This window comes from Deinococcus sp. (assembly GCF_018260555.1).
GTDB lineage: Bacteria > Deinococcota > Deinococci > Deinococcales > Deinococcaceae > Deinococcus.
Window position 1 is genome coordinate 1 of sequence record NZ_JAGLBB010000021.1, and the last position, 42,063, is coordinate 42,063.

Genomic DNA, 42,063 nt, shown 5'->3' on the forward strand with positions numbered 1-42,063 from the left:
CAGCTCACGACATGCATCCACTGGAGGCGCCCATTGACCTTGCTGCCCGTCTCGTCCGCATGCAGGACGGGTTGCTGACGGAGCGCCGCTTTCAACTGGGTTTCGAAGTCCTCCAGCCGGGCAGCCGCCAGATTGAGATTCAGGGCAATGGTGCCGTCACTGGGGCGCGCTCCACAGAGCGCGTCCAGAATCTCGCTCGTCCGTTCCATGGGCACGAAATGCGCGGCGTTGAGATACACCGCGAGCCCGTGAACGCGGGGGCCGTACTGCACCTGACCCGCAACATCTCGAGGGAATGGCGCCTGTTGGCGGTGGCGACACGTGGGACAGACCTTGACGTGCGCGCGATACTCCTTGACGTGGAGGCGGAGTTCCGGCAGGTCGTGAACTTGCCGGGCGACCGTCGTCTGGGGAGTGACGTCGTCCCAGACGTGTCCGCAGGGACAGGTGCCAGTGAGGGGGAGGGTGACGATCTCATCTGGATGTGTGGACATTTTGAGCGTTTTCCCCGGATGACCGGGCTGAGCGCCAGAAGACCGCGCGGTCTTCTGGCGCTCACTCTTGGGTACCCAGGGCTTGTCCTGACTGGGAGGCTGACTGGACGTGGTGCTGTTTCGGGCCAGTTGAGCTTTGATAGTGCGAAGTTCAGCCAGCACCTCAGCGAGCTGGGCTTCGAGTCTGGCGCAGTTTGGGCAGGCATCGTCAGCGATACCCAGACTCTACACTTTGCGCCGCACCCCACCCCCCTGCTGAGCAGTTACGGTGCAGTTCCGAATCAATCGGGATCCGCGTGAGTCCCGTCGCAAGCTGTGCCCGGAGTCTGGTGCAACGTCGTTAGCGGCGTAGCCAGTCGGTGGCCCAGCGGGTCACGGCGGGCATGACGAGGTAGGTCATGGCCAGCACGACCACGATGATCTGCGGCAGTGCCCGCACGGGCATGGGGTAGTGGCCCAGCCAGGGGTTCAGGGCTTCTCCGAACAGCCATGAGGTGCTGACGGTGACGGGGTACAGGGCGGCGAGCGTGAGGAGCGCCATCTTCCAGCGGGGCGGCTGGCGCAGGCGGGGGGCGGCGGGCGGCGTGAACCAGAAGTCCAGGCCGGGTTGTTTCTCGAAACTGACGTGTTCATCGACCAGTGGCGCGGCGCGTGAGAGCCATTCGGCGCGTTCCGGCGAGAGTTCCCAGGCGGCGGCGGCGCTCACGGAGTCGAAGCGGGCCAGCAGGGTGTACTCCTGCTCGCCGGGCGGCGGGCGAACCACGCCGGTGCCCCGGTGGCCGGGATTGCGGGCGAGCAGGGCGTTCGCTTCGGTCAGCAGGGCCTCGTACTCGCCTTCCCGGCCGGGGCGGATGCGGCGGCGGAAGACCAGGCTGACCGGGTCGTTGGGCTGCGTGTCGGGCAGGTGCAGGTCGCCGCTCACGCGCCCTCACTGGCGGCGGGCTCGGGAGCGGGCCCGGCGGCCGGGGCGTGGTGGGGCCACACGACGAGCAGCACGCCGGTCAGAATGACGCCCAGCGCCGCCCAGCCCAGCGTGCCCAGCCGCTCGCCGCCCAGGCCGACGCCCAGCGCGACTGCCACGACCGGGTTCACGTAGGCGTAACTGGTGGCCAGCGCGGGGCGGGTGTGTGCCACGAGGTACATGTACGCAGAATACGCCAGCAGGCTGCCGAACACCGTCAGGTACGCCAGCGCCCACAGGCTGGCGGTGCTGGGCGCGCCCCAGCGTTCGCCCATCAGCAGGCTCAGCAGCAGCAGGACGCCGGCGCCGGTCAGCATCTCGGCGGCGCTGCCCATCAGGCCCGGCGGGAGCGGCAGGTGCCGGGACCACTGACTGCCGAAGGTCCAGCACAGCGGCGCCAGGACCAGCAGTGCGGCGGCCAGCGGCGTGGCCCGCAGTTCCCCGGCGTTCAGCAGCGCGATCCCGATCAGGCCCACGGCGATCCCCAGCCACTCGCGGCCGCCCGTGCGTTCCCCCCACAGCTGCCCGAACAGCGCGGCGAACAGCGGCGACACGGCGATGATCATGGCCGCCACTGAACTGCTCGCGTCCCGTTCGGCCAGCGTGACCAGGCCGGTGCCGCCGCCCAGCAGCAGCGTGCCGACGGCGGCGCTGGCCGCCCACTGCCGCGCGTTCGGGAGGGCCGCGCCGCGCAGCCGCAGCACCAGCAGCAGCAGCGCGCCCGCCACGCCGAACCGCGCGGCCAGCATGCCCAGAGGCGGCAGCGTCTCGATGGCGACCTTGATCCCGAAGTACGTGCTGCCCCACACGACGTACACGGTGCCCAGGCACAGCAGGACCAGCGGTGTCAGCGCCCGCGTGGGAGCCGGGTTCAGGGTGGGGGCGCTCATGACGGGTCGCGGGGCAGGCGGCTCTCGATGGCGCGGGCGTGCGCTTCGAGGCCCTCGGCGCGCGCCAGGGTCGCCCCGGCCGGCCCGATGCGGCGCAGCGTGCCTTCGGTCAGGCCCACGACCGAGATGATGTTCTGAAAGTCCCGCACGTTCACGGGGCTCATGAAGCGCGCCGTGCCGCCGGTCGGCATGACGTGACTGGGTCCGGCCACGTAATCGCCCAGGGCCTCCATGGAGTACTCGCCGATGAACACGCCCCCGGCGCGCTGCACCTGCCCCAGCAGGCTCCAGGGGTCGCGGGTCAGCAGGCACAGGTGCTCGGGCGCGTACAGGTTCGAGAGTTCCAGCGCCTCGTCCAGCGAGTCGGCCAGCACGACTTTCATGCGCGCCGAGACGCTGTCACGCGCCCAGCCCCGGTTGGGTTCCGGCAGCGCCTCCAGCTGCCCGTTCAGTTCGGCCTGCACGCGCAGCAGCAACTCGCGGCTGGTCGAGACGAGGACCGGTTCCGCGCCGTTGTGCTCGGCCTGCGCGAGCAGGTCGGCGGCCACGTGGCGCGGGTCGGCGCTGTCGTCGGCCACGACCAGCGTCTCGGTCGGGCCGGGCAGACTCTCGATGCCGGTCTGGCCGTACACCAGGCGCTTGGCGATCACCACGAACAGGTTGCCCGGCCCGGCGATCTTGTCCACGGCGGGAATGCTGGCCGTGCCGTACGCGAGCGCCGCGATGGCCTGCGCGCCCCCGGCGCGGAACACCTGCGTCAGGCCCAGTTCGCGCGCCGCGACCAGGATGGCCGGGTGCACGCTGCCGTCACGGGCGGGCGGCGTGGTGATCACGATGTCCGTCACGCCCGCCACCTGCGCGGGGACCGCCGTGTGAATCAGGGTGCTGATCAGCGGGGCCAGTCCGCCCGGCACGTACACGCCCACGCGCGCCAACGGCCGCACGAGTTGCCCCAGCGCGCCGTCCGGTCCGTGGTTCAGGAAGCCGTGCGCGGGCTGCTGCTCGTAGAAGGCCCGCACGCGGGTGATGGCGGTCAGGATGGCGGCGTGCAGGTCGGCCGGCACGCTGGCCGCGTGCAGGTCGTCGGCGCTGACGGCCAGGGTGTCCGGGCGCGTGCCGTCCAGCCGCTCGGTCCAGTCGCGCACGGCGTCGTCGCCGCGCTCACGCACGTCGGCCAGGATGCGCTCTGCGACCTGCGTGGGGCTCAGGGCCTCACCGAAGGTCGCCTCGATGCGGGCCAGCACGGCGTCCGGGACGGGCAGGTCATTGAAGGTGCGCGTCAGGGCGCGGCGGGCGTCAGGGCCTTGCAGAACTTGCATGATCACTCCAGAAAGAAGGGGGGGAGACGGTGGGCCAGATGAGCCGGGCAACGATGAGCCGGGCAACGATGAGCCGGGAAGAGGTCGGCTCTCAGTCGGCTCTCAGTCGGCCTTCAGTCGGCCTTCAGGGGCGTCGGCGGCGTTCCGGCGTGCCGGCTGGCGCGGCCCGGCGACCCGGCGCGGCCACCACGTTCGCCTCGACCGGTCCGAAATCGGTGGGTTGAATCAGGCGCATCAGCCGCCACGGCGCGGCCTGCTCGACGAACACGTACGCGCCGCCGGGCCGCAGGTAGAAGGCGCTGCACGGCCTGCCCCCGATCTCCTGATCCGGTAGCCGCTGAATCAGGACCCGGCCGCCCGTGAGTTGCGCGTGCGTGCGTTCCGGCGTGGCCGGGTCGCCCGCGCCTTCCGGGGTGGCCTGCGCCACCTGGGCGCGCAGCCACAGCAGCAGGCTGACCGGGTCCTGGTAGTCGGTGGTCAGGGGCGCGCTGGCCTCATCGCGGCCCTGGCGGAGCGTGACCAGTCCGCTGCGCCGGTCGAAGCTCGCCTCGAAGGCGGCGCGGCTCCGCCCGTCCCCCTCGGCGTACCCGAGGCTGGTGAACTGCCGGGGGTGCAGGCGGCTGGTCTGCACCCGCCGGATCTCGGGCAGCACGCCGCCGAAATCGGTCTGCACGCGCGCCACGACGACGCTGCGCTCCGGGTGGATGGCCCACTGCTGCTCACCGGCGTAGCGGCCGCCCAGCGTCAGGGTCAGCGTGAACGCTTCCGGCGCGGCGTACAACTGACCGGCCGCTGCGCCCAGGGCGGGGCCGCCGGGCGCTGTCACGTGAGCAGCGGCCAGAAGCTCTCGCCCGGGCCGGTCCAGTCGGCGCCCAGCGCGTCGGCGGCGGTGGCGCCCACGTCCGCGAAGGTGGCGCGCTCACCCAGGTCCACACCCACCGCCCCGGCGCGGTGCGCCAGCAGCAGCCCGTACTCGCGGGTGTGGTCCGATCCCTTCCAGGTGGGGTCGTTCCCGTGGTCGCTGATGATGACCAGTGCGCCCCCGGCGGGCACGGCGGCGATCAGGTCCGGCAGGGCCGCGTCGAACTGCGCCAGGCAGGCGCTGTAGCCCTGCGGGTCGCGGCGGTGCCCGAAACGACTGTCGAAATCCACCAGGTTCGTGAAGATCAGGCCGCTCGTGCCCTCGGCCCCGGCGCGGCGCATGCGTTCCAGGGTCCTGGCGATACCGTCGGCGTTGTCGTCGGTGTGGATCTCCTCCGTGAAGCCCCGGTGCGCGTAGATGTCCGGAATCTTCCCGATGCCCACGACCGCCCGCCCCGCGTCTTTCAGGGCGTCCAGCACGGTGGGCGGCGGGATCAGGCTGAAGTCCTTGCGGTGCTCGTTCACCCGCTCGAAGGGACGCTCGCCCCGGAACGGACGGGCGATCACGCGGGCCACGGCGTACCTGCCCTGCAGGATCTCGCGCGCGGCGGCGCACCACGCGTACAGCGTCTCCAGCGGTACCACGTCCTCGTGCGCAGCAATCTGGAACACACTGTCCGCGCTGGTGTACACGATGGGTTTGCCCGTTCGCACGTGCTCCTCCCCGAAGTCCACGAGCACGTTGGTTCCGCTGTACGGGCGGTTGCACAGGTGCCCGGTGCCGGTCGCCGCGTCGAAGCGGTCCATCACCTCGGGCGGAAAGCCGTCCGGGAACACCTGGAAAGCGTGTTCCAGTTGCACGCCCATGAACTCCCAGTGGCCGGTGCTGGTGTCCTTGCCGGGACTGACCTCCCGCATCCGCCCGAACGCTCCCTGCGCGGGAACGTCCGGAATGGTCGCCGGGCTGGTCTGCACGGTCGGCACGCGCGCCAGCCCCAGCGCCGCGAGGTTCGGCAGCGCCACGGGCGCGGCCTGCAGGGTGTGGTTCAGGGTGTGGGCGCCGGTATCCCCGAAACTTGCGGCGTCCGGTAGTTCGCCGGCACCCACGGAATCCAGGACGACAATGGTCAGTAACATGCCGCCCAGTCTAATCCGCTGGCCGGCCGTCACTCCCCGCGCCCGGCCACACTCTGCCCGGCCACACTCTGCCCGGCCACACTCTGTGCCCGGCCCTGCGGGATCATCACGGGCCTCACGGGGGGCGCGTGGTACGCTGCGGACGTGACTGCTCCCGCCTCCCAGACTCCTTCTCACACGGCGGTCACGTCCGTTTCGGGTGCCTCGCAGCGCCCGGTCCTGCACGCCGAGCACCTGGGCAAAAGCTACGGCCGCCGCGCCGTGGTCCGCGACGTGAGCCTGACCGTCCGGCCCGGCGAGATCGTGGCCCTGTTCGGCCCGAACGGTGCGGGCAAGACCACCACCTTCTACATGCTCGTGGGCTTCATTCGCCCCGGCGCGGGCCGCATCGCGCTGGGCGAACGGGACGTGACGCGCCTGCCCATGCACGAACGCGCCCGCCTGGGCCTGGGCTACCTGCCGCAGGAACCCAGCGCCTTCCGGAAACTCACGGCCCGCGACAACCTGCTGGCCATCCTGGAATACCAGAACCTGAGCCGCGCCGGGCAGGAAGCCCGCGCGGACTCGCTGCTCGCCGAGTTCGGCCTGACGCACCTTGCGGGCAGTTACGCCTACCAGCTGTCCGGCGGGGAGCGCCGCCGCCTGGAACTGGCCCGCGCCCTGACCACCGACCCCGACTACCTGCTGCTGGACGAACCCTTCACCGGCGTGGACCCCAAGAGCATCCGCGAGATTCAGCGCCTGATTCACGAACTGCGCGACCGCCGGGGCATCGGCGTGTTCATCACGGATCACAACGTCCGCGAGACCATCGCCCTGACCGACCGCGTGTACCTGATGTTCGACGGGCAGGTGAAGTTCGAAGGCACCCCCGCCCAGTTCGCGCAGGACGGGGACGCCCGCCAGTACTACCTGGGCGACGACTTCGAACTGTGAGCCCCGCTGTGCCTGACGTGACCCCAGTCGCGGGCGCTGCCGCCCACCGGAGACCCTGAAGATGCTGTGGCTGTTCCTTCCCTTCGTGATCGTGCTCTCGGGCGTGGTCGCCTACGCCGCGGACACCATCGCCCGCAAGGCCGGTCGCAAGCACATCCGCCTGTTCGGGCTGCGCCCCAAGACCACCGCGCTGCTCGTGGCGGTGCTGTCCGGCATGGGCATCAGCGCCGCCAGCCTCGCCGCGTTCCTGGCCCTGAACAGCAGCGCCGTGAACACCATCGCCCAGGCCGACCAGCTGCGCCCCCAGCTCGAAGCGCTCCGCACCGAGATCGGGCGCGTGCAGGCCGACCTGAGCAGCGCCCAGGCCGAACGCGACCGCGCGCAGCAGGAAGCGCAGACGCTGCGTGAACAGCAGCAGGCCGCGCAGCGCGACCTGAAAAGCACCCGCGCCGACCTGAACGCCGCGCGCGCCGCCGAACAGCTTCTCGCGAAGCAGGCCGCTGACCTTCAGCAGCGCGTGAGCAGCCTGACCACCACCCGCTCCTCGCTGGAACGCCGCGCCAAGGAAAGCCGCCTGAAACTCACGCAGATCGAACAGGCCCTGACCAGCAGCCAGCGGCGCGCCCAGGCGCTCGACGCGCAGGTTGTGGACCTCGCCGCGCGCATCGCCCTGAGTGAACAGGAAACCCGCACCGCGCAGGAACGCGCCGCCGCCGCCCAGCGGGCCGCCGAGCAGGCCCAGGCGCGCGCCGCCACGCAGCAGAAGGTCGCGCAGGCCGCCCAGCAGGCCGCCCGCGCCCAGACCGCCCAGGCAGGCGCGCAGGTCGCGGCCCTCAGCGCCCAGCTGCGCGACCTGAACGCCTCGCGCGCCAATGCCGGCGCCGCCCTGACCAGCGCCCAGCAGGCCCTGAAAGCCGCGCAGGCCGCCCTGGCCCGCGCCCGCGAGCAGCAGCAGGCCGCGCAGCAGACCCGTGACCGCCTGCTGGCCGAACGCACCGGGCTGACCAGCGACCGCGACGCCGCCGCCCGCGACCGTGACCGCGTGCGCGCCGAACTGACCACCCTTCAGGCGCAGCAGGCGCAACTGCGCGCCCAGCAGACCCAGCTGCGCGCCAGCAACGAGGCGCTGGGCCGCGACCTGGCCGCCGCCCGTGACACGCTGGGCAAACTGCAAGACGAGTACTCCAGCAGCCGCGCCGAACTGAGCGCCAGCCGCAACACGGACCTCGCGTACCCCAAGAACGACCTCGTGTACGCCGCCGTCGTCCCCAGCGTGCGCAACCTCGATACCTTCCTGGCCGACGCCGCCCGCAGCGCCCAGACGCGCGGCGCCAGGGGTGCGCCCAGCGCCCGCCTGAACGCCCAGGCCCGCACGGCCCTGGAAACCAAGTTACGTGGGCTGAACGTCAGCACCTTCGTGCAGTGCCGCGCCGCGCAGAACGCCGCCGCCGGGTTCCCGGTCGATCTGACCTGTGACGCCCGCCCCAACGCCGTGCTGTACCGGGCAAATCAGGTGATCCGCCGCGCCGCCGTGAACCTGCGCGCCACGCCCGGCGCCCTGCAGGAACAGCTGAGCGACCTGGTGCGCGACACCGTTCTGGACATCACCACGCGCGGCGTGCCCAGCGAGTACGTCAAGGGCCTGGACGTAACCGAGTTCGTGGCCCTGCTGGGCCGCCTGGACGCCCGCAGCGGCAACGTGGCTACCGTCGGCATCGCCGCGCGGCAGGACGTGCGCCCCGGCAGCCGCGTGGACCTGTACCCCGTGCTGCCCTGACCCGCGCCACGTCACGTCAGCCCGGCTGGCAGCTGTGCATCAGACGCAGCAGGTACACTCCGCGCATGCGCTCACTGGCCTGCCTGCTGACCCTGACCCTGCTGCTCCCCGCCTCCGCGCAGGCCGCGCCGGTCCGCGTGGAATTCTGGCACGCCATGACCGGCGTGAAAGACACCGTCGCCGCCTACGCCCGCGATTTCAACCGCTCGCAGGGCACCTACGAGATCGTGCCGGTCGCGCAGGGCAACTACCGCGAACTGCTGCCCAAACTCCAGGCGGCCATCAAGAGCGGCCGCGCGCCCGCCCTGGCACAACTGGAATTCACGCAGTTCCCCGCGCTGGCCGCCGCCGGGCAACTGTCGGACCTGACCCGCACCGTGGACGCCCTGCCCGCCGCCCTGCGAAACGACTTCTACCCGGCCGTGTGGCGCGCCGGCGAGATGGGCGGGCGCACCTACGGCCTGCCCTGGAACGTCAGCGTTCCGGTCCTGATGTTCAACGCCCGCATCCTGGAAAACGCCGATCAGAAGGTCCCGGACACCTGGGCGGACCTGGAACGCGTCAGCCGCGCCCTCGCCACGGGCGGCCGCCGACCCCTGGTGGTCGCCGCCGACGCCTGGACCTTCGAGGCGAACGTCCTGTCACGCGGCGGGACGCTCAGCAGCGGCCAGGAACCCCGCCTGAACAGCCCGGGCGCCACCGAGGCCCTCACGCAGCTGGCCCGCATGAGTGCCGCCGCCCAGGCGCAGCCCCGCACCCTGAACGAGGCCACCCGCGCCGCTATCGACTTTGCGCGCGGCCAGAACGTGTTCGTACTCGCCAGCGTCGCCAACTGGACCGACGCGCGCCGACTCCCGCTGTTCAAGCTGGGCGTCGCGCCGTTCCCCTGCGAGAAGGTCGGCGCGTGCACGGTCCCGCTGGGCGGCGCGACCCTGGCCGTCCCGGCCGGCACCCCTGCCGCCGAGCAGGCCGGAGCCGCCGCGTTCTGGCAGTTCCTGAACACCCCTGACCGGCTGGCCAACTGGGTGCAGGCCACCGCCTACGCCCCGCCCCGCCGCGCCGCCGTGCCCCTGCTCGAAGGCTGGTACGCGAAGAACCCGCAACTGCGCGCCGCGCACGCCCAGATGAACCGCGCCGTGCCGCGCCCCACCACGCCCGCCTACGCCACCTGGACGGCCCTGCTGGAAACCGCCATTCAGAAGGCCACCAGCGGAACGATGAGCGCCAAGGCCGCGCTCGACGAGGCGCAGGCTCAGGCGCAGCGTTGATCCAGGCGCAGTACTGAGACAGGCGCAGCGTTGATCCAGGGGCTCTCAGCCCTGACGGCGGCGGGTCGGGGCGTACACTGGCGCGCATGAACGCCCTGTACCTGCTGTTGACCCTGGCCGTCGCCGCGCTGCTGCTCATGTTCCTGCTGCGTCCCGGCGTGGCCCGCGCCGGGACTGTATGGGGACTCGCCGCGACCCTGCCGCTGCTGGCGGCGCTGGTCGTGGCCCTGGGCCGGCAGTAAGACGGACTGCCGCTCCACTGCGCCACAGTTGGAAGGGCGCCGCCTGCGGCTCCATACCGCGAAGGGGCGTCTGCTCTTCCTCCTCGCGTCCGCTCGGATGGATTCGGGATTGCACCGGTTCAACCGCAGTGCGTCTTACTCGCCCAGGTAGCGGCGCAGTTCGTCCAGCGCGTGGGTTGTGCCGATCAGGACCAGTTTGTCGTGCGGGCGGAGTTCGTCCTCGGCGCCGGGCGTGACCTCGATCTTCCCGGCGCGGCTCATGGCGATCACCTGCACCCCGAAACGGCCCGTGAGGTTCAGGTCACGCAGCGTGCCTTTCAGGCGCTCGTTCGCCTCGATTTCCACGACGGCGTAATCGCTGCCCAGGTCCAGGGTGTCCACGATGTTCGGCGTGGCGATCTGCCGTGCCAGGCGCACGCCCATGTCATGTTCGGGCCGGATGACGAGGTCCGCGCCGATGCGTTCCAGTACGCGCCGGGCCATCTCGTCAATGGCCTTGCACACCACGTACGGCGCGCCGAGGCTCTTGGCGTTCATGGTGGCCAGGATGTTCGCCTGCACGTCCGTGCCGATGGCGACCACGACCACGTCGAAGTCCGCGACGCCCAGGGTCCGCAGGGCGCGTTCGTCGCTGGCATCCAGAATGGCGGCGTGCGTGACGAGGTTCATGACCCGCTCGACGTTCTCCTCGTGCTGATCGACAGCCACGACTTCGTGGCCCATCTCGTACAGGGTGGTGGCGACAGCCGTACCGAAGCGGCCCAGGCCGATCACGAGGCATTGTTTGCTTTTCATGGGGATTCCTTTCGCGCGCCGGCGGTCAGTCGGGCCGGTGTTCCAAGAGAGTACTTCAGGTGAGGGGCGGCCGGGATCGCCCGACCAGAATGTCCCGTTCTGGCGGGTAGCGGACGCTGCCACCGCTGCCCGGCTCGAACAGCCGACGCGCGAAGGGCAGCGAGGGTCGCAGCGATACCACGCCTCCGTTCAGGGCGCTTCCCTGCTGCGCGGGGTGCTGGCGTTCGCTGCTGGGCGCGCGCCACCCGGCCCGCAGCGCGGACAACGTGCCGGGGGAGGATGATGCTCAGCCCACCTATCTGCGCGAGCAGGTTGATCGTCTTCATCCGATCAGGATGTCCTTCTCGGCCGGGTAGCGGACCAGGTCCCCGGAAACCGAGCGGCTGAACGCCACGGCGAACGTCAGCGGCCCGATGCGCCCGAGGAACATCAGGATGATCAGCACGATGTGCTGGTCGGGGTTCAGGAGCGGCGTGGTGTTCATGCTCAGGCCCACCGTGCCGAAGGCACTGACCGCCTCGAAGAACAGGTTCACGAAGCGCACGTCCGCGCGGGTGTTCAGGGCCAGCAGCAGCACGAACATGAAGTTCACCAGTCCGATGCTCAGCAGGCCCACCGTCATGGCCCGCAGGACCGTGTCGGTATCCAGTCGGCGGTGGAACAGGGTCGCGTCGCTCCGGCCGCGCACCATGCTCCAGGCGCTGGCCATCATGACGTAGAAGGTGCTGGTCTTGATCCCGCCGCCCGTCCCGCCGGGGTTCGCGCCGATGAACATCAGGATGATACTGATGAACAGCGTCGTGAGGCCCATCGCGCCGTAATCCAGCGTGTTGAACCCGGCGGTGCGGGTCGTGACACTCTGGAAGAAGCTCGCGAGCAGTTTCGTGCCGAAGCCCAGCGGGCCCAGCGTGGCCGGGTTGTTCCACTCGAAGATCAGGTACGTCAGGGTGCCGACCACCAGCAGGAGCGTCATCATGGTCAGGACCAGTTTGCTGTGCACCATCAGCCGGTTGCGGCGGGGGTTCATCAGGTGCGCGACCACGTTCAGCTGCACCAGGAAGCCCGTGCCGCCCAGAATGATCAGCAGCGCCACCACGATGCTCACGAGCGGGTCGGCCACGAAGTCCATCAGGTTGTTGCTGTACAGCGCGAAGCCCGCGTTGTTAAACGCGCTGATCGAGTGAAACATTGCGTAGAAGAGCCCCCGCCCCCAGCCCTCCAGCGGCACGAACCGGAACGCCAGCAGCGCCGCGCCCACCAGTTCGATCAGGAACGTGTACAGGAAGATGCTGCGAATCAGGGCCAGCACGCCACCCGCGTTCAGTGCGCCCACCTGCTGCGCCACCCGCATCCGCTCGGTGAAGTTCACGCGGCGGCGCGACAGCAGCGCGAACGACGTGCCGAACGTGATGATCCCCAGACCGCCCAGCTGGATCAGCAGCATGATGATCACCTGCCCCAGCCGGTTAAAGTCCTTGGCGGGATCGATGACGTTCAGGCCCGTCACGCACAGCGCGCTCGTGGACGTGAACAGCGCCTGCAGGAAATTCACGGGGCGGCGCGTGCCGTCCTCGTTCAGACCGTGGGTCACCGGCAGGGACAGCAGAACGCCGCCCAGCACAATGGCCACCATGAACGACAGTGCAATCAGCTGTGGCGGACTCAGGCGTGAGTACAGTGTCTTGCGGCGAACAGCACGCGCCGCGTCGGGCGGATCTGAAGGGGGACGGCTCGGGGGTGGGCGGGTCATAGAGTGGCCGGATTCTACGCCGCGCACACCCCCGCCGCACCGCCGACCTATACTGTCCTGCTATGCCCAGACCTGCCCGCACAGACCGCGCCTCGCCCTACGGGCGGAAAACCAGCCGACCCAAGGTCGATCACCGCACCCGCGCCCCGGCGCGGGAGTACGAACTTGAGGCGCTCGCCGGTCTTGAACACGTGGCCACCACCGAACTCGATACCGTGCCGCTGGCCCGTGACATTCGCGGCCCGCGCTTCTGGTACCCCGGCGACCCGGAACGCCTGACCCGCCTGAAAAGCGTGACAGCCGTGTACCGCGTGCAGGGCTGGGACGTTCCCCGCCCGCGCGGCCTGCTGGGCCACCAGCAACTCGGCGAACTGAGCGCCTTCCTGAAAGAAGTCATCGCGGTCGGCGGGCACACCTCCTTCCGTATCGGCGCGGCCGGACGGGAAAGCAGCGTCATGCAGCGCATCGCAGAGGAACTCCAGACGGCGCTGCAACTGCCACACGAGCCCGAAACCGGCGAACTCCTGATCCGCATCCTGCCGCAGCAGCAGGGTGAAGGCTGGGACGTCCTGGCCCGCATCACCCGCCGCCCCCTGAGTGCCCGCGCGTGGCGCGAGTGCAACATGGCCGGCGGCCTGAACGCCACCATCGCCTACGCCGCGCACAAACTCGCCGGGCAGCGCGACAACGACCGCATCTTCAACCCCATGAGCGGCAGCGGTACGCTCCTGATCGAACGTGCCCTGATGGGCCCCTACGACGCCCTGGTCGGCGTGGACATCAATCCCGACGCCGTCAGGTGCGCCCAGACGAACATCCGCGCCGCCGGACGCGACATCGAGGTGGCCGCCGTCGACGCCCTGCACACCGGCCTGCCCGCCCGCTCGTTCGACCTGGTCATGACCGACCTGCCCTGGGGCGACGCCATCGGCACGCACGGCGGCAACGACGCCCTGTACCCCGCCTTCCTGAAAGAAATGCACCGCCTGACCAGCCAGCGCGGCCGCCTGTGCGTCATCACGCACGAAATCCGCCTGTTCGAACGCGTCCTGGCCGACCAGCAGAAATGGAACGCCCACGAACTCTTCCAGGTCGCCAGTGGCGGCCACCATCCCAAGGCGTACCTGCTCAGCAAACGCTGACTGGGCCGCCCCACGCGTACAATGCCCCGCATGACCGATCCCCTCCAGGGCTGGCAGCCCGCGCCCGCCGGGCACAAGCACGTCGTCAGCGTCAGCCTGGGCAGCAGCGCCCGCAACGCCCGCGAAACCGTCACGGTGCTGGGCCAGCCCTTCATCATCGAACGGATCGGCACGGACGGCGATCCCCGCAAGATGGCCGCCATGTTCCAGGCGCTCGACGGCCGCGTGGACGCCTTCGGGCTGGGCGGCGCGGACCTGTACCTGCTGGCCGACGGAAAACGCTACACCTTCACGAACGTCCGCAAACTGGTCGCCGGGGCGCGCATCACCCCGGTCCTCGACGGCAGCGGCCTGAAAAACACCCTGGAACGCGACGCCATCACGCAACTCGACCCGGTCCTGAACTGGCGCGCGCGCAAGGTCCTGATGGTCTCCGCCGTGGACCGCTTCGGCATGGCCGAGGCCCTCGCTGAACAGGGCGCGGACATGGTGTTCGGGGACCTCGTGTTCGGCCTGAACGTCGACCGGCCCCTGCGCAGCATCACGTCCCTGCGGCGCGTTGCGCGGCTGATCCTGCCCGCCCTGACCCGCCTGCCGCAAGACTGGTTCTACCCGACCGGCGCCAAGCAGGAAAGCAGCGTGCAGGGCAAAGGCACGCGCTACTACGCCTGGGCCGACGTGATCGCCGGAGACACCCACTACGCCAAACGCTACGCCCCGCAGGACCTGAGCGGCAAGACCATCCTCACGCAGACCATCACCCAGGCCGACCGCGACTGGATGAAAGCGCGCGGCGTGGCCCGCCTGATTACCACCACGCCCCGCATGGGCAGCCGCAACTTCGCCACCAACGTCCTGGAAGCCATGTTCGTCGCCCTGAGCGGCAAACGTGAGGCCCTGACCGGCCCCGAATACCTGGAGTACATCCGGCAGGTGGGTTTCAAACCCGAAATCAACGAGCTGTAAGCCGCGTCAGCAGCCCCCCAGCGCCTCCTGCCATCCGAGCGAAGCGAGTGGGAGTACAACGGGTTCCGGACGTGGAGTTGGCCACCCGGTGAAGTTCCGGAGTGTCAGCGAAACAAACGGAATCCGCATGACAGGAGTGAGAGCGAACCGCCGCGCCTCAGCGGGTACACTCCGGGGCATGCAGGCACTCGTGGACGCGATTCGGCAGCAGGGTGAAGTTCTTCCCGGTGGGATTCTCAAGGTGGATGGACTGGTGAACCACCAGTTGCTGCCGCACCTGACGCGCGAGATGGGCGAGGTGTTCGCCGCGCACTTCGCGCCGCTGAACCCCGGCAAGATCGTGACCATCGAGGTCAGCGGCATCGCGCCCGCCATCGCGACGGCCATGGTGCTGGGCGTGCCGATGGTGTACGCCCGCAAGAAGAAACCCGTCACCATGAAGGAACCCGCGTTCACGGCGCAGTCCGTCAGCCGCACCAAGGGCGGCGTGGTGGACCTGTTCATCAGCAGCGAGTTCCTGGGCGCCGGGGACCGCGTGGTCGTCATTGACGATTTCCTGGCGTCCGGCGGCACCTTGCGGGCACTGGCGGGCATGATCAAGGTCAGCGGCGCCGATCTGCTGGGAATCGGCTGCGTCGTGGAAAAGCAGTTCGAGGAGGGTCGCGCCAAACTCGCGGACCTGAACGTGCCCATCCACACCCTGGCGAACATCGTCCGCATGAGCGAATCAGGCGGAATCGAGGTCGAAGCGGGACGCTGATGGAACTGTAGGGTGCAGGGAGTGGGTGCGACTAAGTACGTTGGAGCTAACATTGCGAGATTCCGGGAAAGCGCCGGAACCTCTCCATTCCCGCTCCAACGTACTTTCTTCTGCTACGCGCTCCGCGCGGTTTATCTACAGGATAAACGCAGTGTACTTAGGAGCAGGGCGGCCCTCCGGACGTGGAGTTGGCACATCGGCGCCCTCCCGGGTTGTCGGGGCAACAGACGGCATCCGTCTTACCTGAACAGGGTGGGCATGGTGACCTCACCTTCGACCCACACGCGGCCTTTCTCGCGGCGTTTGCCGCGGATCAGGGCGGTGTCGGCCCGGGCAATCAGCTGGGCGCTGTTTTCGGGGCGGGGTTCGGTGGGGTAGGTGGTGCGGGTACCGGCGTCATGAAAGGCGAGTCCGGCGGTGGAGGCCAGCGCGTGCGAGATGCCGTCCACGATGATGGGTCGGCGGGCGATGGCGTCCAGTACGCCCTCGACGCGCAGGCGCACTTCCTCGCGGGAGTTCGCCTGGATCAGCAGCGCGAATTCGTCCCCGCCCAGACGGCCCAGGGTGTCTCCGACGCGCAGCGCGGCCAGCATGCGCGCGCCCACTGCGTGCAGCACCTCGTCGCCGGTGTGGTGGCCGAAGGTGTCGTTCACCTGCTTGAAGCCGTCCAGGTCGAATATGGCGACGCCCAGCGCCGCGCGGCCGGGCGGGTCTCGCAGCGTTTCATGCAGTTGCGCCATGAAACTGGCGCGGTTGGGCAGGCCGGTCAGGTAGTCGGTGGTTGCCTGGCGTTGCAGTTCGGCCAGGGGTCGGGTGGCGCGCAGCACGATGGGCCACGCGAGCAGGCTACCGCTCAGGCTGACCAGCAGCACGAACAGCAGCGGACTGCGCGAGCCGTTCAGTCCGGCCGTGAAGTCGGCGGTGGGGGCGTATACGCCGACCATCCAGGTGACACCGGGCTGCACCTCGACGGGCCGCAAGATGGCCGCGAACTGCTGGCCGTTCACGGTGTACCAGTGCGTGCCGTCGCGCGTGGTGGGCAGACCGTGCTCGTCCAGCAGGGCGCGCAGCGCCGGGTCCGCGATTTCCGAGAGGAGCGGGACGTCGGTGCTGGGCTCGCCGGGCCACGCGCGGGAGGTGGCGATGGCGTGCCCGCCGCCGTCTGTGATGAACGCGCGGCCGTTGGCGCTGATCTGCATGCCGGTCAGGAAGTCCGCGAGTTGCCGCAACTGTACGTCAGCGCCGATCACGAGTGCCCCGCTGGACCCGGTCAGTGAGGAGGCCACGGTCACGCCGGGCTGCCCGGACGACGCGAAGATGTACGGGTCGGTCCACACGACCTCGCCGGGCTTCTGCTGCGCGAGCACGTACCAGGGCCGCGTGCGCGGGTCGTAGTCGTTTGCCGCGCTGGACTGACTGGTCAGTGTGCCGGTCTGGTTGTATGTACTGGTCAGGACGCGCCGCTGCGGGCGGACCTCGATCACGCGCGTGAAGCGGTCGGTGTTGTGTGGGCCGCCGCGCCGGGCGAACACGAAGCGGCCGTCCGCGTGGCCCACGAGCACGCCGTTCAGTTGCGGCACGCTGTCCAGCAGCGCCTGGAAGTTCAGGAGTTGCCCGCTGGGGTCGTCGGCGCTGATCAGGCCGCTGCTCATGTTCGCGCGGTTGACCTTCACGATCTGCGAGGCGCTCTGCAGGTAACTGCGGACGTTGTCGGACGTGACCCGCACCAGTTGCTCCAGCGACGACTGCGCCTGGGTCTTCAGGGCCCGCTCGGAGTTCTGCCGGTCGCTCCACAGCGCCACGAGCAGCGTCAGGGCCTGCGTGACGATCAGGGCCGACAGCAGCCACCACCGCGACCACGAGAAGACCCTGAGGGCCTGCGTGGACGTCAGTGAACGGGACTCTGGGACCTGTGGCGACGATTGAGAAATGAGAAAAACCTCACGGTAGTCTAGCGGTTGCCGGGCCGGGCGGGTATCCCCTCAGCGGGTGCGGTTCAGGCAAGAGCGGTTCAGGGCAGGTACGTCCAGGCGTTCACGTCCAGCAGACCGCGCGGCGTGAGCTTGAGCGCCGGAATGACGGTCAGGCCCAGGAAACTCAGGGTCGTGACCGGGTACGGCAACCGGCAGCCCAGCGCCCGGCAGGCCCTCGTTACCTCGCCCAGCCGCGCGGCCGCTTCTGCGGGAGGCTGGTCGGTCATCAGGCCCGCGAACGGGAGCGGCAGACTCGCCCGCACCTCGCCGCCCGACACGACCACCACGCCGCCTCCCATGGCCTCCAGGGCCCGACCGGCGGTCCGCACGTCCCCATCCGTGCCCCCCAGGAAGGCCACGTTGTGCGCGTCGTGCAGCACGCTGATGCCCAGCGTTCCCCCGTCGCCCATGCCGGTGCCGGACGTCAGGCATGCCGACCACTCGCCCCGCCCGTAACGGTCCGCGACGACCAGCCGCGCGTCCCCGCTGCCCGGCGCGCCCACCCCGGTCGTGATCTGCGACGCGCTGACCTGCATGACCGGCCAGTGCGCCGGCACCTCGAAGGTCGCCGTGTCCCACCCGGCCCCCAGGGACACGCCTCCACCCGGCAGCGGCGGCGTGACCGTCCCGGCGCGCGCCTCCTGGCCGCCCACGAAGGTGTCGAGTACCCCGAAATCCGACAGGTCACGCAGCAGCACGAAATCCGCGTGGTAGCCGGGCGCGACCAGCCCCGAGTCGTGCAGACCCCAGTACTCGGCCGGGTTGCAGGTCACGAGGGCCACGGCGTCGGCCGGGTGCAGGCCGCCCGCCACGCAGGTGCGCAGCAGGCGGTCCAGGTGACCCAGTTCCAGCAGTTCGTCCACGCTCACGTCGTCACTGACCAGCATGGCCCGACGGGGCCGTTCCAGCAGCACCGGCAGCAGCGCGTCCAGGTTGCGAGCGGCCGAACCCTCACGCACCATCAACCACAGGCCCGCCCGTAGCCGCTCGCGGGCCTCGTCGGGCGTGGTCGCCTCGTGATCCGAGTGCAGGCCCGCCGCCGCGTACCCCTGAAGATCCCGGCCCCGCACGCCCGACGCGTGCCCGTCCAGCCGCAGGCCCGACGCCCGCCCGGCCTCCAGTACGTCCCACACGTCCTCGCTGCCGCCCAGCACGCCGGGGTAGTTCATCATCTCGGCCAGTCCCAGCACACCCGGCAGGCGCAACATGCCCGCCACGTCCGCCGCGCTCACCACCGCGCCGCCCGACTCGAACGGACTGGCGGGCACGCACGACGGCGCGGACGCCCACACCCGCAGCCCCGACGTGTGGCCCGCCGCGAGCATCCATTCCAGGCCCGCTGCGCCCAGCACGTTCACCAGCTCGTGCGGCTCGGCCACCACGCCCGTCGTGCCGCGCCCCAGCACCGCGCCCGCAAAGCCCGCCGGGGTCAGCAGACTCGACTCGATATGCACGTGCCCGTCGGTGAATCCCGGCGCGAGGAACGCCCCGCGCGCCTCGACCACCCGCGCCGCCTGGAATCCGGAGCCCAGCGCCGCGATCCGCCCGTCCGCGACGAGCACGTCCGCTCCGAACACCTCGCGGGTGGCCGGCTGCACCACCTGCGCGCCCCGTACCAGCAGGTCCCCCGGTTCCTCACCGCGCGCCACCCGCACCAGACGGCGGCGATCCACCACACCCGTTCCTTCGTAGACACCAGACATGACGCAGTGTAGGGGAGAAGTCCGGACGCGCCGCCCGCCTGCCCAGACGTACTCCTCCAGATTCACTGGGCCAGATTCACTCCGCCGGAGGCGTCGCCCCGGACAGAGCAGCCCGGAGGGCTTTACACGGAATCCGCCCTGCTCCCACTCGACTCGCTCGCATTGCAGGGTCCTTGCCGCCCCTTCAACCGCAGTCCGTCTTACCCCTGACCCGACCCGCCCGGCGGCGGCCCCTTGAACGCCCGCAGCAGCGCACCGCGTTCCTCCAGCGCCTGCCGGAACAGCGCCTGCTGGTAAGCGCGCGCGTCGTTTACGGCCTTGCCGGGCTTGCGCGCCTGCTCCGCTCCCTGTCCCGGCGGCCCGGGCTGGGCCTGGAGTTTCAGCGTGGGCGCCAGCCCCCCGAAGCGGCGCGCGCGGAACATGCCCGGATGTTCCTCGAACACCGCCGTCACGCCGTCCGGTAGCCCCGCCAGGTGTGCTGCAAAGACTTGCTCCTGCGCCAGTTCGGCGTGCGCCGCGCCCGGCCCCAGCTCGGTCAGCAGCCGGTCGATCAGCGCGAACACCAGCGCCGCGTAGGCCTCCGCCTCGGCGCGGGTGGGCAGCGTACCCCGGTGAATCACGCGGTTGCGGAAATCCGTGCCCAGGCCACGCGCCGTCAGGAAGTCCGGCTCGCGGCCCTCACGCAGCAGGTACGCCAGCGCGAACATCCCCAGTTGCCGCTCGGACTGGCTGGCCACGTGCCGCCACGTCCCCTCCAGCCCAGCCAGGGCCGCGCTGAACTCCTGCTCGGCGTTCGCGGCGCGCTCCAGCGTGAACGCCCACACGTAGAACTCGAAAAACCGCTCCAGGGCCGCCGCGAAACTCGCGACTGCCTCGCGCGCGTAGCCGTCCATCGATGCCCGCGTGCCCAGGTCGAACAGCACCTCGAAGCGGTGCTTACGCAGGAACACGCAGTACCGCGCCCCGCAGTGCGCGCACGTCAGGGCATGCACGGAACTGTCCGTGAACTCCGCGCGGTTCTCACGGGCGCACGCCGGGCAGACGGTCGGGAAGTCCATACCCGCGAGTCTACCCGCGCGCCCCTGGTGGCGGGGCGGCGGTCTTCAGGGCAGGCGCGTGCCGGGGGGGGTGATCACGTAGGTCAGGCCGCCGCTGTGCGTCAGCCAGAGTTTCTCGAAGGCCGCGCGCGGGTACGTGCGGCGCACGCCCGCGTCGCTGGGCGCGGCCGGGTCGTTCAGGACCGGGTTGCCCCCCGCGTCGAAGCCGGTCAGGACCATCAGGTGCCCGCTGCTGCTGGGAATGGCCGCGCCCGGCAGCTCCCCGACCTTCCAGCCGAGGCTGACGGCCAGCGGAATCCCGGCCGCCGTGAAGCGCTCGGCCTGCGCCAGACTGGGCAGGCGCGTGATGAAGGCCCGCATGCCCTGCGTGGCGGCGTACGCCGCATTGAACGGCCAGTTGCCGGTGCCGTCGTACACCCGGTCGAAAGTGCCGCGTGCGGCGTCGGGCACAGTCACGGCGCGCCCCCAGTGGGCCAGGATCATGCTGACGCTGGTGGGACTGCACCAGCCCTCGCCGCCGTCCGGGTACAGCATCTGCGAGCGCGTGGGCACGCGCACCTCGCGGCCCCACGAGGCGCGGTCGCCGGGCGCACCCAGGCCCGCCGCGCGCCGCGCCCGCTCCGAGGTCGTGAAGGCCAGCAGGCTCACGCGGGTGCCCGCGCCGCGCAGGGTCACGCGGTACTGGAACGCCGCCGCCTTCGCGTTCAGGCGCAGCGTGTCGGTCAACGTCTGCCCCGAGGCGTCCTTCTGCCCGTCCAGGCTGGCCCGCTCCGGGCCGCTGCTCCAGGTGCCGAAACTGAACCACCGGGACCACGTTCCGCCCGTCAGCTCTGCGCGGACTTCCACGCTCACGCTGCCGCCCGCCGGGGTCATGGCGTTCCAGGACGGCACCAGTTCATCGAAGACCGGGGCGCGCAAGGTGGCCGAGGTCAGCGTGCCGCTCGCCGCGCCGACTTGCAGGCTCAGGCCGCCGCCGCCCACGCTTACGCCGCTGGCCTGCGCGCCCGCCCAGTCGCCGGGCTGCTCATGAAGGATGGTCGTGCTGTGCGGGTAGGTCATCGTGACAGCTCCGGCGCCACCCGCAACCGACAGGCCCAGCGCAGCGAAAAGAATGAGGGAAGGCAGTCGCATGTGTCCCCCGAACTATGCCGCGCCGCGCCGCCCCGGTGGTGAGGAGTGACCTTAGGCGCCGCCCTGGAGGTACAGGAACGCTTCGGGCAGCGCCTCACGCCACGTGACCCAGTTGTGCCCGCTGGGGTACTCGCGGTACTGGTGCGGCAGGCCCAGGTCCGCGAACAGGCCCGCCATGCGGCGGTTCGGGCCGGTCAGCCATTCCAGCGTCCCCGCGTCCAGGCTGGTCGTCAGGTGTGTGGGGGGGCTGGCGCGCAGCTGTTCCAGCAGCCACTCCCCGGCCGTTACGGTGTCGATCATGCCGCCGTCCCGCGTCGCGCCAGGCCGCGCAATGAAGGCCCCGCTGTGCGCCGCCACCCGGCTGAACAGCTCCGGGTGCCGCGCGCCCAGGAACAGGCTGATCAGCCCGCCCAGGCTCGCGCCCCACAGGCCCCGCACGGACGCCGTGACCAGCGGCCCCTCCACGCGGGGCATCACCTCCTGCGTCAGGAAATCCAGGTAGCGGGGGTTCAGGTAGTACTCCTCGTTCCGGTCGCCCGGTTCCACGAACACCAGGGCCGCGCCGCCCGTCAGGCCCGACTGGACCGCGCGGTCCATGACTTCGCCCAGTCTTCCCGTGCGGTAGAACGCCACGCCGTCTTGCACGTAGTACACCGGCAGTGGCCCGCCCGCGTACCCGTGCGGCGTGTACACGATCACCCGCCGCGTGCCCGGAAACACCGTGCTCTCCCAGGTCAGGCGGTTCGCCGAGCCCTTCTGGGTGGCGTCCGGCATCTGCCACAGGGGGTGCCGGGCGTACTCGCCCACCGCCGCCGCACGCGGGTACGGCCACCACGGATTCAGGGACCGCTGCGCGTTGTCCGGGTCCGCGAACGCCTTGCCGGCCGCGTCCACCCACGCGTACTCCACCCACGCGCCACGCGGCAGGCGCAGCCGCACCGGCGCGCCGTCCACCACCGGAATCGGCTCACGCTTGCGCCAGTCCGTCACGTCCCCGATCAGGCCCACGGCACCCGCCGGGGGCGAGAACGTCACCCACTGCCCATCCACCGAAACAGCCATGCCCGCAAGTGTAGTACGGCTTTTGCTCCACTGCGCCACGGTCGGTCAAGCGCCGCCTGCAGCTTCAGACCGCCCGGCGGCGTCTGTTGTTTCGACTCGCATCCACTTGGATGGAGGGGTTGTCTGCCGACCATTTCCTCCGAGTCCGTGGGGTGTGCGGGACACGGTGCGTGGGGCGCTGTCAAGGAACTGGGAGGGGGGAAGCGGTCGGTCGTTCACCCGTTTCCCCCCTCCCGCCTCCCCGCCCTTACTCGCCTACTCGCTGCGGTCGGGCTTGGCGGGCGGTACGAGGCCGGGGTTGGTGCTGTACCCCCGGTACTGTTCGCGCAGTTCGCGTTTCAGGACCTTGCCGGTCGCGCCGATGGGCAGCGTGTCGGTGATCACGGTCGCGTCGGGCAGCCACCACTTGGCGAACTTTGGCGCGATGAACTCGATCAGGGCCTCGTGCGTGACCGTCTGGCCGGGGCGCGGCACGACGATGGCCAGGGGGCGCTCGTCCCACTTGGGGTCGTCCATGGCAATCACGGCGCACATGGCGACCGCCGGGTGGGCCATGATGGCGTTTTCCAGGTCAACGCTGCCGATCCACTCGCCGCCGCTCTTGATCAGGTCCTTGGCGCGGTCCTGGATGTGCATGTACCCGCGTTCGTCCAGGGTGGCAATGTCGCCCGTGTCGAACCAGAGTTGACCGTCAAGGTCGAAGAAGTTGCTCTGGCCCTCGCCCTTGAAGTAACTGCTGGCCACCCAGGGACCGCGCGTGATCAGGCGGCCCATGGTCTTCCCGTCGTGCGCGAGGCGTTGCCCGTCGTCATCCAGGATCTCCAGTTCGATCAGCGGCACGGTGCGGCCCTGCTTGGCGCGCAGCGTGAAACCCTCGTCGCTGGTGGGGTCCACGCCGACCGGGACGGCGCTGGCCGTGCCCAGCGGGTGCGTTTCGGTCATGCCCCAGGCCTGCATCAGGCTCAGGTGGTGGCGGTCCCAGAAGGCGCGGATCATGCTTTCGGGCGCGGCGCTGCCCCCCACGATCATCCGTTCCACCCGGCTCAGGTCGTAGGGGTGCCCGTCGGCGGCGGCGCGGTCCAGTTCGCCCAGCAGGCCCATCCAGATGGTGGGCACGCCCGCCGTGAGGGTCACGCCCTCATCTTGCAGGAGGCCGGCGACGCTGTGGCCGTCCGCGAACACCCCGGCGTACACCTGCTTGGCGCCGTACATGGCGCAGGTGTACGGCAGGCCCCAGGCGTTCACGTGGAACATGGGCACGATGGGCAGCACGCTGTCGGCCTCGCCGACATTCAGGGCGTCTTTGGGCGCGCTGATCATGGAGTGCAGCAGCGTGGAGCGGTGCGTGTACACCACGCCCTTGGGGTTGCCGGTGGTGCCGCTGGTGTAGCACATGGCGGCCGCGTCGGTCTCGTGAAGCTGTGGGTAGCGGGCCAGGGGAGCATGATCCCCCACGAACGTGTCGTAGTCGGCCACGCCGGGCAGCGCGATGGGCTGCGGCGTGGGCCCCAGCACGAACACGTGCTCCAGTTTCGGGCAGGCGGCCTTCAGGGCGGGGATCATCGCGGCGAACACGTTCTCGATCAGCAGCACGCGGTCCTCGGCGTGATTCAGGATCCAGGCGATCTGATCGGGGTGCAGGCGGATGTTCACGGTGTGCAGCACCAGCCCGGCGCTGGGCACGCCCAGGTACGCCTCCAGGTGCCGGAACGAGTTCACGGCCATCGTCGCCACCCGGTCGCCCGGTTGCAGACCCAGGCCCAGCAGGCCCCCCGCGAGGCGCAGCGCGCGGTCCGCGACCTGCCCGTACGTGGTGCGGTGCTTGTGGGCCACCGGGTTGCCCTGCTCGTCGCGTCCGGCGACCAGCAGACTCACGACCTCGCGCGCGGCGTACTGCGTGCGGACACGTTCGAGAATGGTCGGTACCGTCAGTTGAACGTCCATCATGTTGCCCTGCATGAAAACCTCCGTGGGTGCCCGGCCGTGCGGGCCACGGGCGGCCCGGCACAAGCACCTGATCCTTTGAATACCGCGATTATACGGGCGTGCCCGCGTGGTTCCTTACCGGCCCCGTGTTCGGGGCGTTTCTGCGTGAGGCACACCCCGGTGCGGCCCGCGCTCAGGAGCGGCCCAGCAGGTGCAGTTCCAGGATCTGCACGGCGGCCGCCTCGTCCTCGTCGGCGGCCCCCAGGTCGCGGGCGCGGCGGGTCGTGAAACGCTCGTCCTGGTAGGCGATCACGTAGCCTTTCTCGGTCAGGATCTTCCCGAAAGCCCGCACGCGGTCGGCAGCCGGGCTGTGCGCGCCGTCGGTGCGCAGGGGCAGGCCCAGCAGCAGCAGGGTCGCGCCGGTCTCGGCGACTTTCAGGCGCACGGCCTTCAGGTCCAGCGGCAACCGCTTGCGGTCCACGCTGCCCCGACCAAACGCCAGCGTACCCGCATTCACCGCGAACCCGATGCGGTACCGACTGACATCCAGCGCCAGGATCACCGGCACTCCAGGCGCGTTCGCAGGGCCGCTCTGGTCGGCGTTCAGGGACTCTGGCTGGGGGTCACTCACGCGGGCGAGTGTACCGCGCCCCCCGGCAGGCAGTACCCTGAGGCGCATGACACAACCAAACGTGGTTGCCGCGCATACCCGCGCAGGCGTGCGGACCCTGGCCCTCAACCGCCCGGAGCGCCTGAACGCCGCCAATGACGCCCTGCTGCTCGCCCTGAAGGCCGAACTGCGCGCCGCCGACGCCGACCACGCCGTGCGCGTCGTCGTGATCACCGGGGCCGGGCGGGGCTTCTGTGCCGGGCAGGACCTCGGGGACGTGTCGGGGCGCGGCGGGACCTTCAGCGAGCACCTGAACGCCACATACAACCCCCTGATCCGCGCCATTCGCGGCCTGAGCAAACCCGTGATTACCGCCGTGAACGGCGTCGCCGCCGGAGCCGGAGCGAGCCTCGCCCTGAGCGGCGACATCCGCCTGTGGGCGCAGTCCGCCAGCCTGATCGAGGTGTTCAGCAACATTGGCCTCGTCCCGGATTGCGGCAGTACGTGGTTCCTGCCGCGCCTCGTGGGCTACCACCGCGCTTTCGAGATGATGGCCCTCGCCGGGCGCGTCCGGGCCGACGACGCCCTGCGCCTGGGCCTGTGCGAGCAGGTCTTCCCGGACGACACCTTCGGGCAGGACGTGCAGGCCTACGCCGAACGCCTGGCCGAGCGTCCCGCCAACGCCCTCAAACTCACCAAGCAGGCCCTGAACGCCGCCATGACCGGCACCCTCGACGAGGCGCTCGATCAGGAAGCCGCCCTGCAACAACTCGCCGGGGAGCACTGGGAGCACGAGGAGGGCGTGACGGCCTTCAAGGAAAAACGCCCCGCGCACTTTGTACGGGACGCGCTCTGATACGGATTCCGATTGATTTGGTGCAGTTCCGAATCAATCCGAGCGGATGCGAGTAGGAACAACAGACGGGCTCCTGTGTGTTTCCCTATCATTCGCTCTGCCCGGCTGGAGCGGTGGGTAAACACCGTTCCAGCCGCTGTCCGTATTACTTGTCGAGCGGGTCGGGGTTGCGGCTGGCGGCCTTGCCTTCCTCGATGATGTTCTGGTGGCGGAACATGTCGTCGCGGGCGGCCTCGTTGCCCATGCTGGCGGTCTGGTCGCCCAGCGGCAGCTTCTCGTCGCTGTGCTGCACAGTCGGGTCGGGCGTGGTCGGAACGGGCGCGGTGGACGTGGGGTTGGGCGTTTCAGTGTCTTTCGTCATGCGGACCTCCGGGGTCGGGTGCTGAAGCTGGGTCGGGTAGGGCGCGGCGGCGGGAACGGTCGCTTCTGTGCGGGGCGCGGGCGCGTGGCCCGGGGCAGCCACGCTGACCGGTCCGGTGTCGGTTGCCGGGGCGGGCCGTTCCGGCTCGGTGTCCGCGCCGAGTTCGGCAATCAGGTGTTCACGGGCGCGGATTTCTTCCTCGACGCGGCGGATGTCCTCGCGCACGCCGCTCAGGACCTCCACGTCGGCTCCGGCGTGGTAGGAGCGGCCCAGACGGGCGTACAGGGCGTCCAGTTCGCGCGACAGCTGAAAGACTTCCATGCGCAGGCGCGTGACGTGCGCGACTTCCTCGCCGCGCCTCTGGACCCGTTCGGCTCCTCGTTTGACGGTGTTCAGGATGTTGTCCAGCATGACCCCAGTGTGAAGCACGCGCGGGTGCGGGCGCGTGAGGGGCCGCCCAGAAAACCTTGGGGCAACCGGGGGGGGTTCAGGGAAAGAGAGGCCACCTTGCGCCAACCCTGGCGGCGCTACAGTGAGCGGTCATGAACGCTGCCGAGACCCGCGCCCTGCTGGGCGTCCTGCGTGACGCCCTGGGCCGGGGGCAACAGGCGGCCATCGCGACCGTGGTGGGCGTGCGCGGCAGCGCGTACCGCCGCGAGGGCACGCGCATGCTGGTCCTGGATGACGGCGCGCAGGTGTGCATGCTGTCGGGCGGGTGCCTGGAGGCCGAGGTGGTCGAGGTGGCGCTGGACGTGATCCGCACGGGCGCGCCGAGCCTCACGCACTACGACCTGTCCGAGGACGCCACCTGGGGCCTGGGCATCGGCTGTGGCGGCAGCGTGGACGTGCGCGTGGAACGCGTGGACGCCCAGGAGCCGGTCACGGCCGCGTGGCTCTCGGCGCTGGAGGCGGGGCGGGCAGCCGCGCTGATCGTGCCCCTGCACGGCGAGGGCCGCGCGCTGGTCCTGCCCGGCGCAGAGGTGCCCGGCGGCGGGTTTTCCGGCGCCGAGGGAGCTGAGGTCCAGGTGGCTCAGGTACTGGGCACGCTGGGCGGCGACCTGCACGCCCCGGCGGTCGCGGCGGCGCTGGAACGCCTGGGGAGCCGCGAACCGCGGGCCGCGACCCTGACCCTGCCCGGCCCGGACGGCGCAGGGGGCACGCCGGTCTTCATCGACCTGAGCAGCCCGCCGCCGCAACTGGTGCTGTACGGCGCCGGGCACGACGCCATGCCGCTCTCGGCGCAGGCGCACGCGCTGGGCTACGACGTGCACGTGATTGACCCGCGCGGCGCGTACCTCACGCCCGGCCGCTTTCCCGGCGCGACCCTGCACGCCCTGAGCCCGGAGGACCTGACGGCGTTCACGCCCTCGCCGCGCGCGCACCTGATCGTCATGAACCACCACGTGGACCGCGACCGGGTCTGCCTGCGGCACGCGCTGGAATCCGGCGCGGCGTACGTGGGCGTCCTCGGTCCCCGCAGCCGCGCGCTGGACCTGCTCGCCACCCTAGAAGGCGAGGGCGTGACCTTCGGAGACGCGCTGGGGCGCCTGCGCTCGCCCATCGGCCTGCGCCTGGGAGCCGAGGCGCCCGAGGAGGTCGCGCTGAGCATCCTGGCAGAACTCATGGCGTGGCGGCGCGGCTACGACGGATCGTTCCTGAGCGGGCACGCGGGCCGCATTCACCACGCGCCCACCCATCCCGCCGCCCCCGGCCCCACCTGATACGGATTCCGACTGATTTGGTACAGTCCCGAATCAATCCGAGCGGACGCGAGGAGGAAGGGCAGACGCCCCTTCGCGCTCTGGAACCGCAGGCGGCGCTTTTCCGACTGTGGTGGAATGGAGCGGCAGTCCGTATGATAAGAACTCCGATTGAACGGTCTTTGCAGCCCCATTCAGTCCGAGCAAAGCGGGTGAGAGCGGGGCAGGTTCCGGGCGTGGAATTGACCACCCGGCGACGTTCTGGGTTGTCAGCGAAACAGACGACCTGGGTGTGACCCGCGTGGCCGGGCGTTCCTGCGCGGGTTGCAGGGGCGTTCCCGGTCGGGTACCGGCCCCGCGCGACGGGCGACTGCTTGACTGGAGCATGACCCACGACCTGCCGGAACAGGACCTGCCGCTGACCGACCTGCCCACCACCGACCTGAGCGACCTGTACCCGGACGCGCCCGTGTTCGCGCCGGTCTTCCAGGAGTTCGGGGGTCGCCCACGCTTCACGGGGCGGGCCGTGACGCTGCGCGTTCACGAGAACAACCCCCTGGTGCGCGAGGTGCTGGGCACGCCCGGCGAGGGCCGCGTGCTCGTCGTGGACGGCGGCGGCAGCCTGAACTGCGCGCTGCTGGGCGGACAGCTGGGCGAACTGGCCGAGCAGGGGGGCTGGGCGGGCGTGATCGTGAACGGCTGCGTGCGCGACACCACCGAACTGCGCGTGCTGAACGTCGGCATTCGCGCGCTGGCCGTGCATCCACGCCGCAGTGGCAAGGCAGCGACCGGCGAGCGCGACGTGCCCGTCACCTTCGCGGGGGTGACCGTGCACCCCGGCGACCTGATCAGCGCCGACGAGGACGGCATCCTGATCCTGCCGCCCACACTGGCCTGATGCCGGTCACGGTTGACTCGGTGCAGCTGCGAATCAATCCGGGCGGATGCGAGTAGGAACAGAGTAGGAACAACAGACGGATGTGGCGCTGTGAACCGTGCTCCGTATGCGGGCGTCCTGCCGGTCCGGGCAGGCAGACGCTACTCTGAGCGGCATGACCCGCCCCCCCTCCCGTTTCCGGTCCCTGTGGGTGGCGCTGGGGTTCGTGCTGTGCGCCTTCGGGCTGCTGGGCCTGATCCTGCCGGGCTTTCCCGGCACCGTGTGGTTCATTCTGGCGGCCGCCGCCTTCTCACGCGGCGACCCGCGCTGGGAGGCGTGGCTGCTGTCGCGCCCGGTGGTGGGGCCGCTGATCACGGATTACCGCGCCGGGCGGGGCATGCCGCTGCGCGCCAAGTGGATCGCCTGCGTCTGCATCGTGCTGGCGGTGGGCCTGAGCGTGCCGCGTATTCCGCTTCTGGCGGCGCAGGTGGCGTGGGTGCTGATCGGGCTGGCCGGCGTGCTGTTCATTACACGGCGTGTTCCCACCCGGCGCAGCGTACCGTGACGCGCGCCCGCTGATCCTGGGCAGACCAGAGGATTGCAGACCAGAGGCCTGCGGGCACCGGGGCGCGTAGACTCCGCTCATGCTGCAAGGTGTTCTGGCACGCCTGGATGACTCCGGGAATCACGTTCCGCGGTTCACGCCGCCCCGCTGCCTGCTGGAACGGCAGGCGGTCGGTGGTTGTGACGCCTGTCACGCCACCTGTCCGCACGGCGCCATCAACGTCGGTCTGGTGGGGGCCAGCATTCAGATCGACGCGGACCTGTGTACCGGCTGCGGCCTGTGCGTGCAGGTCTGCCCGACCGGCGCGCTGGAGTTCAACCTGCTGCCCGCCCTGCAGAGCGTGAAAGACCAGCAGTTCCGGCCGGGCGCCCCGGCGCACGACGCCAGCCTGACCTGCTCGCAGAGCGGCGCGGGCGGCCCCAGCCTGCCGTGCCTGGGCCGCGTGACCCCCGCGCTGCTCTCGGCGGCCGGCGCGTGGAACACCCCGCTGACCCTGATTCACGGCGCCTGCGACACCTGCGCGGTCGGCGCGCCTGACGTGCCCGCCCGCCTGGAGCGCGTGCTGGAAGAAACCCAGCGTCTGCGCGCCCCGACCGGCCGCCCCGCGCCGGTCACGGTGCGGCCGGTCACGCCGCAGGACGCCAGCCGCGCCCTGAGAGTCTCGCGGCGCGGCGCGTTCGGCGCGATGTTCCGCGCGGCCGGACAGCAGGTCGCGCGCAGCCTCCCGGAAAGCCCGCTGCCGTTCGTGGACTGGAGCGTGCCCGAGGACCGCACCCCGCAGGAATGGCAGTGGCGCGCCCGGACCCTGAAACCCGAGCCGCCCGGGGGCGTGGGCCTGTACTGGCCCGCCCCGCTGATCGACGACACCTGCATCGACTGCCCCGTGTGCACGAACGTGTGCCCCACCGACGCCATCACCCGCGACCTGCAACCCGACGGCGGCGTGCGCCTGCTGCTGAACCTCACGGCCTGCACGGGCTGCATGGCCTGCTTGCACTCGTGTCCGCCCCAGGCGATGCACGAGCAGGACCAGTGGCTGCCCGCCGCCTTCCAGGCGCCCATCCTGCTGCGTGAAAGCGACAGCGTGATGTGACCCGGCCCTGACTTCAGGCCGCGCCGGGCGCGCCCGGACGTTCGTCGTGGTGCTTGCCGCTATCCTGCGGGCGATGCGCCGTTTTCTGCTGCTCTCACTGCTTGTGCTGCCTGGCGGCGCGGCCGTGGCCCCGGCGCCCCCCCCGGCCGATGCGGGCGCCTTTCACCTGACGCGTGAACCGGGCCTGAGTGCGGGCGTGCAGGCGGCCCTGACCGATCTGCCGCGCGGCGTGCGCGTGGGCATCCTGCTGCGCGAGGTGGGGGGCGGCCCGGTCCTGGAAACGCAGGAGCCGGACGGGGCGTTCATTCCGGCCAGCACGACCAAACTGGTCACGGCCGCCTCGGTCCTGCATGACGTGGGCGGCGCGGGGGGCGCGTGGACGGCGCAGTTGACCGTCCCGGCCTCGCAGGTGGGCGCGCGCGGCGTGCAGGCGCGCGTGAAGGCCGTGACCCTGCGCGGGAGCGGCGATCCCACCCTCAGCGTGGGTGGCGGCAGCGTGAATGGGGGGGGTGGGGAGAGCGGGTACAGCCTGCGGGCCCTGGCGCGGCAGGCGTACGCGCGCGGGCTGCGCGAGGTGGGCGAGGTCCGGGTGGACGAGACCCTGGACACTGCGAGTTTCGCGTCGCTGACCGTCGGGGTGCCCCTGACTGGCCTGCGCCTGGACAGCTGGCACGACGAGCCACCACAGAGTGCCGAGCAGGCCCACGCGCGCCTGGGTGCGGCCCTGCGCGCCGAACTGCGCCGGGCCGGGGTGCGCGTCGCGTCGGACGTGACCGGGCGGGCCGCGCCGTTCACGCCGTACCTGCCGCCCATCCCTGCGGCCGAGGCGGAGAAGACGCCGGCCGAACCCGATCCGTTCGTGCCGGTCGCCCGGCGGCCCGAGCAGGGCGTGGCCGTGGTGCGCAGCGGGTCGCCGCAGGCCGCGCTGGCCCGCACCCTGCGGCCCAGTGACAACCTGCTGGCCGAGAGTCTGCTGGCCACCCTGGCGCACCCGCCCGGCGGGAACGGCACCCTGCGCGGCGCACTGGACCGCGAACGGGCGTTCCTGCGGCAGATCGGCGTGGACCTGAGCGGCCTGAACCTCGCGGACGGCAGCGGCCTGAGCCGCGAGTCGCGCCTGAGCCCGCGCGCCCTGGGCACCCTGCTGACCGTCATGCATGACCTGCCGTACCCCACGCGCGCCGCGCAGGCCGCCGCCCTCAGGGCCGCTCAGCCCGCGCGTCTGCTGCCGGACGCTCTGTACCGTGACCGGGGCAATGCGTTCATCGAGGCCCTTGCGCAGGCTGGCACCGGCGAGAACGTGCCGGAACACGACGGGCGCGGCGGCACGCTGGCCCTGCGGATGCGCGGCCTGAACCTCGATGTGCGCGCTAAGACCGGCACGCTGCCCGGCGTGAGCGCCCTGGCCGGGTATGTGACGGGCCGCAGCGGCCGCACCCTGGCTTTCGCCGTGCTGATGAACGGCCCCGAGGACACCTCCATCCTGACCATGCGGGACGTGCAGGACCGCGTGGTGCAGGCCATGGCACAGGCTCACTGACCTTGTCGGGATGTTGACCGACGGACGGCCTTACCGTCTAGACTTGAGGGCGTGATGAGTGACGGGGCAGCAGGGGCCGGAATGACGGTGGTCGTGGCGACCGGGAACGAGGGCAAGGTCCGGGAGATCCAGGAGGCCCTGGGGGGTCTCGGCTGGACGCTGCGCGGCCTGGATGGCCTGCCCCTGCCCGACGAGACCGGCTCGACCTACGAGGAGAACGCCGCCCTGAAAGCCTGCGCCGCCGCGCACATGCTGAACATGCCGGCCCTGGCCGACGACAGCGGCATCGAGGTCGAGGCGCTCGGCGGGGAACCCGGCGTGTACAGCGCCCGCTACGGCAACGTCGGGAACGACACGGAACGCAACGTGTTCCTCCTGGAGCGCCTGCGCGGGCAAAAGAACCGCCGCGCGAAGTTCGTCTCCGTGATTGTTCTCGCGTACCCGGACGGCCACCTCGAAACGTACCGCGGCGAACTGCCCGGCACCCTCCTCGAAGGACCGCGCGGCGAGAACGGCTTCGGCTACGACCCGCTGTTCGTCCCGGATGGTGACCGCCGCACCCTGGCCGAGATGACCGTCGCCGAGAAACGCGCCATCAGCCACCGGGGGCAGGCGCTCGCGGCGTTGTGCGCCGCTCACCATGCCGGACTGCCGGAACGGGACGTCACTCTGCTGGGTTGACCGGCCGCTCGGTTGACCGGCGTTCAGGGAGCGCCGGGAGAACGGGGATGGGTTTACGCCTGGGCGTGTTCGCGCACGTCGTTCTTCAGGCGCATCAGGATGGCGCCCATGCCGCGCAGGCGCATGGGGGTGATCAGTTCGCTCAGGCCCATGTCCATGTAGAACTGGTCGGGGACACTGAGGATCTCGTCAGGCGTGGCGCCACTGAGGGCCTCGTGCAGGATGCCGGCGTAGCCGCGCACGGTGGGGGCTTCCTCGGGCACCTTGAAGTACATGTTCACGCCGCCCGCGTCGCCCCGCTCGGTGACCAGGAAAAAGGGGCTGGTGCATTCCGGGACGGGTTGCAGGAACTCCGGATGCTCGACGTACTTCTCGGGCAGGGCGGGCAGTTTCTTGCTGTACTCCAGCAGGGCCTGGAGGCGCAGGGCCTTGGGTGCGCTGCGGAACATGCTGACGATGCTCTGGAGTTTCTCGGGCAGGGGGGCGGGGGCGCTGTCGCTCATGCGGGTACTGTAGCGCCGGGTCGGGGGCGGGATTGGGTGGCCCTGTCCAGTTGACCACTTTTGTCAACTGGTGTCGTCCCGGAGTACAATTCCGGAGGTCATCCCGCAGTCTCAGACGGACTCCGGGTTGAATGGGCTGCAAAGACCGTTCAATCCGAGCGAAGCGAGTGGGAGCCGAAGCGGGTTCCGGACGTGGAGCTGGCAGGTCCGGTGATGTTCCGCACGTGTCAGTGAAACAAACGGAATCCGTATAGACGGATTGCGCTCTCCTGCGCCGCAGTCGGTGCATTCCCGCCTGCGGCTCCACATCGCCCAGGGGCAGCTGTTGTTCCTCCTCGCACCCGCCCGGAGTGATTCGAAAACCGCACCGGATCAACCGCAGTCCGTCTCACCCCCGGCCCAGCCGGACTCACACCAGCCACAGGAGGCAACACACATGGAATACGCGAAAGACGTACTGGTCAGCACCGACTGGGTCGCCCAGAACCTGAACAAGGACGGCGTCCGCCTGATCGAGGTTGACGAGGACATCCTGCTGTACGACACCGGCCACATCCCCGGCGCCGTGAAACTCGACTGGCAGACCGACCTGTGGCACCCCGTCGAACGTGACTTCATCACGCCCGACCAGGTCAGCGAACTGCTGGGCCGCCTGGGCATCCGGGCCGACGACCAGATCATCCTGTACGGCGACAAGAGCAACTGGTGGGCCAGCTACGCCTACTGGTTCCTGAGCTACAGCGGCGTGAAAAACCTGAAACTCATGAACGGCGGCCGCCAGAAGTGGATGGCCGAGGGCCGCGAGACCACCACCGACCCCACCCCCGTGCAGGCCAGCGAGTACCCCGCCCTGACCCGCGACGACAGCCTCCGCGCCTACCGCGACGAGGTCAAGGCCCACCTGAAAGCTGTGCAGGACGGCAAGGGTGCGCTGGTCGACGTGCGTAGCCCCGACGAGTTCAGCGGCAAGGTCACGCACATGGCCAACTACCCGCAAGAAGGTGTGCTGCGTGGCGGCCACATTCCCGGCGCGCGCTCCATTCCCTGGGCGAAAGCCACCAACGAGGACGGCACCTTCAAGTCCGCCGATGAGCTCAAGGCCCTGTACGAGGGTGAGGGCGTCACGGCCGATAAGGAGGTCATCGCGTACTGCCGCATCGCCGAGCGCAGCAGCCACAGCTGGTTCGTGCTGCGCGAACTGCTGGGCTACCCGAACGTGCGCAACTACGACGGCAGCTGGACCGAATGGGGCAACGCGGTGGGCATGCCCATCGAGAAAAGCTACAGCGAAAACTGAACGGTTCCGTCGCCCACCCCCCGCCCTGCGCGGGGGCTTTTTTGTTGTCTGGACGTGCCTGAACCATGGGGCACCATGACTGACCCCTGACGGCTCAGGTCCAGAGTGGGCTGCGTACCGCATCACCAACCAGCGAACGGTCTGGGCCGTCCCGGGGCACCCGCCTGAGCGGTCCGGTCTGCGCGCGGAGGCCCCATCATGAAATCAACCCACCTGTTCCTGTCCCTTGCCTTGCTGCTGAGCGCATCCGCCGCACACGCCCAGACCGCCGCGCCTCAGCCCCCCTCGACCCAGCAGACCACCTCGACCCTGCCCGCCCCGCTCACTCCCTCCCTGACTGTTCCCGGCGACCTGCGGCCCGACGCACCCGAACTCGCCGCGCGCGGCCAGTACGCCGTGGGTGTTCGCACCCTGGAGCTGGTCAACCCGGGCCAGCTGGACATTGTGAAAGCCAAGGACGGCGCCGTGCCCACCTACGATCGCCCCCTGACGGCCGAGGTCTGGTACCCCACCGCCGGCCGCAGCGGGAGCGGCCTGACCACCTACAGCGATGTGCTGGGCAGCGCCCCTAACAAGCCCTTCCTGACGCGCGGCCGCGCCAACCGCTCCGCGCCCGCCCTCAAGGGAGCCGCCTTCCCGCTCGTGATCCTCTCGCACGGGTATGCTGGCAGCCGCTTCCTGATGACCTACCTCGCCGAGAACCTCGCCAGCAAGGGCTACGTCGTGGCGGCCATCGACCACACCGACAGCACCCACGGCAACCGCGCCGCCTTCGCCAGCACCCTGCTGAACCGCGCGCTCGACGACAACTTCGTGATCAGCGAGATGGCCCGCTTGGGCGCCGCGGGCAGCGGCTCACCCCTGAGTGGCGTGGTGAACGCCGACCAGACCGCCATCGTCGGGTACTCCATGGGCGGGTACGGCGCCCTGAACGCGGCCGGCGCCGGGTACGGCCCGCAGATGGCCCCCCTGGTCCCCGGCACCGGCTTCGCAGCGCGTCAGGCCGGCAACTACACGCCTGACCCGCGCATCAAGGCCGTCGTGGCCTTCGCGCCTTGGGGCGGCGCCGCCGCCGTGAAAGGCATCGGCGTGAACTTCGGCGGCAAGTACGGCTTCTGGGAAGACGCGGGGCTCCAGAACCTCAAGGTGCCCACCCTGTTCGTCGTGGGTGACCGCGACGACGTGTCCTGGTACGAGGGCGGCGTCAAACCCCTGTTCGAGAATGCCGTGAACACCGAACGCTACATGCTGGTGTACCAGAACGCGCAGCACAACGTCGCGCCGAACCCCGCGCCCGCCGAATCCTACGCCTCCTTCAGCGATTTCATGCACTACGCCGAACCCGCCTGGGACAGCGCCCGCCTGAACAACATCAACCAGCACTTCGTGACGGCGTTCCTGAACCTGAAACTCAAGGGTGACCAGAGCGCCGCCGAGTACCTGAACGTGCCGGTCCCCCTCGCCAACAACGCCAGGTACAGCCGCAACGCCGACGGCACCCCCAAGGCCGACGACACTTCCTGGAAGGGCTTCAAGGACCGCACCGCGCGCGGCCTGGAGCTATACCACCTGACGCCCAAGCAGTAAGCAGGCCCGACCGCCCGCCCCTGCCCTGACCGGGCAGGCGAGGGCGGTCTTGGTGCGTGCTCCCTGCCTTAGCGGAAGTCGCTCACGCGGTTCATCGTGCCGCCCAGGCCCACGATCCGGGCGGGTAGACTGTCTGTCTGAATGGGCTGGCCAGTATCTGCGTCCACGGTCTGGAAGGTGGCGCGGCCCGTGGCGGGGTGCAGGGTCAGTAGCGTCAGGGTGCTGCGGGCCGTGCCCGGGTGCCCCACGTAGTCGCGCCCGCCGATGCCGCCGCTGGCGAGGACGTTCAGGCCACCCGGCTGTCCGGCAGAGGCCAGCTGTCCAGGGGTGCCCAGCCGTCCGGGGTAGTACGCCGCGTGGTGCCCGCTGATGTACGCCAGCACCCGCCCGTCCTGCATGACCTGCCGCAGCGGCCCGGCGTCCCGGATGACCTCGCCCACGCGGTTCTTGCCCTCGCTGACGCCGGCGAGCGGCAGGTGCCCCATGACCAGCCGGATGCTGGCGGCGCGGGCGGGCGCCGAGGCGAGCTGCGCGGCCAGCCACGCGCGCTGCCCGGCGTCCACGACCGGACCCGCCGCGTCCAGGATCGCCACGAACACCGTCCCGCCGCCCAGCGTGAAACTGCTGCGAAACGGGAAGTCCGCGCGGTTCACGAAGGCCAGCGCGGGCGGGTGCGCCTGCCAGTAGGTGCGCGCCTCGCGGCGGTCACGGAGCAGGGAGGCGTCGTGATTGCCGAGCGTGAACGCGAACGGAATCCCGGCGCGGTTCAGTGGCGCGCGCACGTCCCGGTCGAACGCCGCCCACATGGCGCGTACCTGCGTGTCCGTCAGGGACGCCTTCTGCCCGGCGATCAGGTCACCGGCCGACAGGACCGCGTCGGGCCGCCAGTCGTTCACGATGCGCGCCACGCTGCGCCCCAGCGCGGGCGGGTACGCGGTGCTGCCGTACGGGCCGTTGAAGTCGCTCAGGATCGCCACGCGCACGTCACCGGCCAGGGCCGGCGTAAAGGCCAACGCTGGGGCCGGTGCTGGGGCCAGTGCTGGGGCTGGTGCGGCCGAGAGCAGGAGCGGAAGCAGGAACAGAGGCAGCAGGGGGGCGGGTGGGCGCATGCCCAGCAGTTCATCATGGCTTCTTGAGGAAAACATCAGACGGTCATGACATAGAGGGCGCACCCTGAGGCATGACCCCCGACGATGCCCCCAGCCTGAATCCCACCCTGGCCCCTCACACGGCTCCCGCCCCGGAAGAGCGATCTGCCGAACAGGGGCCCGCTCCGGCACATCTGCCGCCCGCCCCGGCCGTTCCTGCACCGTCCGGGGACGCCCTGAGCGCCCGTGAGGTCGAGGCGCTGATGGGCGGCGCGGACGCCAGCATGACCGAGGCGAATATGGCGCTGGACACCGCCGAGGGGATTGACCCGGATACGCAAAGCTGACGGATACCCCGCCAGCAGCCACATCTGGGCAGCGTGGGCGGCGCTGGCGCACTCGCACGCGACCTTACCGTTCGTCCCGGCCCCCCTGGTGTTCAAGGGCGACCGGGCGGGCATGAAGAGGTGTGCCCTGACCGACGTGCAGGGCGACCCGGACTGGATCACTCCAACGCTGCCTGACGTGGCCGGGCGTGGGCCTGGGAATCCTGATCACGCTGCTGTGCACGTGGTTCGCGGCCGGTTAGGTGGCCCTGATCCGGCTGGCGGCAGAGGCCCGGCCAGACCGGTAAACCTGACGCGGCCCCCAGCAATCAGTCCAGAGAGGGGAGGGGCGGGAGGCCCACCCGCGCCCGGTACGCCGCGACCGGCCACGCCTGCCCGCCGCCCTGCCGGACCCACTCGACCTGACCGGCCGCGCCGCGCTGGTAGTGGTACGCCTCGCCCACCGCGCCGAATCCCGATTCCGGCGCGGGTTTCAGGGTATCGGCGTCCAGCACGGTCAGTTCCGTGGCGCTCAGGGCCGGGTCACCCTGCGGCGCCAGCGACACGAGGCGGCCTCCCAGGTTCACCACGTCGAACACGCCCCAGTCGGTGGCAAATCGGCCCGTAAAGGCGTTCAAGTCGGTGCCCGGCGCGTCCGCCTCTGCCTTTGTTGGCGTCTTTGCGGCCAGGTCGATCAGCCGCACGAGGTTCGTGGCCCACTCGGTCGCCGGACCGCCCAGGCAGTTCGTCAGCACCGATACCGACAGACCCGAGTACGGGTCCAACCACGAGTGCGTGATGTGGCCCGGAAAGCCGCCCGAGTGTCCGACCAGCGTGCGCCCGCCCACCTCGTCCAGCATGAATCCCAGTCCGTACCCGCGCCGTGAGGGGCGCGTGATCTCGGATTCCCGGCGCTGCATCAGCCGTTTCGACCGGTCCGACAGCAAGTCCGTGCGGCCGGTCGCGTGCGCCGACAGGTACGCCGTCACGTCCTGCGCCGTGCCGTAGAAGCCCGTGGCGGCCGCCATTGCCCGCGTGTCACTGGACGGCAGCAAGCGCCGCGCGTCGTTCCCTGCCAGTCGCCCGCTGTGCCCCGCCGCCAGTTCCGGCTCGCGCGCCGCCGGGAGTTCCGGGCCGAGGTTCTGCAACCCCAGCGGCCCCGTGATGTGCGCCGCCACGAAATCCCCGTACGGTTCCCGGCTGGCCGCCTCGACGATCAGGCCCAGCAGCGAGTACCCCATGTTCGAGTACTTGAAGTGCGTGTTCGGCGCGAACACCTGCGGCGCGCGGCACAGGTCCAGCAGCGCCTCGCGGTCCGGGAAAGGGTGGAGCTGCTGCCAGTAATCGCTGTCCGCTCCGTCCCGGTTGATGCCAGACTGGTGCCCCAGCAACTCCCGCACCGTCATGGCCGCCGCTGGCGATCCTTCCAGTTCTGGGAGCCAGTGGCCCGCCGGGTCGTCCAGCCGCACGATCCCGGCCTCGATCAGCTGAAAGACAGCCGTCGCCGTGAAGGTCTTCGAATGAGACGCGATGCGGAACAGGTGCCCCGGCGTCAGCGTCTCGCCGGTCGCCTCGTTCGCCACGCCCAGCGCGAACGACGCCGCCAGCTCCCCACCTACCCGCACCGCGACCTGCACGCCCGGCACGCGCGCCAGATCCCGCTGGAACTCCAGCCAGGACGGCAGGTAGGGGGTCAGGGCACGCACCGTATCAAGAAGAGGCATGAGGGTAGCGTAGCGCGCGCTGCCCACCGCCGGACCGCCGCACAGAGGCGGAGGCACCCCGCTCACCCCAGGACGGCACAGAGGCGGGGGCGTCCCGGTCAGCCCCGGACGCCCCCACCACCACGGGTTCAGAACGGGGCGGGTTAGAACGCCGTGTCGAGTGCCGCCAGCGCCGCCCCGGCGTCCGTGATGCCTGCCTGGGCCATGTCGGGGCGGCCGCCGCCCTTGCCGCCGCCTGCCGCCGCGAGCTTGCCGATCAGTTGCCCGGCGTGCGCGCCGCGCGTCACGGCGTCCCTGGTGGCCTTCACGACCAGTCCCCTGTCACCGGCCAGAACGACCATATCCGCGCCGCTCTGATCGAGCAGTTTGTCGGCCGCGCCGCGCAGTTCGTTGCCTTCGATGCCCGCCAGTTTCAGCGCGGCGACCTTGAAGCCGCCCAGCTCGCGGGTCTGCGCGGCCCCGCCAGTGCCGCCGCCCATCTGCGCCTCGGCCAGCTGACGGCGGACGGTCACGGTTTCCTTCTCGGCGGCTTTCAGCTGCGTCTGGAGGCCAGTCACGCGGGCCTCCAGGCCGTCGGGGCTGGTGTTCAGCAGCGCGGCGGCCCGCGCGGCGGCGTTCAGGCGCTCGCGCACCCACGCGGTGGCCTGCTCACCCGCCAGGGCTTCCACGCGGCGCACCCCGGCCGCCACGTTCTCGTCACTCAGGATCACGAACGCGCCGATGTCGCCGGTGCGGGTCACGTGCGCGCCGCCGCACAGTTCCATGGAACTGACGGGCTGCCCGGCGTACTCCACGCTGCCGCCCACGCGGACCACGCGCACCGTCTCGCCGTACTTCTCGCCGAACAGCGCGGTCGCCCCCGCCGCCTTCGCGTCGGCAATCGGCATCTCCTGCCACGTGACCGCGAAGTTCGCGCTCACCCAGCGGCTCACCAGGGTTTCCACGGCCGCGATCTCTTCTGCGGTCAGGGCCGCGCCGTGCGAGAAGTCGAAGCGCAGCCGGTCGGCCGCCACCAGCGACCCTTTCTGCTGCACGCCGCTTCCCAGCACGGCCCGCAGCGCGGATTGCAGCAGGTGCGTGGCCGTGTGATGCCGCTCGGTGGCCTGCCGCTCACCGGACACGACCGCGCGTACGCTCAGGCCTTCTTTCAGTTCGCCCGACTCGACGAGTACGTCGTGCAGGAACACGCCCTGCGGCGTCTTTCGGGTGTCACGCACGGTGCCCCAGCCCTTGCCGGCGCTGCCCCCATCCCACTCGATGCGGCCCGTGTCGCCCACCTCGCCGCCCCCCTCGGCATAGAACGGCGTGCGCGACAGCACCACCGTCGCCTCGCTCCCAGCGCTCAGATGAGTCAGGCGCTCGCCCGCACCGACCAGCGCCACGACCTCACCGTCCGCCTGCAGGTCGTCATAGCCGACGAACACGGTGGGCGACAGGCCGTCGAGCGCCTCCTGGGAGCCGCCGAACAGTTCGCTCTTCCCGTACTTGCTGCCCGCCCGCGCGAGATTCTGCGCGTTTTCCAGGCTCTCCGCATACCCGGCCTCGTCCACCGAGACGCCGTACTCCTCGGCGATCTCCTTCGTCAGGTCCACCGGGAAACCGTACGTGTCGTACAGCACGAACGCGTCGTTGCCGGACAGGGTCGCGCCCTTCTCCATGCCGCTCAGCAGCTTGCCCAGGCGCTGAATGCCGCCCTCCAGCGTCCGCAGGAAGCTCTCCTCCTCGGCCCGGACCGTCGCCTCGACCTTCGCCTGGTTCTCCCGCAATTCCGGGTAGGCGTCGCCCATGCGGTCCACCACGATGGGCACGAGCTTGAACAGGCTCGGCTCACGCAGGCCCAGCAGGTACGCGTGACGGCACGCGCGGCGCAGGATCTTCCGGACCACGTACCCGCGCCCCGTGTTGCTGGGCACACTGCCATCCGCGATCACCATACTCACCGAGCGGATGTGCTCGGCCACCACGCGGTGGGACACGCTCACCTCACCCTCGTACGGCTGCCCGCTCAGCTCCGCCACGCGCGTCACGATCGGCAGGAACACGTCGTTACTGTAGAAGTCCGGCACGTCCTGCACTACGCTCGCCACGCGCTCCAGCCCCATGCCGGTATCGATGTTCTTGAACGGCAGGTCCCGCAGCACGGGCGTCCCGTCCGCCAGCGGCTCCTGCCGGTCGAACTGCGGGAACACCAGGTTCCAGATCTCCAGGAATCGCGCACTCTCTCGCGTCACCGCGTAATCCGCCCAGCTGTCATCCCCGTACTTCGGGCCACGGTCGTAGAAGATCTCGCTGCACGGCCCGCACGGCCCGTTCGGCCCTTCCTTCGGCGCGTCCGCCGGCCAGAAGTTCTCATCGGCCCCGAAGCGGTGCACGTGGCTCGGGTCAATCCCGATCTCCTGCGTCCAGTGCATGAACGCCTCGTCGTCATCCTCGTAGATCGTCACGTATAGCTTGCTGCCGTCCATGCCCATCCACTCGGCGCCCGTCAGGAACTCCCACGCCCAGTGAATCGCGTCCCGCTTGAAGTAATCCCCGAAACTGAAGTTCCCCATCATCTCGAACAGACTCAGGTGCCGCCGCGTGCGCCCCACGTTCTCGATATCCCCGATCCGCACGCACTTCTGCGCCGTCGTCACGCGCTTGCTCGCCACGCCATCAAACACGGCCGGCGCACCCATGAACTGCTCCTTGAACGGCTGCATGCCCGCCACCGTGAACAGCGTCGTCGGATCCGGCGCCACCGTGCTGTAACTCGGCAGGCGCAGATGCCCCTTACTCTCGAAAAACTGCAGGTACTTCTCGCGAATCTGTGCGGTAGAAAGCGGACCAGTCATACCGCAAAGTCTAGCGTCCCCACCCAGACTGGACACCCAGCGCAACCGGCCGCCGGACCTGTCAACTGATCAACTCAGGCAGACAAGAGCGCCCAGGCAGAACGCCCAGGCGCAAGCAAGAGGAGTCTGTGATTAGCGATCGCTCGGGTGCCCGGCTTCCGGCCGGGCACTCCTGCCGTTACCATGCTGTGCATGAGCACTAGGGCGACTGAGAAGGATCTCTTCGAGATCATCCGTCGTCAGTCCGAGCAGATCGACGGGTTGATCGCC

Annotated in this window: 38 protein-coding genes; 17 read left to right on the plus strand and 21 right to left on the minus strand. The window is 70.2% G+C overall.

The window, feature by feature from the left end; genetic code table 11:
• From QZ271_RS05815 to QZ271_RS05840, 6 genes are all read right to left on the minus strand, one after another.
• The coding region (locus QZ271_RS05815; RefSeq protein WP_291429815.1) for a transposase at positions 1-710 on the minus strand (710 nt) is incomplete at its 3' end.
• A 124-nt stretch (positions 711-834) separates the two neighbouring features.
• Positions 835-1,416: an antibiotic biosynthesis monooxygenase gene (locus QZ271_RS05820; protein ID WP_291429782.1), complete on the minus strand. Its 582-nt coding sequence runs from the start codon at positions 1,414-1,416 to the stop codon at positions 835-837.
• Positions 1,413-2,345: a drug/metabolite exporter YedA gene (gene yedA / locus QZ271_RS05825; RefSeq protein WP_291429783.1), complete on the minus strand. Its 933-nt coding sequence runs from the start codon at positions 2,343-2,345 to the stop codon at positions 1,413-1,415. The genes QZ271_RS05820 and yedA overlap by 4 nt, the downstream gene beginning before the upstream one ends.
• Positions 2,342-3,664: a histidinol dehydrogenase gene (gene hisD, locus QZ271_RS05830; protein ID WP_291429784.1), complete on the minus strand. Its 1,323-nt coding sequence runs from the start codon at positions 3,662-3,664 to the stop codon at positions 2,342-2,344. Before hisD ends, yedA begins: the two co-directional genes overlap by 4 nt.
• Before the next feature lie 124 nt (positions 3,665-3,788).
• Complete coding sequence (locus QZ271_RS05835; RefSeq protein ID WP_367114317.1) at positions 3,789-4,490, minus strand: hypothetical protein; 702 nt, start codon at positions 4,488-4,490, stop codon at positions 3,789-3,791.
• Positions 4,487-5,662: a phosphopentomutase gene (locus QZ271_RS05840; RefSeq protein ID WP_291429785.1), complete on the minus strand. Its 1,176-nt coding sequence runs from the start codon at positions 5,660-5,662 to the stop codon at positions 4,487-4,489. The genes QZ271_RS05835 and QZ271_RS05840 overlap by 4 nt, the downstream gene beginning before the upstream one ends.
• A 219-nt stretch (positions 5,663-5,881) precedes the next feature.
• Here QZ271_RS05840 and lptB point away from each other — a divergent pair, with 219 nt between their 5' ends.
• The 4 genes from lptB (at position 5,882) to QZ271_RS05860 (ending at position 9,885) form a co-directional block, all read left to right on the plus strand.
• Entirely contained in the window at positions 5,882-6,598 is a 717-nt protein-coding gene (lptB, locus tag QZ271_RS05845) for an LPS export ABC transporter ATP-binding protein (RefSeq protein WP_291429817.1), read from the plus strand.
• A 61-nt stretch (positions 6,599-6,659) separates the two neighbouring features.
• Complete coding sequence (locus QZ271_RS05850) at positions 6,660-8,375, plus strand: DUF3084 domain-containing protein (protein WP_291429786.1); 1,716 nt, start codon at positions 6,660-6,662, stop codon at positions 8,373-8,375.
• A 65-nt stretch (positions 8,376-8,440) separates the two neighbouring features.
• Positions 8,441-9,643, plus strand: coding sequence for an ABC transporter substrate-binding protein (locus QZ271_RS05855; protein WP_291429787.1), 1,203 nt, complete (start codon positions 8,441-8,443; stop codon positions 9,641-9,643).
• Between the two features lie 86 nt (positions 9,644-9,729).
• A complete protein-coding gene (locus QZ271_RS05860; protein ID WP_291429788.1) occupies positions 9,730-9,885 on the plus strand; it encodes a hypothetical protein in 156 nt (51 codons plus the stop codon).
• 135 nt (positions 9,886-10,020) lie between these two features.
• On the opposite strand, the gene QZ271_RS05865 is transcribed toward QZ271_RS05860, so the two are convergent.
• From QZ271_RS05865 to QZ271_RS05875, 3 genes are read right to left on the minus strand one after another with little or no spacing between them, the layout of a single operon-like run.
• On the minus strand, positions 10,021-10,803 hold the full coding sequence (locus QZ271_RS05865) for a TrkA family potassium uptake protein (RefSeq protein WP_291429789.1): 783 nt from the start codon (positions 10,801-10,803) through the stop codon (positions 10,021-10,023).
• On the minus strand, positions 10,736-10,945 hold the full coding sequence (locus QZ271_RS05870; protein WP_291429819.1) for a hypothetical protein: 210 nt from the start codon (positions 10,943-10,945) through the stop codon (positions 10,736-10,738). Before QZ271_RS05870 ends, QZ271_RS05865 begins: the two co-directional genes overlap by 68 nt.
• A 57-nt stretch (positions 10,946-11,002) precedes the next feature.
• Positions 11,003-12,313 carry a TrkH family potassium uptake protein gene (locus QZ271_RS05875; RefSeq protein WP_291429790.1) on the minus strand — a complete coding sequence of 437 codons (1,311 nt, stop codon included), beginning with the start codon at positions 12,311-12,313 and terminating at the stop codon, positions 11,003-11,005.
• Positions 12,314-12,492: 179 nt separating this feature from the next.
• On the opposite strand from QZ271_RS05875, the gene QZ271_RS05880 reads away from it, so the two are divergent.
• The 3 genes from QZ271_RS05880 to xpt all read left to right on the plus strand — a co-directional run bounded on the left by QZ271_RS05880 (position 12,493) and on the right by xpt (position 15,298).
• A complete protein-coding gene (locus QZ271_RS05880; RefSeq protein ID WP_291429791.1) occupies positions 12,493-13,572 on the plus strand; it encodes a methyltransferase domain-containing protein in 1,080 nt (359 codons plus the stop codon).
• A gap of 30 nt (positions 13,573-13,602) precedes the next feature.
• Positions 13,603-14,538 carry a quinate 5-dehydrogenase gene (locus QZ271_RS05885; RefSeq protein ID WP_291429792.1) on the plus strand — a complete coding sequence of 312 codons (936 nt, stop codon included), beginning with the start codon at positions 13,603-13,605 and terminating at the stop codon, positions 14,536-14,538.
• Between the two features lie 178 nt (positions 14,539-14,716).
• Positions 14,717-15,298 carry a xanthine phosphoribosyltransferase gene (gene xpt, locus QZ271_RS05890; RefSeq protein WP_291429793.1) on the plus strand — a complete coding sequence of 194 codons (582 nt, stop codon included), beginning with the start codon at positions 14,717-14,719 and terminating at the stop codon, positions 15,296-15,298.
• Between the two features lie 239 nt (positions 15,299-15,537).
• Here xpt and QZ271_RS05895 read toward each other — a convergent pair whose 3' ends face one another.
• The 7 genes from QZ271_RS05895 to ruvX all read right to left on the minus strand — a co-directional run bounded on the left by QZ271_RS05895 (position 15,538) and on the right by ruvX (position 24,758).
• Positions 15,538-17,100 carry a sensor domain-containing diguanylate cyclase gene (locus QZ271_RS05895; RefSeq protein WP_291429794.1) on the minus strand — a complete coding sequence of 521 codons (1,563 nt, stop codon included), beginning with the start codon at positions 17,098-17,100 and terminating at the stop codon, positions 15,538-15,540.
• 209 nt (positions 17,101-17,309) lie between these two features.
• The gene (locus tag QZ271_RS05900) at positions 17,310-18,974 is read right to left on the minus strand and encodes an adenine deaminase C-terminal domain-containing protein (protein ID WP_291429795.1); all 1,665 of its coding nucleotides are present in this window, start codon (positions 18,972-18,974) and stop codon (positions 17,310-17,312) included.
• Positions 18,975-19,174: 200 nt separating this feature from the next.
• Positions 19,175-20,032, minus strand: a complete 858-nt coding sequence (locus tag QZ271_RS05905) for a hypothetical protein (RefSeq protein ID WP_291429796.1) — start codon at positions 20,030-20,032, stop codon at positions 19,175-19,177.
• 45 nt (positions 20,033-20,077) lie between these two features.
• On the minus strand, positions 20,078-21,163 hold the full coding sequence (locus QZ271_RS05910) for a peptidase C39 family protein (RefSeq protein ID WP_291429797.1): 1,086 nt from the start codon (positions 21,161-21,163) through the stop codon (positions 20,078-20,080).
• A 51-nt stretch (positions 21,164-21,214) separates the two neighbouring features.
• Positions 21,215-22,225 (minus strand): esterase family protein, encoded by a 1,011-nt coding sequence (locus tag QZ271_RS05915; protein WP_291429798.1) that lies wholly within the window; start codon positions 22,223-22,225, stop codon positions 21,215-21,217.
• A 255-nt stretch (positions 22,226-22,480) separates the two neighbouring features.
• A complete protein-coding gene (locus tag QZ271_RS05920) occupies positions 22,481-24,184 on the minus strand; it encodes a long-chain fatty acid--CoA ligase (RefSeq protein WP_291429799.1) in 1,704 nt (567 codons plus the stop codon).
• 160 nt (positions 24,185-24,344) lie between these two features.
• A complete protein-coding gene (gene ruvX, locus QZ271_RS05925) occupies positions 24,345-24,758 on the minus strand; it encodes a Holliday junction resolvase RuvX (RefSeq protein WP_291429818.1) in 414 nt (137 codons plus the stop codon).
• 70 nt (positions 24,759-24,828) lie between these two features.
• Here ruvX and QZ271_RS05930 point away from each other — a divergent pair, with 70 nt between their 5' ends.
• Complete coding sequence (locus QZ271_RS05930) at positions 24,829-25,617, plus strand: enoyl-CoA hydratase-related protein (RefSeq protein WP_291429800.1); 789 nt, start codon at positions 24,829-24,831, stop codon at positions 25,615-25,617.
• 145 nt (positions 25,618-25,762) lie between these two features.
• Here the strand turns inward: QZ271_RS05930 and QZ271_RS05935 are convergent, their stop codons facing one another.
• The gene (locus QZ271_RS05935) at positions 25,763-26,389 is read right to left on the minus strand and encodes a hypothetical protein (RefSeq protein ID WP_291429801.1); all 627 of its coding nucleotides are present in this window, start codon (positions 26,387-26,389) and stop codon (positions 25,763-25,765) included.
• Positions 26,390-26,520: 131 nt separating this feature from the next.
• Between QZ271_RS05935 and QZ271_RS05940 the strand changes: the two genes are divergently transcribed.
• From QZ271_RS05940 to rdgB, 6 genes are all read left to right on the plus strand, one after another.
• Positions 26,521-27,699 (plus strand): XdhC family protein, encoded by a 1,179-nt coding sequence (locus QZ271_RS05940; RefSeq protein WP_291429802.1) that lies wholly within the window; start codon positions 26,521-26,523, stop codon positions 27,697-27,699.
• 364 nt (positions 27,700-28,063) lie between these two features.
• Positions 28,064-28,576, plus strand: coding sequence for a ribonuclease E activity regulator RraA (gene rraA / locus QZ271_RS05945; RefSeq protein ID WP_291429803.1), 513 nt, complete (start codon positions 28,064-28,066; stop codon positions 28,574-28,576).
• 154 nt (positions 28,577-28,730) lie between these two features.
• Positions 28,731-29,120: a YbaN family protein gene (locus QZ271_RS05950; protein WP_291429804.1), complete on the plus strand. Its 390-nt coding sequence runs from the start codon at positions 28,731-28,733 to the stop codon at positions 29,118-29,120.
• A gap of 79 nt (positions 29,121-29,199) precedes the next feature.
• Positions 29,200-30,213, plus strand: coding sequence for a 4Fe-4S dicluster domain-containing protein (locus tag QZ271_RS05955; protein ID WP_291429805.1), 1,014 nt, complete (start codon positions 29,200-29,202; stop codon positions 30,211-30,213).
• Between the two features lie 73 nt (positions 30,214-30,286).
• Complete coding sequence (locus QZ271_RS05960) at positions 30,287-31,753, plus strand: D-alanyl-D-alanine carboxypeptidase (protein WP_291429806.1); 1,467 nt, start codon at positions 30,287-30,289, stop codon at positions 31,751-31,753.
• A gap of 54 nt (positions 31,754-31,807) precedes the next feature.
• The gene (rdgB, locus tag QZ271_RS05965) at positions 31,808-32,434 is read left to right on the plus strand and encodes an RdgB/HAM1 family non-canonical purine NTP pyrophosphatase (protein WP_291429807.1); all 627 of its coding nucleotides are present in this window, start codon (positions 31,808-31,810) and stop codon (positions 32,432-32,434) included.
• 53 nt (positions 32,435-32,487) lie between these two features.
• Here the strand turns inward: rdgB and QZ271_RS05970 are convergent, their stop codons facing one another.
• A complete protein-coding gene (locus tag QZ271_RS05970; RefSeq protein WP_291429808.1) occupies positions 32,488-32,937 on the minus strand; it encodes a SufE family protein in 450 nt (149 codons plus the stop codon).
• 436 nt (positions 32,938-33,373) lie between these two features.
• On the opposite strand from QZ271_RS05970, the gene QZ271_RS05975 reads away from it, so the two are divergent.
• A complete protein-coding gene (locus QZ271_RS05975) occupies positions 33,374-34,234 on the plus strand; it encodes a sulfurtransferase (protein ID WP_291429809.1) in 861 nt (286 codons plus the stop codon).
• 198 nt (positions 34,235-34,432) lie between these two features.
• Positions 34,433-35,821: a dienelactone hydrolase gene (locus tag QZ271_RS05980; protein ID WP_291429810.1), complete on the plus strand. Its 1,389-nt coding sequence runs from the start codon at positions 34,433-34,435 to the stop codon at positions 35,819-35,821.
• A gap of 68 nt (positions 35,822-35,889) precedes the next feature.
• On the opposite strand, the gene QZ271_RS05985 is transcribed toward QZ271_RS05980, so the two are convergent.
• The gene (locus tag QZ271_RS05985) at positions 35,890-36,930 is read right to left on the minus strand and encodes a metallophosphoesterase (RefSeq protein WP_291429811.1); all 1,041 of its coding nucleotides are present in this window, start codon (positions 36,928-36,930) and stop codon (positions 35,890-35,892) included.
• A 71-nt stretch (positions 36,931-37,001) separates the two neighbouring features.
• On the opposite strand from QZ271_RS05985, the gene QZ271_RS05990 reads away from it, so the two are divergent.
• Positions 37,002-37,256: a hypothetical protein gene (locus QZ271_RS05990; protein ID WP_291429812.1), complete on the plus strand. Its 255-nt coding sequence runs from the start codon at positions 37,002-37,004 to the stop codon at positions 37,254-37,256.
• A gap of 308 nt (positions 37,257-37,564) precedes the next feature.
• Here the strand turns inward: QZ271_RS05990 and QZ271_RS05995 are convergent, their stop codons facing one another.
• The gene (locus QZ271_RS05995; protein WP_291429813.1) at positions 37,565-38,959 is read right to left on the minus strand and encodes a serine hydrolase; all 1,395 of its coding nucleotides are present in this window, start codon (positions 38,957-38,959) and stop codon (positions 37,565-37,567) included.
• Between the two features lie 143 nt (positions 38,960-39,102).
• Positions 39,103-41,793, minus strand: coding sequence for an alanine--tRNA ligase (gene alaS, locus QZ271_RS06000; protein WP_291429814.1), 2,691 nt, complete (start codon positions 41,791-41,793; stop codon positions 39,103-39,105).
• Between the last annotated feature and the right edge of the window lie 270 nt (positions 41,794-42,063).

Excerpts from the sequence above, each read along its gene's own strand:
- yedA (WP_291429783.1), bottom strand. The coding sequence starts at position 2,345 with ATGAGCGCCCCCACCCTGAACCCGGCTCCCACGCGGGCGCTGACACCG.
- hisD (WP_291429784.1), bottom strand. The coding sequence starts at position 3,664 with ATGCAAGTTCTGCAAGGCCCTGACGCCCGCCGCGCCCTGACGCGCACC.
- QZ271_RS05840 (WP_291429785.1), bottom strand. The coding sequence starts at position 5,662 with ATGTTACTGACCATTGTCGTCCTGGATTCCGTGGGTGCCGGCGAACTA.
- QZ271_RS05850 (WP_291429786.1), top strand. The coding sequence starts at position 6,660 with ATGCTGTGGCTGTTCCTTCCCTTCGTGATCGTGCTCTCGGGCGTGGTC.
- QZ271_RS05855 (WP_291429787.1), top strand. The coding sequence starts at position 8,441 with ATGCGCTCACTGGCCTGCCTGCTGACCCTGACCCTGCTGCTCCCCGCC.
- QZ271_RS05860 (WP_291429788.1), top strand. The coding sequence starts at position 9,730 with ATGAACGCCCTGTACCTGCTGTTGACCCTGGCCGTCGCCGCGCTGCTG.
- QZ271_RS05875 (WP_291429790.1), bottom strand. The coding sequence starts at position 12,313 with ATGGTGGCCATTGTGCTGGGCGGCGTTCTGCTGTCCCTGCCGGTGACC.
- QZ271_RS05880 (WP_291429791.1), top strand. The coding sequence starts at position 12,493 with ATGCCCAGACCTGCCCGCACAGACCGCGCCTCGCCCTACGGGCGGAAA.
- QZ271_RS05885 (WP_291429792.1), top strand. The coding sequence starts at position 13,603 with ATGACCGATCCCCTCCAGGGCTGGCAGCCCGCGCCCGCCGGGCACAAG.
- xpt (WP_291429793.1), top strand. The coding sequence starts at position 14,717 with ATGCAGGCACTCGTGGACGCGATTCGGCAGCAGGGTGAAGTTCTTCCC.
- QZ271_RS05900 (WP_291429795.1), bottom strand. The coding sequence starts at position 18,974 with ATGTCTGGTGTCTACGAAGGAACGGGTGTGGTGGATCGCCGCCGTCTG.
- QZ271_RS05905 (WP_291429796.1), bottom strand. The coding sequence starts at position 20,032 with ATGGACTTCCCGACCGTCTGCCCGGCGTGCGCCCGTGAGAACCGCGCG.
- QZ271_RS05910 (WP_291429797.1), bottom strand. The coding sequence starts at position 21,163 with ATGCGACTGCCTTCCCTCATTCTTTTCGCTGCGCTGGGCCTGTCGGTT.
- QZ271_RS05915 (WP_291429798.1), bottom strand. The coding sequence starts at position 22,225 with ATGGCTGTTTCGGTGGATGGGCAGTGGGTGACGTTCTCGCCCCCGGCG.
- QZ271_RS05920 (WP_291429799.1), bottom strand. The coding sequence starts at position 24,184 with ATGCAGGGCAACATGATGGACGTTCAACTGACGGTACCGACCATTCTC.
- QZ271_RS05930 (WP_291429800.1), top strand. The coding sequence starts at position 24,829 with ATGACACAACCAAACGTGGTTGCCGCGCATACCCGCGCAGGCGTGCGG.
- QZ271_RS05935 (WP_291429801.1), bottom strand. The coding sequence starts at position 26,389 with ATGCTGGACAACATCCTGAACACCGTCAAACGAGGAGCCGAACGGGTC.
- QZ271_RS05940 (WP_291429802.1), top strand. The coding sequence starts at position 26,521 with ATGAACGCTGCCGAGACCCGCGCCCTGCTGGGCGTCCTGCGTGACGCC.
- rraA (WP_291429803.1), top strand. The coding sequence starts at position 28,064 with ATGACCCACGACCTGCCGGAACAGGACCTGCCGCTGACCGACCTGCCC.
- QZ271_RS05950 (WP_291429804.1), top strand. The coding sequence starts at position 28,731 with ATGACCCGCCCCCCCTCCCGTTTCCGGTCCCTGTGGGTGGCGCTGGGG.
- QZ271_RS05955 (WP_291429805.1), top strand. The coding sequence starts at position 29,200 with ATGCTGCAAGGTGTTCTGGCACGCCTGGATGACTCCGGGAATCACGTT.
- QZ271_RS05960 (WP_291429806.1), top strand. The coding sequence starts at position 30,287 with ATGCGCCGTTTTCTGCTGCTCTCACTGCTTGTGCTGCCTGGCGGCGCG.
- rdgB (WP_291429807.1), top strand. The coding sequence starts at position 31,808 with ATGAGTGACGGGGCAGCAGGGGCCGGAATGACGGTGGTCGTGGCGACC.
- QZ271_RS05970 (WP_291429808.1), bottom strand. The coding sequence starts at position 32,937 with ATGAGCGACAGCGCCCCCGCCCCCCTGCCCGAGAAACTCCAGAGCATC.
- QZ271_RS05975 (WP_291429809.1), top strand. The coding sequence starts at position 33,374 with ATGGAATACGCGAAAGACGTACTGGTCAGCACCGACTGGGTCGCCCAG.
- QZ271_RS05980 (WP_291429810.1), top strand. The coding sequence starts at position 34,433 with ATGAAATCAACCCACCTGTTCCTGTCCCTTGCCTTGCTGCTGAGCGCA.
- QZ271_RS05985 (WP_291429811.1), bottom strand. The coding sequence starts at position 36,930 with ATGCGCCCACCCGCCCCCCTGCTGCCTCTGTTCCTGCTTCCGCTCCTG.
- QZ271_RS05990 (WP_291429812.1), top strand. The coding sequence starts at position 37,002 with ATGACCCCCGACGATGCCCCCAGCCTGAATCCCACCCTGGCCCCTCAC.
- QZ271_RS05995 (WP_291429813.1), bottom strand. The coding sequence starts at position 38,959 with ATGCCTCTTCTTGATACGGTGCGTGCCCTGACCCCCTACCTGCCGTCC.
- alaS (WP_291429814.1), bottom strand. The coding sequence starts at position 41,793 with ATGACTGGTCCGCTTTCTACCGCACAGATTCGCGAGAAGTACCTGCAG.